The sequence below is a fragment of the Flavobacterium subsaxonicum WB 4.1-42 = DSM 21790 genome (assembly GCF_000422725.1).
GTDB classification, from domain to species: domain Bacteria; phylum Bacteroidota; class Bacteroidia; order Flavobacteriales; family Flavobacteriaceae; genus Flavobacterium; species Flavobacterium subsaxonicum.
This window is the reverse complement of record NZ_KE383909.1, coordinates 1,119,893-1,177,563: the sequence shown is the minus strand read 5'-3', so window position 1 is coordinate 1,177,563 and position 57,671 is coordinate 1,119,893. Positions and strand designations below refer to the sequence as shown.

Here is a 57,671-nt window from a genome sequence, read left to right as displayed (position 1 = left end):
ATGGTTCGCAATCCGATATATTGTGGGTTGGTGTTTGTTCCTGCCTACAAAGATGAAGAGGAGCGTTTTGTAAACGGAACGCATGAGCCAATAATTTCAGAAGAGCTTTTTTACGATGTCCAGGATGTATTGGATGGAAAAAAGCGAAAGGTTAAATCGAAAGCAAAAAATGAAGTTGAAGAGAACTTTCCTCTTCGTGGCTTTCTCCAGTGCCCTAACTGTGGTGGAATGCTTACAGGGAGCTCCTCTAAAGGAAAATCAAGGTATTACTCCTATTACCATTGCCAGCCGGGCTGCAAATTCAGGCATCGCGCTGAGGAAGCCAACGAATTATTTGAAAGGGAACTCAGAAAGTTTATTCCCCATCCTGCCATAAAGGAACTTTATAAGGTGATTGTCGGTAAGCTGTTTGCAGATTACAGCAGGCCCGAAAATGACGAACGAAGAAGAATTGCAGATGAGATTGACAGGCTGAGTGAAAAAATGTCCAAAGCGAGAAACTTATTACTGACAGATGTGATTGATGCAAACGATTATAAAGTGCTGAAGGAAGAGACTGAAATCAGTATTAAGAAGGCCGAAAGTAAATTGAACACCATAGGCAATAAAAAATTCTCTCAGCCACAGGTCGAAAAGCTTATGGATAAAGCAATTACGACACTTTCAAGACTTGATACCCACTATGGGAATATGGTCTTAAGTAAGAAAAGAGAACTAATAGGTTCGATATTTCCTGAAAAAATCGTTTTTGACGGAAAAGAATATCGAACACCCAGGCTTAATGAAGCGGCACGACTTATCTATATGATTAACAATGACTTATATTCAACAAAAAACCGGAAAGGACACAAATCTGCGTACCTTTCCGGTCAAGTGGAATCGCCGGGAATCGAACCCGGGTCCAAACAGGGAAGCAAAGAGCTTTCTACACGTTTAGTTCCTGATTGGGTTTTCGATAATGCGCAAGGCCAGGAACGGCCACACATTACTTAGCTTCTGTTTTCTCAGGGTCTTCGCGAAGCAAAAAGACCCCCAGGTTTATTTTTACGGTTCCCCTATACAAAACGCCACAAACCAAGGCTTTTTAGGAGAATCTCGCTTTCCTGTCTAACAGGAACGAGGCTAATCTTACTTTAATTTAGATTATGCAGCAAGAGCGTAGTTATTTTCGCCGTTTAAAGTTGTAAGACCATTTATTAACGAGAATTGTCTCAGTTCTCGACGTGCTTACTGTTCAGTTCGGCCTGCTGTCAAAACCAGTCGACCCCAAATAGTATTTAATACTTTGCAAATATAATACCATTCTGCTTAAAAATCTAACACTATTTTTTTAAATATTAATTGGTTTTAAAATTGAATTTATGTTATATTTGAATGCTATTATTTAATATTAAGTGATAATTTTTTAATACATCGTTTTCGTATTTAAGAAAGTCACAAAGTTCAATACCAATTTTGTAAATAAACAGCTATGAAATTTGCAATTATAAAAGAACGAAAGTCGCCGCCGGATAAAAGGGTCGTATTTTCGCCAACTATGCTTTTAGCGTTTAAAGAACAGTATCCACAGGCAGAAATTGTTGTGGAATCATCTGACGTTAGGGTGTTTACAGACGACGAGTACCGTGCCGTGGGGTTCGAGGTAAGCAACGATGTGTCTGACGCCGATGTATTTATTGGCGTAAAAGAGATACCAGTGGATGCCCTGGTTCCTAATAAAAAATACGTGTTTTTTTCGCATACAATTAAAAAGCAGCAGCACAACCAAAAGATGCTACAAGCCATAATTGACCTTGATATTTCACTTTTCGATCATGAAACTATAACAGATTCGACCAATAAACGCCTTATTGGCTTTGGCCGATATGCCGGCATAGTGGGTACCTATAATTGCTTTAGGGCATTCGGGTTAAAATACGAGTTATTCAGCCTTCCGAAGGCCGAAGCACTACAAGACCAGGACGCACTTATTACCCGTTTAAAGCGAATGGTATTGCCACCGCTTAAAATTGTGCTTACCGGCAGAGGTAAAGTAGGGGCAGGGGCTAAAGAAATGCTTGATGCCATGAAAATCAAAGAGGTATCGGTACAAAATTTCCTTACCAAAATTTATGATAGCCCTGTTTACGTGCAGTTGGACGTGCTGGACTATAATAAAAGAAAAGATGGTGCAATGCCTCATTCTTACACCGACTTTTTTGATAACCCGCAGGATTATGTGTCTGATTTTGCACGTTTTACCAATGTGGCCGATATATTTATTGCCGGCCATTTTCATGGTAATAACGCCCCCGATATACTTACACGTGAGATGCTTAAAGATAAAAACTGCAAGTTAAAGGTAGTGGCCGATGTGTCTTGCGATGTGGGCGGACCCATTGCCTGCACCGTGCGTTCGTCCTGCATTAAAGAGCCGCTATACGGCTACAATCCCTCTACGGGAGAGGAAACCGATATGCACCATCCGGCTGCAATAGTGGTAATGGCAGTAGATAACCTGCCGTGCGAATTGCCGCGTGATGCCAGCGAGGGCTTTGGGCAGATGTTCTTAAAGCATGTTATACCAGCTTTTTACAACAATGATAAAGATGGGATATTAAAACGATCGATGATTGCCGAGAAGGGTCGACTCACTGAGCGTTTTAAATACCTTAACGATTACATACACGAAAATGTGCCCCACGTATAGGGGCATTTTTTTTGACCTCTAGAAACAGGAATATACCAATCGGTATATAAATTTGGGAGTTTTTAGGCTATCCTTCTAAATATACCGATTGGTATATTTTTATATTGTAATTGGATTTTGATGTTAGCGCACACATTCAAAATCCCCCAGAAGTTCTATGCTAACTTCTAAAATTTTATAAATATCCTATATTTTGTTTATATGTATATTTATCAAATTTTTAACAAAGCAACTTTTGTAATATATTAGCATCATATTTAAAATAATTCCAAAAATAATCCAAACTTCACATTAATCTCAAACCCAAACTATGAGTTCAGAACAAACTAAAACCAATTATCCGGCATTGTATACCATTATAACGGTATTCTTTTTCTGGGGATTTATTGGTGCATCTAACGGTGTTTTTATCCCTTTTTGTAAGGCCAAATTTGGTCTAGACCAGTTTCAGAGTCAACTGATAGATTTCGCCTTTTATGGTGCTTACTATATTGGTGCTTTACTTTTATTTATTCTTAGTACCTTGTTTAAAAAAGACATATTAAATTCATGGGGCTTTAAAAAAGGTATTATCAACGGCTTGTTGCTTAGTACAGTAGGTGCGGTAGCCATGATATTTGCTGTTAAATCTGGCGATTACTACTTAATATTAGGTGCACTTTTTATAGTTGCACTTGGCTTTTCGTTGCAACAAACATCGGCACAGCCCTTTGTAGCTTCATTAGGAGAATCTCATACAGCGTCTAACAGGCTAAATCTTGCCGGAGGTGTTAACTCTTTTGGTACTACTATAGGGCCAATTGTGGTTTCTATAGCTTTATTTGGTGTTGCCACAGGCGTAGATATAGAAGAATTTGCTAAAAGGCCAGAATCGTTAGACATGATGGAGATACTGTATGTTTTTGTTGGTGCATTATTTTTAATAGCAGCGGCATTATTCTACTTATCTAAAAAATTGCCGGACGGTAAAATGGACTCGGTTTTTGAGCCGGCAAAAAAGGCTATGAATACCCTGATTGTTATTACACTTATATTGGTAGCTATTTTTGGTTATATATTTTCTCGTTATAGCGATCCTGAATTTGTTAGCAGGTTTATGGGAGAAAACAGAGAAAAAGATTTCTTAGGGTTAGGGCTAACTATTGCCACCTTGTTGGTAATTATTTTTGGATTACTGTTTGCCAATGCTGCTGCAAAGAAAAAGCCCGAAGGTTGGGGTGCCATGCGCTATCCTCAGCTTGTTTTGGGTATGTTGGCATTATTTACTTATGTTGGTGTAGAGGTTACTATACAAAGTAATTTGGGCGAACTTTTAGGCACAGCAGCTTTTGGAAGCAAAGCAGGATCGGCCATTGCGCCATTTATTTCTATGTATTGGGGCAGTATGATGATTGGTCGTTGGGCAGGTGCAATATCTGTATTTAATCCATCACCGGGTCTTAAAAAGATATTACTAATTGTAGTTCCGTATATAGCTTACGGTGTAATTTTAGGGGCAAATGCTATATCTGGTCAGGATATTACGGCTCTATATGCTTATGCGGGTATAGTGCTTATACAAATTGTTGGATTCTTTTTAGGTCAGGACCGTCCTGCAAAAACGCTAATGGTATTTGGTGTTTTAGGTATGGTTGCTATGGCGGTAGGTTTATGTACTACAGGTATGGTAGCTATTTATGCCTTTATGAGTGGCGGCCTGTTTTGTAGTATAATGTGGCCGTGTATATTTGCTTTAGGCATTACTGGTATAGGAAAATATACCTCTCAGGGTTCTGCATTTTTAGTAATGATGATATTAGGTGGTGGTATTATTCCGCCTTTACAAGGTAAAATTGCCGACATAATTGGCATACACGAATCGTATTTTATTCCGGTTCTTTGTTTTGCTTATCTGGCTTTTTATGGCTGGAAAGTAGTAAGGATACTTAAAGAACAAGGCATTGCACACGAAGTGGAAATGGGCGGCGCACACTAAATACAACGCTCTATTACATATACAAACCGCCTTGCAAATGCAGGGCGGTTTTTGTTTTTTATAACATTTAGCGTGTGAGAAAACGTTTATCTTTGAGTAAAAATTTATACCATGAAAAATAGATTATTGATGGCAGGTATTACTGCTGCTGTTTTAAGCCTTACAAGCTGTGCCGAGAAAAAAGAGGCAAGTGCCGAGGGCGACCAGGCAATTGATACTACTGCGATAACTGCCGATACTACTGCTATTGAAGCTGATACCGTTGCTGCTACAACTGCACCGACTGAAGAGGCTGCTGCCGAAACTATTACGGCTACCGGTAAAGTTACCGAAATTAATAAGGGTAAAGATGGCTATTCGGCTACGTTACAGGCTGAAGATGGTAAAACCTACACAGCTACCATAAGTATCCCGAATATGACCGACCCTAAAAAATACCGTTCGGTTGCTATAGGCGATAAAATTACCGTTACCGGAGAATTGCACGATACGTTTATTGTGGTAAGAGATTTGAAATAGTTAAAATTCGTCCTGCTGTTCCTTCCTAATATCCTCACTTTCCCAGGCATGGTCCTGGGCGCCAAGCTGAGAGTACAGGTCGTTTTTAATAAGCTCTTCCTGTATTTCAATTTCGTGCATAGTGCTTAGCATCAAGGCTTTTTTATCATGTTTTTTCTCGGCTAACCTAAATGTGGCCGCCTCATCATATTTTATAAACCGCTGCCCCTGTCGGGTGGCGGTATATCTTCTCTGGCCCATTTCTACCAAAGCATCCACCCCAAGGTGAACGGCACTGTACAGGTTTTCGCGATAAAAATCGTTCACACCCATATCCACCAGCTCAAAAGCATCATTACGGTTACGTGCACGCGCAAATATTTTAAGGTGCGGAAAGTGCTTTTTAACTATCTCAACCACCTGCAAATTAACGCGGGGGTTATCTATAGCGGCAATAAATATCTTAGCATTTTCGCAACCGGCAGCCTTAAGCAGTTCCAGTCGTAATGCATCGCCATAATACACCTTAAAGCCCATTTTTCTAAGCGAATCTACCCTGTCGGAGTCCATATCCAATACCGTGGCCGGTATGTGGTTGGCTTTCAATAAACGACCAATAGTGCTCCCAAAATTCCCGAAACCGGCAATTACCACATCGTTTTTGTCGTCTTCTATAGTATCATATTTATTACGGGCCTGTCTTTCTTTGACACCAAAAAACGGATCGATCCATTTTTCATTTATCAACAGTAAAAACGGCGTACCTACCATACTAATGGCAATAACGGCCATCATTTGGTTAGACAGCACCGTGGGCAGCAGGTTAAGCTGTACGGCAAACCCAAGTATTACAAAACCAAATTCTCCGGCCTGGCTTAGCGCGAAGGCAAACAGCAGGTTTTGGTCAGAACTCTTTTTATAGATCTTGCCCACCAATAGCAGTACAAAGAATTTTATGGTATTGAAGATGGTTGAGAATATGAGTATAAAGGCAGGATCTGCCATGATGATGGCAAAGTTAATAGAGGCGCCTACGCCAATAAAAAACAGCCCTAAGAGTAATCCTTTAAACGGCGCAATATCGCCCTCCAGCTCGTGCCTAAACTCGCTGTTGGCCAATACCAGTCCGGCTATAAATGCGCCAAGGGCGGGGCTAAGGCCTACAAGCTGCATCATGTACGATACACCCATTACCAGTAGCAATGCCGATGCCGTAAACAGCTCCTGCAAACGCGTTTTTGCAACTACATGCAGTAGCGGTATTATGGCATACCTGCCGCCCACATATACGGCGCCAATGGTGCCAAATACAATAGGGGTTTGCAGCCACCCGGGTAAATCTGATATAAGCGAATGGTTAACGTTACTGTTGTTTATATGGCCGTCGGCCAGTAAGGGCAATATAGCAAGGATTGGGATTACTGCAATATCCTGAAACAGCAGCACCGCAAAAGACGACCGCCCCATAGAGGTTTTGGTCAGCCCTTTTTCTTTAAGTGTCTGCATTACAATAGCTGTAGACGAGAGGGTTAGCGCTAATGATATGGCAACGGTGGCCTGCCATTCCCATCGTAAAACAATAGAACAGGCTATAAATAAAATACCGGCAGTACCCACCAGTTGCAGCATGCCCATACCAAAAATTACACGGCGCATGCGCCAGAATTTAAAGGGGTCGAGCTCCAGCCCAATAAGAAACAACATCATAACCACACCAAACTCGGCAAAGTGCATAATGTCCTGGCCTTCCTGGCCAATTAAACCTAACACATACGGCCCAATAATTATACCCGCAAACAGGTAGCCCAGTATAGAACTAAGTCCCAGTTTTTTAGCTATTGGCACACAAATTACAGCGGCCAGCAGGTATATTATTGCCTGAAAGAAAAAACCGTCTGCCATGTTAGGTTATTTTAGTTTGTATGTAATCGTTAAAATAAGAAAAATTGCTAAGTTCTGCAAGGTCTAAATCCTTCTGTTCAAGATGTTGCAGCATCTGGCCGTACATTGTGCCGTATTTGGTTAAACCATCGGCATCCATAGAGTGCGTGCCGTACACCACAAAAGGGGGCAGGTATTTCATGTTGCAAACCTTGGCCGTTTGGCAAAAGGGTTCCATTAATTGCAGGATAGTAAAACCGTCTTTACCGGTAGGGCAGTAGTTTTCTTTTTTGCCCCCGGTGGTAATAGATTGCAGCAGGAGTTTGCCTTTAAGGGCAAAACCCTCGCGGCCATAGGCCCAGCCGTGCTCTAAAACAAGGTCTATCCATTGCTTTAAAAGCGGGGGGCAGCTGTACCAGTACATAGGGTGGTGCCAGATAATAATATCGTGCTGAGTCAGGAGTTCCTGCTCGCGTTTAACATCAACATCAAACTCAGGATATTCCTGGTAAAGGTCATGAAACGTAATATTGTCCGATACAGGAATGTTTTTTACCAACGCATCATTAGCGTTCGATTTCTCGAACAGCGGGTGAGCAAAGATTATAAGTATCTTGTTGGTCATATAAAAAGCCTGTTTAAATTTATGCTTCCGCAGAATTTTCGCTTCTTTCAAAAATAAGCTATTAAAATTCTTACGAAATAAATTTAAACAGGCTTTAACATTTATTTAAGGCAATTGCCCTAAATATATTTTAATTACAATTGCCGGCATTGATATCGGCAACAGTTACATTATTTAAATTGTATTCAAGATAAATATACACACCAGATCCGATAGCTGTAAGCGCACTTATAGCACAAAGATCCTGAAGTGATGCATTATATGTTACATATAACTCTCCCTGGTAAGGATTAATATTTTGCAGTCCGTTAAGCGACGTTAAAGAATCATTTCCGGATACATGTAAGCCTGCCTGATATTCAAAATTTGGTGCTGTATTTATTTGGGTTAGCGATGACAGTTGTACAATAGTTGTTAATGCACTATTGTGCAGTATATCAATACGGTTAGCGGTTTGTAAATTTTGCAATCCTTGTAACGATGCAAGTGCATCGTTGTTTTCTATAGATAATTTTTTAATTGTAGTAACGCCCTGCAGTCCGTTAAGCGACGTTAGTTTATCATTTTCTGATACTACAAGCTCATCAACGCTGCCGGTTAAATTGTTTAATCCTTGTATTGATGCGAGGTTAGCATTATTATTAATAGCCAAGTATTTAACGGTACTAATTTTAAGGCCGTCTAAAGATGTAAGGCTGCTGTTACCATTTAATACAAAACCATCAATTGTGGTAACGTTTGTAAGAGCGGCTACAGATGTAAGGGCAGCATTATTTTCTATGTATAGTGAGCCACCTATATTAGCATTATTTAATCCTTCAAGCGATGTTAATTTAACGCAGTTTCTTATATCTACATTATCGGCCTGAGACAAATTTTTAAGGCCAGACAAACTTTCTAAATTAGCATTATTGTTTAATTGTAACCATGCTATTTTTGTCATTTTTTCTAAACCGTTAACGTTTTTAAGCGCCGGATTATCCTTAACTATTAAATAGCCATGTGGGTCGTTTACGCTTTCTAATAAACGTAGTCCCTCAAGGTCTGTAATAGAATTGGATGTAATCTCAATAGATTTGGCATATTTAAGGTTATGCAGCCCTTCCAGGCTGGTAAGGCTGGAATTGCCCCTTATAATTAACGCGCCACTTACATCGGTTATGTTTTCAAGGCCGGATATATCTGTAATATTTGTTTGGTCGTAATACGACCCAATAACAAGGTCGCCATTTACAGAGCAATAGTTAGAGGCGGCAAAGGCATCTACCTGTGCCTGGGTTTCCAGTGTTACGGTACTGCTTACAAGGCATGGTAGCGATGGAGTACTACTGTCATCATCGTTGTTGCAGGAAAACAGTAGCGACACTACTGCTGTTAGGAATAATAATTTTTTCATAGGGAGGGTTAATTTGTGCCCAAATCTATGAATTTATTCCTAAATAACAAGTTGCGATTTAGCGTGGGATACTTACAAAATTATACATTTCTGTTGTATTGCAATCTTTAAATAATAAGCAGATGTATAATTGTATCTATAGATTTGATTGTATAACCAAATCTATAGATACATATTTAATGCTATGGGTTTATACCCAAATAATTAGCGGGGGTAATGTGCAGTAATTCTGCCCTAACTTCATCTGTCACGTTAAGTGAGTTGATAAAGGTATGGATAGCATTTTTATCGATAACCGTATTGGTACGGGTAAGGTCTTTTAATGCCTCATACGGGTTAGGGTAGGCCTCACGGCGAAGTATTGTTTGTATTGCCTCTGCAACTACAGCCCAGTTTTTTTCCAGGTCTTCGGCAAATTTATCTGCATTAAGCAATAATTTATTAAGACCCTTAAGGGTAGCCTCAAAAGCAATTATGGTATGGCCAATAGGCACACCTACGTTTCTAAGCACGGTACTATCGGTGAGGTCGCGTTGCAGCCTTGATATTGGCAGTTTAGCCGAAAGGTGCTCAAAAATAGCATTGGCAATACCTAAGTTACCTTCAGAATTTTCGAAATCGATAGGGTTTACCTTGTGCGGCATAGCCGACGATCCAATTTCTCCGGCCTTAATTTTTTGCTTAAAATAATCCATTGATACGTACGTCCAGATATCGCGGTCAAGATCAATAAGGATAGTATTGATGCGTTTTAGGGCATCAAAAAACGCAGCAAAATGGTCGTAATGCTCAATTTGAGTAGTGGGGAACGAGTGTTTTAACCCAAGATTGCCTTCAACAAAATCGTTACCAAATTGCTTCCAGTCCGTTTTAGGGTAAGCCACAAAGTGGGCATTAAAATTACCGGTAGCGCCGCCAAATTTAGCCGCGAAAGGTATGTTGTTAAGGTAGCGCAATTGCTCTTCTAATCGCTCTACAAAAACCTGTATTTCTTTACCCAAACGCGTTGGCGATGCGGGCTGCCCGTGCGTGCGTGCCAGCATAGGTATATCCATCCACTCTATGCTAAGCTCTTTTAATTTAGAGATAACACTAATTAAAGAGGGCATGTATACATCCTGGAAAGCCTCTTTGGTAGAAAGCGGAATAGCAGTGTTGTTAATATCCTGAGAGGTTAAGCCAAAGTGTATAAACTCTTTATACGCATCAAGCCCAAGTTTATCAAATTCGCTTTTTATAAAATATTCCACGGCTTTAACATCGTGGTTGGTAGTTTTTTCTATTTCTTTTATCTGTTGTGCATCATCTGCAGTAAAGTTTTTGTAGATGTTGCGCAGTGGCTCAAAAGTGTTTTTGTTAACACCGGTAAGCTGCGGCAAAGGCAATTCGCAAAGCGCTATAAAATATTCTACTTCTACTAAAACACGGTATTTTATAAGGGCCTGTTCAGAAAAATAAGGCGCTAAAGATACAGTTTTGCCCCTGTACCTGCCATCTATTGGCGATATTGCATTCAGTTCAGATAATTGTTGCATAAATATTCTGTTGTTGTATTTATGCGCGCAAATATAGGGTTTTATGCAGAATATTGAAAGGGGATGGTTTATTAAAATTGAAAAGGTTTATCTTTTCTTAACCTTATGGACTTTTAATAATGCAAGATGTTTTTTAGGTTCAAAATCAGTTGCTCTCCCGCTATCAATGCCTTCATTAATTGCTTTTTTCAACAAAGTAATATGAAGTTCTTCATTGGTGTTTTGATGACAATTGTTCATGATAATGAAATTATAAAATGTATTAGATTTGATAATCCATTATTTATCAGCCTTCAATCTCCCCGCCACTAACTCCATACCCTCACTTGCCAGTAACGGAAAAACCTCCAGCGGGTTGTGCAAATTGGGTATCCCGGCAGGCTTGGGGTCTATGTAAAATACGGCAGCGTCAGGTTTTGCAAAATCCAGCAGACCCGCTGCAGGATACACCTGTAATGATGTGCCAATTACAATAACATAATCTGCTTCTTCTACAAGCGGTACGGCAAGTTCAATAGCTGGTACAGCCTCGCCAAACCACACAATATGCGGGCGTAGCTGGTGCCCATCGGTGTGCAGGTCGCCCAGGTTAATATCGCCTGTAAAATCTATAATATCTAAAGTATTGTAAACGCTGCGCGCCTTTAAAAGTTCGCCGTGCAGGTGCAATACATTGGTGCTGCCGGCGCGTTCGTGCAGGTCGTCTACGTTTTGGGTAATAACGGTAACCTCAAAATCGGCTTCTAATTCGGCAACAGTAAAATGCGCCCTGTTGGGCTGTACCTCAAAAAGCTGTTTACGGCGTTTGTTGTAAAAATCCAGCACCAATGCCGGGTTGTTGCGCCAGCCTTCCGGCGAAGCCACTTCCATAACATCGTGCCCTTCCCACAAACCACCGGCATCCCTAAAGGTGCTAATGCCGCTTTCGGCGCTAATGCCTGCGCCACTAAGTACTACAACTTTTTTCATATTCAAATTTAGCAAAGTTTGCGCTAATTAAAAAGCGTGCATAAAAAAAGGAAGCCCTGTTGGACTCCCTCAATTAAATATTGTTGTGGAATGGGTGTTATACTTTTCCTAAAGTATACAGCTGCTCCAGTGTAGGCGATTTACTACCACCGGCAGGCTCCAGCGTTATACCAAAGGCCTCGGCACCATCGTTATTATCTACTCTAAAAATACCACTGCTGGCATTTTTATCGGCAATAACACCAATGCTGGTAGGAGTAAGAGGGTCTAACTTAAGCGCCCAGATCTGGTATACCTTACCATCGGGTGGCGTAGGCAGGCCGGCAAGGTCTACATAAATTTCTTTCTTGTTTCTGTTAAGGTATACTTTGGCGTAAGCCTGTGGTGCAATTTCCTGACCAGCAAGGTTAATAATGCTGGTGGCATTGTCGCGAACCACGGCAAGCGCTTTCTCGGTCTCAGTATTTTTTTGCTCTAAGCTGGCAACAAGTTGCTCAAATTTAGAGGTTTTGGCTGTAGCAGCCTGTACTTCTTTGGTAGCCTCTGTATTTTGGTAATACTGGTAGGCAAGGCCAAATGTAAGTATAACGGCAGCAGCCCAGCCCATGTATGGGTTCATGCCGCGTTTAGGTTCCATTTGTACCACTCCGCTGTGTTTTTCTATAAGCTGCTGGCGTATCTTCTCGTAATTTGCGGCCGATAAATGTGGCGCAACAGAGTAGGATAGGTTTATAACCGCCTTTTCTATAGAAAGTATTTCGGCCTGTATGGTTTCGTCTTTGTCGGCTAACTGCTTAACCTCCCTGTTTTCGGCTTCAGATAAAAGTCCGAAAACATAAAATTCTAAGGTTCCGGATGCGATGTATTCTTCAGTATTCATTGTACCTGTAGGATGTTTCTTAATTCACTAATGCAATTTCTGTTCTGAGTCTTCACAGTGCCCAAAGGTATCTCAAGCTCATCTGAGGCTTCCTGCTGGGTATAGCCTTTAAAGAAAAGCAAATCGATAAGTTTAATGCATTTTGGTTTAAGCTTGTTAATAAACTCCCTAATGCCAATTGCGTCTATCTTATTGGTAACACTTGTGTTGTGATCAAGAATATGTACGAAATTGTCGGCACTTAGGTTTTTTAAACTGTTATTATGGCTCTTGGATCTAAGCCTGTCTATAGAGCTATTGCGGGCAATGTTGAGTATCCAGGTAAAAAAACGGCCCTTACTTTCGTTGTAAGAATCTATGTTTTTCCATATTTTTACAAATACTTCCTGGAGTACGTCTTCGCTCTCTTCTTTGTCTTTTATAAGGTTGTATATAACGCCGTAAAGGCTTTTAGAATACATGTCGTAAAGGGCAGTAAAGGCTTTGCCGTCTTTTTTGTAGATTTGCTCAAGTAATTCTTCCTGTGTCATGGTTGGATTTTGGTTACCCGAATTTACTAAAAAAGATTTAAACTTTAACATACAGATGCGAAATACTTCTGATACCGATTACCTTAACTACCTCGAAAATTTTATAACTACAGGCCGCCGCGACCGCTTTTTAGAGGTGCTTGCGCAGCGTAGCAAGCACTTTACGGTTGCTATAGAAGATTTGTTCCAGCTACATAATACCAGTGCCGTACTGCGCACCTGCGAGGTTTTTGGCATACAGGAACTAAATGTGGTGGAAGAAAAATACGGAAAAAAGATTGATAAAGAAATTGCCCTTGGTGCCCAGAAATGGGTAGATGTTAACCGTTTTGATAATACTACGGCCTGTATAAGGGCATTAAAAGCAAAAGGCTACCGTATTATCGCCACATCGCCGCACGAAGATTCGTGCCTGCTTGATGATTTTGATATCTCGCAACCCTCGGCATTATTTTTTGGTACCGAAAGGCTGGGCCTTACTGAAGAAGTGCTTAGCCATGCCGATGGGTTTTTAAAAATACCCATGATGGGTTTTACCGAAAGCCTCAACATATCATCATCGGCAGCCATAATATTGCAAAACCTTAGCAGCCGGTTACGAAAATCGGATGTAAAGTGGCAACTTTCTGAAACTGAATTGCTGGAAAAACGTATCGACTGGGCAGAAAAAACAATAAAGGATATCGAATTTATTAAGCGCAAATATATTGAGCAGCCTGTTTAGTGCCTATTTGCGGTTAATGGCTTTATACTCTTCATAACAGCCGCTAATGGCATCCATTATCTGGAGGTCGTTGGCAGAGGCTACAAAATCTTCAGAGTAGTTGCAACGCTGCAATATATCGGCAATGTCTTCTTTGCTAATGCCTAATAAGGCCGCAAGGGTTTCGCGGTCAAATTTATTAGCAAGTGCATTGCGCACGGTATCGTCTTTTTTCATTTCCTTAAGCCTGCGCATTTCGTTGGGCTTTTTACCAAATATGTTATTTAGTAAATCGGCAGGGTTAAAAATAGAGCTCACTATTTTTTTATAGGCCGTAGGCGAATTATCGCCACCCTCATACCCCTGCGGTAATCCCGCAATGGCATAACGGTAATTTTGCCTTACAGGTGCAAGTTTAGAGTCTACCTGTAAAAAGCCGGTAAGGTTGTATTTATTAATAACTACCTCTTCGAGCGTGTAAGCCCTTTCGGTTAGCGGAATTTTAGTATTGGTGGCGCTCTTAACCCAGTCGTTAGTTACACGAACCTTGATGGATTGATAACCCAGGTACGATACGTGCAAAGTATCGTTTGCCGATGCCTCCAGGGTAAAGTTACCTTTCTCATCGGTAGTAGTGCCTTTAACGGTATTGATGTTGATGATGCTTACGCTTGGAATGGGGCGTAAAGTAATGTCTGACACGATGGTGCCCGATACGGTTTCCTTTTTCTTAGCTTCTGTTTGAGAATGTGCTGAAAGGGAAAGTAAAGTGAATAAAAAAACTACAAAATATCTCATTGACTGTTTATGTACTGTAAAAGTAATAAACTAACGGGATATTTTGTAGTTAGTATGCAATTATGCTAAAATATTTTTATGCTTAGCTTCTGCGGGGCCTTCTTTCCCTTTCAGAAGAATCGCTTCTTCTTGCAGGGCGGCTGTCTCCACCACCTCTTGGTGCTCGGCTATCGCCTCCAGGACGGCTGTCGCCACCTGTTCTTGGCGGACGGCTTCCACCAAATCCACCACCGCTGCGTTCTCCGCCACGGCCTCCGCCACCAAAGCTTCCGCCACCGCTACGACCGTTATGGTCTCTTCTGCGGTTGCTGCTGCCTTCGTTTTTAGAAACCTCTACATTAACACGGCGACCTTCAAGGTGCAGGCTGTTTAATGTATCTAATACAATCTGAGTGTGCTCTGCATCGGTATTAAAGAAAGAGAAACCTTCTTTAACATCAACTTTAAACACATCATCGCGGCCAAGGCCTAATGTATCGCGTAAGAAATCTTTAAGGCTCATCCAGTCAAAATTATCTCTCGACCCAATGTTTACAAAGTATCTAACAGCTCCGCCATCATCGCCACCTTCTCTTGAGGTGCTTTCGCGCCTGTCTGATCCGGCAGATTGAGATGAAAGGTCTCTGTTTTTCTTGTAGTAGCTAATAAACCTGTTAAACTCTACCGATACCATTTTCTTGATAAGTTCCTCTTTAGTAAGGTCTTTCATAACCTCATAAATTGCAGGAAGGTAAGAGTCTATTTCGTGGTCTACCTCTACATCATTAATTTTATTTGCAAGGTGCAATAGCTGTATTTCGCAAATTTCGATACCTGAAGGGATAGTTTTTTCTTCAAACTTTTGTTTGATGATCCTCTCAATAGCCGATATTTTGCGTATTTCGCTTTTGGTAATAATTACGATAGATGTACCTAATTTACCTGCACGGCCTGTACGGCCACTACGGTGGTTGTAAGTTTCTATCTCGTCTGGTAGCTGGTAGTTAACAACGTGTGTAATGTTGTCTACGTCTATACCACGTGCAGCAACGTCTGTTGCAACAAGCATCTGGATAGCCCTGCCACGGAACGATTTCATTACAGAGTCACGCTGAGCCTGAGAAAGATCTCCGTGCAATGCAGCTGCGCTGTAACCATCTTCAATAAGTTTTTCGGCAACAGCCTGGGTATCTCTTTTAGTACGGCAAAATACAACCGAGAAAATGTCCGGGTTAGCATCTGCAAGGCGTTTAAGTGCCTCGTAACGGTCTCTTGCGTTAACAAGGTAAAACTCATGCGATACAGTAGATGAACCGGAGTTTTTGTGGCCCACTGTAATTTCAAGTGGTTTCCTCATAAACTCTTTAGCAATACGGGCAACTTCCTGTGGCATAGTAGCCGAGAATAACCACGTACTTTTATCATCAGGAGATGTAGAAAGGATGTTTACGATATCATCATAAAAGCCCATGTTTAGCATCTCATCTGCCTCATCCAAAATACAAAAATCTATTTTAGAAATGTTAACAAGACCACGATTAATCATGTCCTGCATACGGCCCGGGGTAGCAACAATAATTTGCGCTCCGCGTTTAATATCCCTTGCCTGCTCTGTAATGCTGGCGCCGCCATAAACCGCAACTGTATTAATGCCTTTAATATACTTAGAGTAAAGTTTTATCTCGTTAGTAATTTGTAAGCAAAGTTCGCGTGTTGGTGATAGTATAAGAGCCTGTGTGTTTTTGTTATCCGGGTCAATCTTCTGGATAAGCGGAAAACCAAATGCAGCGGTTTTCCCTGTACCAGTTTGTGCAAGGGCCACAATATCTGTATCTTTTTCCAATAATAGGGGAATCGCTTTTTCCTGTACTTCTGACGGATTTTCAAATCCTAGATCGTTTATCGCCTTCAGAAGCGATTCATTCAATCCTAATTGTTCAAATTTATTCATATATGATTTTAAAATAGCTGCAAAGGTACTGTTTATTAGCGATATATACTAATAGGTACGCTACAATTATTTTAAATAGGTAGCTTGAAAATCAGATTGTTACCTTTTTAAGAAATCTATAAGCTGTTTTACGGCTCTGCCGCGATGGCTAAGTTGTGCTTTTTGGTCGATAGAAATCTGCGCAAAAGTAGCGTTTAATCCTACAGGCATAAACACCGGGTCGTAGCCAAAACCCATGTTTCCGGCTCTTTCTAAAGTAATATTACCATCTACAATTCCTGTAAAATGGTGTTGCTGGCCATCAATATTCAGGGCAATCACGGTTTTAAAGCGTGCAGCGCGGTTTTGATTCCCGTTTAGTTCGGCTAAAAGCTTGTCCATGTTGGCTTCTGCGCTTTTTTCTTCGCCTGCATAGCGTGCCGAATATACCCCCGGCGCGCCATTAAGGGCATCAACCTCTAATCCTGTATCATCGGCAAAGCAATTGTAGCCGTAGTTTTTGGTAACGTAGTCGGCTTTAAGTAGGGCATTGCCCTCTATAGTATCGGCCGTTTCCGGAATTTCTTCGTGGCAGCCAATGTCTTCAAGACTTAATAGTTCTACACTATCGCCAAGCTGGTGCTTAATTTCGAGTATTTTATTTTTATTGTTAGATGCAAAAACAAGTTTCATATTCTGTATTTATCGCGGTTTTTTTTGCTGGTTATAGCATCGGTAAGGTTGGCAATTAAAAACCAACGCACATTTTTGCCTTTTCTAACCTGTGCCGCTGTAGATACAACAGCAATAAACTCTATTATGTTTAAAAAGATTATAAAAGCTATGTACGACCAGTAATATAATGATGCCGAATAAAAGAATTCTGATGCCAATGCACTGCTGGTAGTATAGTGGTGTGGCCCATCCTGTTCAAAAATATGCAGGCGGTTGCCAAGTATTATTTTTAAGGTCCACGCAAAGGCAAAGCTGTTAAAGGGTATCATTAATGCCTGAGACAGTATGGACTGGATGGAGTGCCAGCGCACAAAGTAACTGGCTTTGCGCTGGGCAAGGTAAAAAAATACTGCTGCTATAACATTAATAATAGGTAGGGGCAGGCCGGCAATTATGGTAACTACCGTCATTAAATAGGCGTTAGAGGCTTGCTCTAACTCTTGTGGATAAACAATTTCGGCTGTTTTGGTATCGGTCATCATAATCCTTTAGTAATATTCCAGGCCCAGTTTGCTAAAATTAAGGTTATAAGAAGTATTGCGACCCATTTTATGGTTACAATTGCTTCAAATTTTTTATAGCTTTTGTATAGTGTGTCCTTTTTTAAGGCTACATCATACAATAACCAAAACGGACTAACAACCATTATGCCGGCTACAATAAGCCCAAGAGGGTTAAGTAAAATGGCATCTGTAATAGTACCGTGTGTAAGCAGTAATACAGATCGTGTTACGCCGCAAGAAGGGCAGGCTATACCGGTTGCGTTTTTAAACAGGCAGGGAGTAAAGTTTTGATGCTGTGCATTTGTAAAAAATGCCCACAGTAAATAACTGTAACCCCCAAGCAATGCTAAAAACCAAAGCAGGTATAGCCTGTTTCTTGTCATATTATTATAGGAATGCCTGTAGCCTTTCCATGTTTTTTTGGCGTGTAAGGTCCATTACCAAAAACCAGTCTACAATGGTCCAGATGCCAAGGCCGCCGCACGTTAATAGTTTGGCTACCCCAAGGCCTGTATCGCCCAGCATAAAACGGTCTATACCTAAACCACCCGCAACTATAGATATTATAAGTAGTGTTGTTGGGTCTTTAAGCTCGGCGCTCTGAATCATAAACCATTTAGATTCGTCCATCAATAAAAGCCTTTCGCGAATATAATTTAAATGTTGTGCCTGAAAGTACTTAGCATTTGTCATTAAGTACATGTCTACCTTTTGTGAATCCATTGGTGTTTTTAAGATTAGGTTATTAATTGGTTCGGTTAAATTATGGCTTGTGCAGCATTGTGGGCTGCTTTATTGGTTTTAAATGCGTTGTTACACTATTGTAAACTAAATGTAAAAAGCATAATGCCAAATATATATTTTTTATTTTAACAAATTAGTAGTTGTCTGCCATGATTTGTTACACTGATATTCAAAAAATATTATGATGTGAGCAATTTAATATTTACTTTTGGTGCGTTTTTAAAAAACGACACTAAACTTTGAATTATGGTTAAAGATCTGTTCGAAAGAATTCAAAAAAATAAAGGCCCGTTAGGTAAATGGGCATCACAGGCAGAAGGCTATTTTGTATTTCCTAAACTGGAGGGGCCACTGTCTAACCGCATGATGTTTCGTGGTAAAGAAGTACTAAACTGGAGTATTAACGATTATCTTGGCCTGGCTAACCACCCCGAGGTTTTAAAAGTTGATGCAGAGGCTGCTGCCGAATATGGTGCGGCTTATCCGATGGGTGCCAGGATGATGAGCGGCCACACTACATGGCACGAGCAACTGGAGCAGGAGCTTGCTGCTTTTGTACAAAAAGAATCGGCTTACCTTTTAAATTTTGGTTACCAGGGTATGGTTAGTACCATAGATGCGCTTGTATCTAAAAACGATGTTATTGTTTATGATGTAGATTCTCATGCCTGTATTATAGATGGTGTTCGCCTACACATGGGCAAACGCTTTACATACAAGCATAACGATATAGAGAGCCTTGAAAAAAACCTTGAACGCGCCACTAACATGGCCGAAACTACCGGCGGTGGTATACTTGTTATTACCGAGGGTGTTTTTGGTATGAGGGGCCAGCAGGGCAGGCTGCAGGAAATAGTAGCACTTAAAGAAAAATACAACTTTAGGCTATTGGTAGATGATGCGCACGGCTTTGGTACTTTGGGTAAAACCGGTGCAGGAGCGGGTGAAGAGCAGGGCTGCCAGGCGGGTATAGATGTGTACTTTAGTACGTTTGCAAAATCTATGGCCGGTATTGGTGCTTTTATTGCTGCCGATAAAGACACTATTGACTTTTTAAAGTATAACCTTCGTTCGCAAATGTTTGCTAAAGCATTGCCTATGATTTTTGTAAAAGGTGCCCTTAAACGCCTTGATATGCTTCGCACAATGCCAGAGCTTAAAGCTAAGCTGTGGGAGAATGTAGATGCGCTGCAAAACGGACTTAAAGCTAAAGGGTTTAATATTGGTGATACTAACACGTGTGTTACACCGGTTTACCTTGAAGGTAGTGTTCCGGAAGCTATGGTAATGGTAAACGATCTTAGGGAAAACTACGGTATTTTCTTGTCGATAGTAATTTACCCGGTTATACCTAAAGGCATTATCTTATTAAGGATGATACCAACCGCTACGCATACTATTAACGATATTAACGAAACGCTTACTGCATACGAAGATATTCGCGAGCGTTTAGAGAACGGTACCTATAAAAGGATTGCTGCCGAAACTAAAGTAGACCTTGATGCAGAGTAGGCTTAATTGCCAATCTTCAAAATATTAAAAAGCCCCATCAGGGGCTTTTTTTATGTCTCAAAATGATTTGATTATTGCATACTTATATTAAATAAGAAAGCCCCTAACGGGGCTTTGCTTAATTTATGTCTTTACGGTAGGTACACCTGCGTTTGTTGATTATAGGGCCAAAGTGTTTCCATAAGTTGTGTATGGCATGGTTCTCTTCAAGCTCCGGGGTACGTATACAGGTTTCGATCTTATTTTTGGTAAACGTGTTGTAGTACTCTTCAAAAATTATGGCTGTAACACCTTTGTTCTGGTACTCCTCATTAACACCAATAAGGTAAAAAACTACATCTTTACTGTGCTTTTTTGCTTTAAGAAGATGTAAAAACCCGAATGGAAAAAGCTTTCCGTTGGCCTTTTTAAGTGCTTCTGCAAAAGATGGCATCACAATACTAAAGGCTACCAGCTTTTCATCTTTATCTATCACAAAATTAATGTACTCCGGGTTTATCATCCCAATGTACTTTTGCTTAAAATATTCTTTCTGCACGTCAGATACCGCCACAAAAGACGACAGTTTGGCATACGTAGCATTAAACAAATCGAACATTTTATCTACATGGGGCATAACATCTTTGGTAGATGTAAAAGTTAAGGCTTTAAGTCCGTAACGGCGTTTAACCAGTTCGGCTGCCTTTTCAAACATTACCGGCTTTACATTACTGAATGGGAATACACTTTCCTGGTATTCTTTTTCTTTAACGTAGCCCAATTGCTCAAAATGGTCTTTATAGTACGCATGATTGTACCAGGTAATGGCGGTACCCATCTGGTCGAAACCTTCTGTAAGTACGCCAACCTTATCCAGGTTGCTAAAGCCTATAGGGCCTTCGGCATACTCTAAATTGTGTTCGCGACCGTATTCGTATACTTTATTTAAAAGGGCTTTGGTTACCTCTATATCGTCTATAACATCAAACCAGCCAAAGCGCACCTTTTTTTTATGCTGCTCGTTAACTTCCTGCCAGTTTATAATGGCAGCAGTTTTGCCTACAATTTTATTATCGCGATAGGCAAGATAAAATTTAGCCTCGGCATCGTTAAAAGCGGGGTTCTTCTCTTTATCAAAGTTTTCCATTTCGTCGCTTATAAGCGGCGGTATCCAGTAGGGGTTGTCTTTATAAAGTTCGAACGAAAATTTAATAAATTCTTTTATTTCGCCTTTTGTCTTGGCTTCTTTAATAGTTATCATGGTGCAGGTGTCTCAACAGGTTCAGAAGTTGGTTCTTCTATTTTTTTACGCCTTTCTTCGCGTTCTTTTTTCTTTTTATTCCTTTCCTCGTTTTTCTTTTTCTGTTCGGCATTATACTCGTCTTCACGGTCGCCTTTTCCAGGCAATAAAATGTCGTTATAATTGGCATCAAATCTCCACGAAAAACCTACGCCACCATAAAGTATAGACGGTGTATCTTTAAAGTTAGAGCTTATCGAGGCATCTATCTGCATTGTATCGGTAAGCAGGTGGGCGGCGCCAAGCCTAAAAATACCATCGGCATAATAATCGCTGGAATATCCCTGAAACTCTACAAAGCCCGACCATTTGGCATTAAAGCCCCTTGTAAGTGTAGTAATCCAGCCAAGGCTTGGATAGTCTGTAAGAAATTTATCGGCAATAATGTTGTTAACCCAAACCCATTTACCAAAATGGTTATGGGCAATTACCATAAGCTTTGGGCTCATTTTATCGGTAGGAAAAGTGTATGGATTGTTTTTGCCAATAAGATTCATACCACCATAAACAGCAATGGCAGGTATAAGGCTTCTCCATTTAAACTTATGGTTGGCTTTCCAGCTGTACAGGTTAATTTCTGGCGTATAGTTCTTGTCTGGGTCGTAAACCAGGTATTTGGCACCAATGGTCATTTGTCTAAAATCGTTACGTCCATAGCTGTATATGGCATCTTTATACTGGTCGAACTGGTACTGAAAGTTTGCTACAATTTCCAGTTCTTCAAAAAACACTCCGTATCTAAGGGCAAGGTCAAGGCCAACACCTTTAGCTTCGTAATTTAGTACGTCATGATCTTCCATTATGCCATAAATTCCGGTTTCCATCTGAAAAATGGTCTCACCAACAGAAAAAGCTGACATAGACTGCCCCGGCCTGTTGGTGTTAATCTGGTCTGTATATTGTGCCTGTGTTGTTCCCGTGCCTAAAAGCAGGATAAGCCCAAAAAAAATTTTATATCGGGTCATGTTTGGCTCGTTTATTGGTTGTTGTTTAGTTAATGCTCATCAAAAATAGATAATTTATTATTATTTTGTGAGCCTTGATTTAATTTTAAAACGCAGATTGTTTATTTTTGACAAAATTTTATGATAATGGAAACAGCATCATTTTCGGGCTTATTAAGGAGTTTGGTTATTATAGTACTGGTTTACTATGCTTTAAGGTATATTATGCGATTATTAGCGCCGGTTATTGTACAGCAGGTGGTAAAAAAGGCTGAGCAGAGTATTTACCAGCGCCAGCAAAATACCCAAGACCAGTACCAGCAGCAATCTGCAGCACAGGATAAAGCGCAGGAACGCCCTGCAGAAAAGAAAAAAGTAGGAGAATATATAGACTTTGAAGAAATAGAATAAAAACAAAGCCCTTTCTTTTTACAGAAAGGGCTTTGTTATTTACGTTCGGGTCTAATTAAAGGCTTAGTATAAAACTATCTTTATTAAGGCCGTCTACTATATACTGCCAGTTAATGTGCACTACATCGCTTAGCACTTTTTTAAGCATATTAAAATCGTTTGGCTTTTTAATATAAACATTGGCGCCTGCCACAAAGGTATCTTCTATATCCTGTTCAGACGAAGAAGTAGAATATATGGCTACAGATATCCTTTTAAGCCTGTCGCTGCTGCGAATTTCCTTTAAACATTCCATGCCCGATTTGCGGGGCATATTTAAATCCAGGAAAACAATATCCGGTAACGAATTTTGAGGGTCGCTAAGGTATTCCATTAGCTGCTCTCCATCATTAAAGGTAGAGATATCGTATTTTATTTTAACTTCTTCAAATGCCTCCTTAAAAAACAATCGATCATCTTCATCGTCATCGGCAAGCATTATGTGTAGTGGTGTTGGACGCATTTATTTTTGTTTCTTATTCTATTTGGTTTCTATATAACGTTTTTGCCTCATTATTTTTTGGAACGCCGTTGGGGTTACGCCCGTAATGTTCTTAAACTGCTGAGACAGGTAAGCAACGCTGCTGTAATTCATCATAAACGATATCTCTGTTAACGACATGTTTTCTGTAAGCAGTAACTGTTTTACCCTTTCAATCTTATGCAAAATAATAAAATTTTCGATAGATATAAAAGTAACTTCAGAAAAAACCTGCGACAGTGTACGATAACTCTCGTCTAATTTCTCTGAAAGGTACGATGATATTTTTAAAGATTGCATGCCCTTATCGGCATACAACATTTCTATTATGGCATTTTTTATTTTTTGTACCAGTATACTTTTCTGGTTGTCTACTATTTCTATGCCAAACTGCTTAAGCGATTGTATAAAGCTGTTGTAGGTTTCCATTGGTATGTTTTCTTTAAACTTAACATACCCGGGCTCTGTAACCCTGCAATTTATGCCAAACTTGTCCAGCTGTTGCTGCAACAAGACTTTACACATCATATCAATGTTATACTTTATGTATAGCTCCATCGCTTTGGGTTAAATTATAAGGAGTAAAAATACAAAAATTACGCGTTAATTTTTAACACTTTTATTAAATGTAAAATTTTATAACATTATAAAAGTTTATTTGTGTTAATTTATTGTTATGTAAAACGTTAACGCCAATATATTGAATGTTTTAAACTATAAAACTTTATTAAACCTTGTAAGGATGCCGTAAATAATTCTTACATTTATTACTTACACAAGCACAATACCTATGCCATTTTATCAAAACCCGCCCGATGGGGGCATGCCTTATGCCGAAACCAACATGCAGCATGCCTTTCCCGAACCTTTTAATACCATTACCTCCTGCTTTTTTTTGGTAATAGCCATTTATTGGACGTTTAAACTTTGGGGTAAGGTCAGGGAACATGCGTTCTTATCGGTAGCTCTTGCACTGCTATATATCGGAGGCATAGGCGGTACCATTTACCACGGGTTGCGGCAATGGCGTATTTTTATTATGATGGACTGGCTGCCCATAATGCTGCTTTGCGTAGCTGCAGGCGTGTACTTTTTAGGAAAACTTACAAGATGGTATTATGCCATGGCCTTTGTATTGCTCTATGCCGGCTTTCAGGTATTTGCCAGGCGGCAGATGATGCAGGGCAACATACAACTTTATATTAATATAAATTATGCCGTGCTGGCCGGCATGGTGCTGCTGCCGGTACTGGGCTATCTTATAAGTACAAAATTTAAGAATGGGCATTGGGTAGGCCTTGCGCTGCTTGCTTTTATTTTTGCCCTTACGTTTAGGGTGGCCGATAAATGGGGCTGGATAGCAGAAGGTACTCACTTTTTATGGCACACCTTTGGTGCTGTTGCCGCCTCTTGTATGTTTCAGTACATTTATTTGCTCAATAAAAAAGACCCTGATATAATTACAAGCCATGAAAAAGTATAACAAGAAAGATTTTCCGGTATCTGAGATTAGGAGGTTCCTGGAGCCCGGGCCCATTGTGTTGGTTAGTTCTAAATATAAAGAAGAGACTAATATTATGACGATGGGCTGGCACACAGTGCTGGAGTTTACGCCTTCTTTAATTGGGTGCATGATAACGTCGGCCAATCATAGTTTTAACCTGATTAAAAAGAGCAAAGAATGTGTTATTAATATACCCGAACTACATCTTGCCGAAACCGTAGTGGGCATTGGCAATTGCAGCGGGCGCGATGTGGATAAGTTTGACAAGTTTGGCCTTACGGCAGAAGATGCCACTATGGTTAAAGCACCACTGATTGCCGAATGCTATGCCCATTTTGAATGTAAAATTCATGATGCTAAAATGCTTAATAAATACAACTTTTTTATTTTTGAAGTAGTAAAGGCACATGCTGCCGTTTCGCCAAAATATCCTGAAACCATACACTACCGGGGCGAAGGGCATTTTATGGTATCGGGCAAAGCGGTTAGCTATCGCAATAAATTTTTGCCACAAAACTTATAACAATAAAGCCTGTCTACGATGTGTAAACAGGCTTTAGTAATTTGTTTAGATTGTTTTTACTGCTGTGGCATAGCGGCCATATCCATATAAAAAACTTCCCAAAGGTGTCCGTCCAGATCTTCGAAATTGCGGCCGTACATAAAACCATGGTCCTGCAACTCCTTATACTCTCTGCCGCCTGCTTCAAGGGCTTTTTCTATAAGCTCGTCTACTTCGGCATGGCTGCCTACAGATAATGCTATAATAGCGGCTGCATTTGCTTTAGTGTCGGCAATTTCTTTATCTATAAAGGTTTTAAAGTATTTTTCTACCAATAGCATTGCATAAATGGTATCGTTAATAACCATGCAGGTAGCATTTTCATCGGTAAATTGCGGGTTAAAGGTAAAGCCTATCTTAGTAAAAAAATCAACCGACCTGCTTAACTCCTTCACCGGCAGGTTTACAAAAATCTGATTAACAGTTGCCATAGTATATTGTTTATGTTGTTATACAAATATAGCCATACCATTAATGCGACTAAATGTGTATATACGACAATTGGCAGGGGTGTTTAAGCCATAGTTACAACACAATGTTTTTAAAAAGCCTGTTTGCCGTGTCCTCAAGGTTATCGCTAAAGCCCGGGTGCGGCCTCGATGTTTGTATTACAGAGCTGCGTATTGCCGTAAGCCACCTAAATCGCTCGGCGGCTTCAAACAGGGCTATGGGGCCGCCATTTTTAGCGCCTCGGGCTATACGCTCAAACGATTCTAAGTTTAGGGCAAGCTGTTGTGTATCAAAATCGGGGCAAAGGGCTAAAAGCTTGGTTTCGTTTACAGTATAAAGCACCTTTATAAACCGCTGGCGTTTACAAAAAAGTATCACACCCGCGTTTATAAACTCTTCACGCTCAACCCTTGGCACCACGCGAATTATCGCATATTCATATAAGTGCTTGTCTTGCATCCTGGGCTTGTTTTATAAAGATTGCTGAATTTTGTAAACGTATTAAAAAGAACTGCACATAAATTTCTTTAATGGCCTGCGGAGAGTCCGGCGATTCATCAAAGCCCTCAAACACCAGCCATTCGTTGGGCAGTAAGCTCACTATTTCCCTTATTTTTTCTTCGGTTAAAATGGCTTTGTATTCTGCATCAACTTCCTCTAACAAAGTAGCCTGTGGTAGTAGCACGTGGTCTTTTATAAGCGTAAAGGGCACTTTGGCATGCCCTTCAGGATCTGAAAACGCATGATGAAAATACAACGCTGCACCGTGGTCTATAAGCCATAATTCTTTATGCCACAATAGCATATTGGTGTTACGGAAAGTACGGTCTACATTGGTTATAAAAGCATCCAGCCATACAATTTGCGATGCCAGTTTAGCATCTACCGTAGTAACAACAGGGTCAAAGTTTATAGCTTCCGACAAAAAGTGAAGTGCAAGGTTTAGCCCCTGGCTGTTTTGCAGCAGGTCCTGAATTTCTTCATCGGCTTCGGTACGGCCAAAGGCTTCGTCCAGGTTGGCAAATACCAGCTCGGGCACGGGCAGGCCCAGTGCCCGGGCAATTTCGCCCCCTAAAAGCTCGGCAATAAGGGCTTTAGTACCGTGGCCGGCACCCTTAAATTTAAGCACGTAATTAAAATTATCATCGGCCTCGGCAAGGGCGGGTAACGATCCGCCTTCCCGCAAAGGGGTAATATAACGGGTTACATTTACTGTCCTTAAATAGGGTTTACTCATATTTTACAGGCTTTTCCAGCAGTTTTTAAAATGTAAAAATAGTAAAAAAATACCTATAAATTTTAACTCGGCCGTGGTTGGGGTCGATTATAACAGATTTTTATGATGTGGCAAATATGTAGTGTAACAAACTACTTATCATCATTAAATTCGTCGTTCTCTACCTGTAAAATGTGTAATATCCTGTGTATTATAGGCGCAAAGAACACCGCTGTTATACTTAAAAACGCCACCCCACTATAGAGCGCATAAAAAGAAGAAAAGAGCTTAGAGGCATTGTTAGTCATATCGGCTACCGGGCCCATACCTGTTAATATCATGCTGGCCATGTAAAAGCTGTCTATAAGGTTTAAGTTATCGTAATAACAGTAGCCCCAGGTGCCAATGCCTACAGAAAACGCTATTAGCACAAAGGCAAACAGGCTGTAACGCAAAAGCCTCATAAAAAATGTTGGTAAGCTGGCAACCCTTTGTTTGCGGTGTTCCATAGAGGATAATATCTTTTTACGAAGGTAGCGAATTTTAACCCGGGGAGTGATTGGAAAAATACAACTGTATACTAAAAAATAATTCCCTAAGCTACAGATGGGGGATAGCTAAAGGGAATTATAAGGGTTCGAGCTGCTAACATACATTAAAAATTATAATGATAGTTGTAAAGCGTTATGTTTAGTATAAAAATCGATTAAGTGTATAAATTTACCTATAAAATACACGATGTGAAATTTACAATAATTTTAAAAGTTAATTGTTTGATAATTAGTTATTAAGCGCATTTTTAAGTTGTAAATTGAATTAGAAATTTGTGTGAAAAATGGAACATTATTTTGTAGTTCTGGAACTGCCAGGCGGTAAAGAACTAAAATTTAAGGAGGGTAGATGCAGCCCTAAAAACTTTTGGAAAGTTGCATCAGAAACTATTGCCCAGGGAAAAGCAGTAATAATCAGTAAGCGAAAAGACACAGGCGTATCCGAAGAATTACGAAGCCATCTTAGCAAAATTAAAAAATTTACGACCTATGTACTTGTACACATGCAGTTTACTGCATTAGAAAGTGTTACCGAATGCGATATATTTAATAAGATCGCTCAATGGATTGTAATACAAAACCGAGACGTTGTTATTGATACCGGCCATAATTTTCAGCTGGTAACTATAGACGTAGCATAATTTTAAATTATGAATTTCAAATTATGAATTACGAAGTAACTGACTAAATCGCAGTATACATTTAAAATTCATAATTTGAAATTTGTAATTAACTAAACCATTACACTTTTAAATATTTCTTTTATAACACTAATCTCATCGGCATACATGGTTTTTTTGCGACTGGCAAAATGCAGTATGTTAGTTAGCTTAGGGCTGCCTTCCCAAAGCAGTTTAATAAGGCCGACATCAATTTCGCGCTGGCATAAAAAATCAGGTATCACGGCCAGGCCAATACCGCTGCCCAGGCAACGCACAATAGAGTTAAGATTGGGCACAATATAGTTGGGCCTAAAATCAGGATACTTACCAAAGTTAAGCTGCCAGAAACGGCGCAGATGCTCCATATCGCCTGTGGTGCCGTACCATTTTTGCTGTTTAAGCCAATATTCTAAAGTCTCAGGGTCGTTTTGAGCCAGTATGCTGTTAAATGTAGCATCATCGGTAGTATTGCCGCCAACAATAACAATGGTCTCTTTGCTAAATGCCTCATATTCTACCGTGGGGGCAGGCACCATTTGCGGGGTAATTATAAGGTCTAAAATGCCCTTCTCTAAATTCTCAACCATTTGTGTATACTCCCCAAACTGAATAATTACATTAAACGGCAGCGTGGCAATGTAGGGTTCTAAGGTAATCTGGAAGGTTTCAAAACACATGCCCACGCTAATGGTAGGCGTGCTTTTTTCTGTACTGCGCTGAAAATTTTTTTCGGCCTCCTCCAGCTTTATCATGGCATCTATAACAAAGTTGTATAGCACCTTGCCACGCTCTGTAGGTACCATGCGGCGGCCTTTGCGGTCGAACAATTTATAACCGGTATAACTCTCTAAAGAGCTAAGGTGCAGGCTTACGCCCGGTTGCGATATAAACAGCTCCTGGGCAGCACCGGTAAGCGTACCCGTTTTATAAACGGCCTTAAATGTGCGGTACCATTCTAAGTTTACCATGGTGCTAAGTATTATAATTATGATACAAAGGTATAACTTATGTTATTTTTATAATAGTTTAATGGGTGGTAAATTTGCAGTATCAAATTAAACATCGATACAATGACTAAGATATTTATAATAAATGGCGGACAGGAGTTTGGCCATTCCGGCGGAAAGTTTAACGATACCGTTGCTGCCGAAACCTTTGCTTTTTTTACAAACCATACCACAGAGTTTGAAGTTCGGATTACCAATGTATCTGCCGGCTACGATGCTGCACAGGAAGTTGCTAACTACGTTTGGGCCGATGTTGTTATTTACCATACCCCAATATGGTGGTTTCAGTTGCCGCACGATTTTAAAAAGTACATAGATGTAGTGTTTACCGAAGGCCATGCCAAGGGTATTTATAACTCTGACGGACGCTCGCGTTCTAACCCTGCTATTAATTATGGTACCGGCGGTACAATGCACGGCCGTAAATACATGGTTACCACATCGTGGAATGCCCCTAAAGAAGCTTTTACACTACCTGGCGAATTTTTTAACGAACATAGTGTAGACCAAGGGCCGCTGTTTGGCTTTCACCGAATGAATGCCTTTACAGGGATGGAACCGCTACCGGGCATGCACTTTCATGATATTGAAAAAAATGCCGATATACCCCGCGATATGGCTTTGTACAGAGAGCATTTGGAGAATGTTTTTATAAGGGAATTAGTTTAAGGAATTACGAATTACGAATTACGAATTACGAATTACGAATTACGAATTACGAATTACGAATTACGAATTACGAATTAAACTGGTTAAACAACCCCTGCACATTTAAAATTTAAAATTCATAATTTAAAATAAAGTAAAAAGATGAATGTCAATCTAACTGCTATAATAAAGAGCCATCCAGGTAAGGAGGATGCGCTTAAGCAAATACTATTCGAACTTGTTAAGGGTTCGCGTACCGAAGAAGCCTGCCTGCAATACGACCTGCACCAGGTGGCAGACGAACCTAACATTTTTATATTTCATGAAATATGGCGCAGTGCTGCCGAACTGGAGGCACATGGCCAGACACCGCATATAGTAAAGTTTATAAAAGATTCGGAAACTATATTACTGGAGCCCGTAAAAGTTTACATCACAAATAAAATAGCATAATAGCAGCAATGTGTGTACCGCTATAAACATAGATCCCCGTAACTGTAATGGCTACGGGGATTTTTGTATTTAATAAATTCTGCTTTTTTACTGCACACTCTTAAAGAAAGCAGGTGCATTGCCATAAATAGGCGTTTTGCCATCCCACTTTTCTATAAACTGCTGCTGTATAAGCAAAGGGTTAAGCGACATTTTACGCAGTTCGTTAGCTTTGGCCTCGGCTTCTGCCTGAACAATAAGCTTTCGGGCCTGGGCCTGTGCAACCTTAAGTTCGTTCTCTACCATCATGGCCTGTTGTACGGCTGCATTTTTAGCGTTAATAGCCTTGGTAATAGTTTCGGGGTACTGTATGCCGCTGGTCATTTGCTCTAAAACAAAGCCCTCTTTGCTAAGCAGCGCACCCATGTTAGACTGTATGGCAAACTCAAACTTTTCGCGGTTGCTAATAATACTGTCGGTGCTGTATTTATTAAACTCAATCCTAAAGGCATCCCTAATGTAATTAAACAGCGTAGTCTCTGTAATTTCCTGAATATCTTTACGGTACTTTTTAAATATGATAGGACTTTGGCCGTCGCGAACTTTAAAAGATAGGGTAGGGTCTACCGTAAAAACCGATCCGTCCTTTGCATTCACTGTAAAGTGAGGATAGTTTATAGTTTGAACGTAGGTAGGAAATTCATATACATTCTCTGTAAACGGGTTGTACCATACACGGCCCGTAACCAGGCTAACATCCTGTACACCTTTATCACTTCCATACATTTTAACCAGGATGCCTTCGTAACCGGCATCAATACGCTCGTTGCACGAGTTAAACATAATCAGTAAAAAGATAGCCGCAACAAACGCACTTGCGCCATAGATAATTTTAGATCTCATTTATACAATTTTATTAAAGGCAAAGATGCACAGTTTAAATATAATAAACAAAGCAAAGCCCATTAAAACCGCCCCTGCAATTACCATAATATCCGACGCCGCAGTAAGTAAATGGAACGCCTGCGTAAACAACCAGAACAGTGCCACCAGTAAGAGTGGTAATGCAACTATGTAATAAATTTTTAGCTTCTTCATTGGTTTTGATGTATCAAAATTTTCTTAGTGGTAAGGTAGTAAAAATCTTATTACGTGCCTACAAGAAGTATATTATTATCCTATAATGTAATGGTAAGATTATAGGTTAAGGTTGCCTACAACAAATACTATATACTACCACAACACAAGTTACTATAACGTTAGAGTTGGTGTAAAATATGCATCAACTTACCTATACATGACTACACACCCACTGTTTTTAGTGCTTGTTTTTAATACATTCGTATCAATAAAACTAAAAAATAATTAAATCGATAATTATTTAAGCTTAATATAAGAATTTAAAAACAATCAGTTTTCTGACTTATACACGTAACCAAACCAAATTAACTATGAAAAAAATTTACTTATGTGCATTGCTCGCCTCTTCATTATGGCAGGTGCATGCAACTACAAATCGAGGTTTACTAACTACAATACAACCGCCAGATTGCAATTTGCTAACCCCGGCATCGGCTACAGCCACATCGGGAAACGCCGCCCTGGCCATAGATGCCATACAGGGTACACGTTGGGAAAGCGAATTTAACGATGCCCAAAGCCTTACGGTAGATTTAGGCCTTGTTACCACGGTTAATACCGTTACCATAGATTGGGAAACCGCCAATGCCAAAGACTACATATTAAAAGGATCTACAGACGGGCTTGTGTGGGTAGACATACAAACGCTGACCGATATGCCTGCGGGCGAACGTACCGATGCTATTGAAGATATTGGTGCCCAGTACCGTTACCTTAAAATGGAGGGCGTTAGCAGGAATACCGCTTACGGCTATTCTATTTACGAGTTCCATGTATGCGATAATGCCATAACACCCCCGGTTATTTGCAATGCTGTTTTGCCGGTGTCGGCGGTGGCATCAACGGGTAATGCTACCCTGGCTATAGATGGCAATGGGGGTACGCGCTGGGAGAGCGAACCGTCAGATTTTCAAAGCCTTACTGTAGATTATGGCATGCCGGTAGATGTAATATCAGTAAGCATCGACTGGGAAACTGCCAATGCTAAAGACTATACCTTAAAAGGATCGTTAGACGGTACAGTTTGGGTGGATATTGAAACGCTGACTGATATGCCTACAGGGCCGCGTACCGATGTTATCGATGAAATTGATGCACAGTACCGCTACCTGAAAATGGACGGCATTTTGAGGAACACACCCTACGGTTATTCTATTTATGAATTTGAAGTCTGCGGCCCCGAGATTGTTGTTCCACCGTTTGAATGCAATGCTGTTGCGGCGGTATCGGCTACAGCTACATCGGGTAATGCCGCACTTGCAATAGATGGCAACGAAGGCAGCCGTTGGGAGAGTGAATCTACCGATGCGCAAAGCCTTACGGTAGACCTTGGCGAACTGGCCGATGTTAACGCAGTTACTATTATGTGGGAGACCGCCAATGCTAAAGATTACATTTTAAAAGGATCTGTAGATGGTACGGTCTGGGTGGACATTGAAACACTGACCGATATGGCCACAGGCGAACGCACCGATATTATTGACGAAATTGATGCGCAATACCGCTATATAAAAATGGAAGGTGTTTTAAGGAATACCCAGTACGGATATTCTATTTACGAGCTTGCAGTTTGTGGCGAGATTATAGATGTTGAGCCCCCTTTTGAGTGCGAACCTGTTGCGGCGGCATCGGCAACAGCTACAAGTGGTAATGCTGCACTTGCCATAGATGGCGATGCAGGTAGCCGTTGGGAAAGCGAACCTACCGATGCCCAAAGCCTTACGGTAGACCTTGGCGAGGTGGCTAATATTAATGGTGTAACCATTGCTTGGGAAACGGCAAATGCCAAAGATTACGTGCTAAAAGGGTCTGTTGATGGTACAGTTTGGACAGATATTGAAACGCTGACCGATATGCCTGTGGGCGAACGTACTGATATTATTGATGAAATTGATGCCCAGTACCGTTACATTAAAATGGAGGGTATTACAAGAAATACGCAGTATGGCTATTCTGTTTATGAAATGCAGGTATGTGGTGAGGTAATTCCGGAGCCGGTAGATTGCGATGCGCTTGCAATTGCTGGTGCAACGGCTACAAGTGGCAACGCAGCACTTGCTGTAGATGGTATTGCGGGATCGCGTTGGGAAAGTGAGTTTACCGATGCCCAAAGCCTTACGGTCGACCTTGGCCTTGTTACCGAGGTTAATGTTGTTACCATTACCTGGGAAACCGCAAATGCCAAAGACTACATTTTAAAAGGATCTGTAAATGGTATTGAATGGACAGATATTGAAACGCTGACCAACATGGCTACCGGCGAACGTACCGATGTTATTGATGGTATTAATGCCGAATACCAATATCTTAAAATGGAAGGTGTTTTAAGAAACACACCTTATGGTTATTCTATTTATGAATTTAGTGTTTGTGGCGAAGGCCTTGCGATAATTTACACGGCTATACCGGCCCTTATCGAGGCGGAAGATTATTATGCTATGAGTGGCGTTCAGCAGGAGGCAACTACAGATGCAGGCGGCGGCCAAAGCCTTGGCTGGATAGATCTTGGCGACTGGATGGAGTACAACATTACTGCCGCTACTGCGGGCGAATATGTGGTTAACTATAGGGTTGCCAGCGCCCAAACCACAGGGGTTATAGAGTTACTTATAGATAGTGTTTCTGCAGGCACGCTTGCTGTGCCTAATACGGGCGGATGGCAGGTATGGCAAACTATTTCTAAAAATATAAACCTTACAGAGGGTAATCATACCATTAGAATACAGGCTGCGGCAGTTGCCTTTAACCTTAACTGGGTTGAGTTTGTAACACCCGAAGTTGTTGGCCTGGACAGTTTTAGTAAGTCAGGGGTTATGATGTATCCTAATCCGGCTAATGGTTTTGTAAACCTGGAGCTTTTAAACAATGCTTATGTACAAATTTTTAACCCGTATGGCACTTTGGTGCAGGAGCAGGGGGTAAGTGCCGGTAAAAGCACGCTTAATCTACAGGGTTATGCTACCGGTTTGTACTTGGTTAAGGTTGATAATAAGGTATTTAAATTACTCGTTAAGTAAATTTAGTTTTTTTTGAATTTCTATTTAAGGCACCCTCCGGAAGCATTTCCGGAGGGTTTTTTATTTAAGAAATGCCTTTCAAAAAACGTTAAACTTAAAATTTTAAGAGGCTAAGGGTATGGCTTTTGTTATATTTGGAACCTATGAAAGTACTGCAACACACCTTTTTACTGTTAATAGCCATTGGTTTACTGTCTTGTAAAGATGAGGTTAAACCGGCATCCGCCACTAAAATACCTGTTGAAACTACAACGCCCGAAATGGCCAAACGCGATGATATTATTGCTTTTGCCAAACTGTATATGGGCACGGCATATTGCTATGCATCGTCTAATCCTAAAAAGGGTTTTGACTGCTCCGGCTTTGTGAATTTTGTGTACAACCATTTTGGGATAGAGCTGCCACGCAGCTCGTCAGGGTTTAAAAATTTAGGCAAAGCACTTAAGCCATCTGAATTTAAAGTAGGCGATGTGCTGGTTTTTTATGGCTACCGCGATAAAAATTCTATAGGCCACGTGGGTATAGTTTGCGAGGCCAACGGTATGCAGTCTAAGTTTATACACGCTTCATCGGGTAAAGAAATGGCAGTAACCATAAGCGAATTGGGCAGTGCCCAATATACCGCACGGTTTTACAAATGCATCAGCCCTTTTGAGATTTAGTATTTAGTTTACAGTGAACAGTTTACAGTTTACAGTGAGCAGAGAAGTAAACAGTTGCAGTCGCAGTTGAGTAGCTTCAAATTATGAATACAAAAGCCAAATGCAGCTTACTAATTAGAGTAAGCTGCATTTGGCTTTTATATACTTTGCAACTATGTAACTCAGTTACTTTGCAACTATTGTTATTGTTAGGACTTATAAAGTAAATTCGCTAAGCTGTTATCCCTGTTATAAACATCATCAAAAAAGGCAACGTTACCGTTTTCATCTGCAAAAGCAGTAAAATAGGCAATGTAAACCGGTATTTTGGTTTTTAAGGCATAGTTAGATTCTTTGCCGGCATTCATAGCTTCGTCTACCTTTTTTTCGCTCCAGTTACCATCTTTTTTAGTAATGGCAATGGCAAGGTCGCGGGCTTTTTCTACACGCACACAGCCGTGGCTAAACGCCCTGTCATCGCGGTTAAATAAACCTTTGGCAGGCGTATCGTGCAGGTAAATATTGTTAGAGTTAGGAAACATAAACTTTACTTTACCCAACGAGTTTTCGCCACCCGGTTTTTGCCTAACGGTATTGCCATTCCACTCCATATTATGTTGCGCCAGGTAGTTTTTGTTTTTGGCAATGCCCGGTTTAATTTCTTTTTCAAGGATGCTTTTAGGTATGTTCCAATAGGGGCTAAATACAAGGTAGCTCATCTGTCCGCTAAAAACCACGGTTTTGTTAAGCTCTTTACCTACTACTACGTTAGACGTCATAAACAGTTTACCATCGCGCACATAGCGCAACCTGTACGACGGAATATTAACCACAATATATTCTTTTTGGGTATCGATATCGGGGGTAATCCAACGGCAACGCTCCATGTTTACGGTAATGGTTTTAATACGCTCTGCCACCGGAACATTCAATTCTTTAATAATGGCAGGACCCACTTTGCCGTCAAATTCGCGGTAATGCATTTTCTCGTAGTTGGTAACGGCATCTTTAATCTCGGCATCAAACTGCGTGCTTTTGCTATCCGATTTTAAGTAACCTTCAGCCGCAAGTCGGGCCCTTAGTTGTGCTACGGCGGTACTGCTATCGCCCTCTTTTAGCGATTTTGTACCTTCGGGCAGGGTAATAATGCCCCAGCCGCCTTTTTTCTGGATATCGCGGTATTTTTTCAGTCCCTTTTTTAGGCTGTAGTACTGGCTGTACATTTCAGATTTATCACCATTAATTTTTTTAGGGTCCTGCATTAAGGTATCAAGGTATGCAACATAATCGGTACGCTCACGCGGAAGGAACCAGCCCGTCTGCTTGCTTTCTTTAGGGCCTAATCCGCCTAAAACCTTATCGGCATAATAAAAGTACATGGAACTGATAAGCAATTCTGAATTTACATCCGGCTTTTCGCCACGACCTGAATTTTCAAAAAGCTCGTCTATCTCTGCTTTGTAAGGCACTTTGGTTGTTACACCTTCGGCACCAATCTGGTTAACACGGTTGTACAACACCTCGGCAAATTCTACAAAGCCGCGTTTTTCGTGCCATATATAATGGTTGTGTTTTTGGTACAGTTTACCCACTTCGCCCTGGTAGGCTTTATATTCGGGGTGTTTAGTAAAAAATGCCGCAAATTGAGTAGTGTCTATAGCAATGTTACCATCTTCATGGTCGTGTACTTCGGTACTGTTTGTGGCATCTCCCTTGTCTTTCTTACACGAAATGTTGGAGATTGATAACCCAAAAATTAGCAGGGTTAGTATTGATAATCTTTTCATAGTAATTGTATTTGTTTTTAATAAATATACTAAGAAAATTCATGCCAAATTGTTATGATTTTGGGTTTAACGTACAATTATGAGAATACGGCAGGGTAGTATAAAATTTTGCTAATGTTTAAATAAACCCTCGTTAGGTTTGGTAAATTTGTAGTTAACTAAAACGCGAATTATGGAAAAGTTTAGCCAGTTAATAAGTAGCAACGAACCTGTTTTAATCGATTTTTTTGCAACCTGGTGCGGCCCCTGCCAAACCATGGCTCCCATACTTAAAGATGTAAAAGATGAGTTGGGAGAAAGCATTAAAATTATAAAAGTAGACGTAGATAAAAACCAGGCGCTAATGGCAAGCCCGCAATTTCAGGTTAGGGGAGTACCCACGCTAATGCTTTTCCAGAATGGTAAAATGCTTTGGAAACAGGCGGGGCTAATGACAAAGAATGAGATAGTGAGCAAGATAAAGAGTGCTGTATAGTGTTCAGTATTCAGTCGCAGTATTCAGTAACTACACTCGGAGAAGAAAGGCGGTATTCAGTCGCAGTTTTCAGTAACTACACTCGGAGAAGAAAGGCGGTATTCAGTCGCAGTTTTCAGTAACTACACTTGGAGAAGAAGCAGTATTCAGTCGCAGTTTTCAGTAACTACACTTGGAGAAGAAAAGGCAGTATTTAGTCGCATTTTGCAATAACCACACTTAAAGTAGCAAACTGATAACTGCGACTGAATACTGAACACTTTATAATCTGCTAACTGCGCCTGAACACTGATTACTTTCTTAAACAGGTTCCTGCTGGCTAAGGCAATGGAAACTGCCAAGGCCCCAGATAAGGTCGGTACTGTCTATGCCAATAACCTCGCGGCCTTTAAAGCAGTCGGTTAAAATATCTAAAGCTACCTTATCGTTTACGCTGTCGCGGAAGGTAGGTACAATAACACTTTGGTTGGCAATGTAAAAGTTAGCGTACGATGCCGGCAGGCGCTGGTCTTCGTAAATTACTGCTTTAGGCATGGGCAGCTCGATAACATTAAGCTGTTTGCCATCCTGAAGGCGCATTTTATGCAGGCTCTCCAGGTTTTCCTGTAGCAGTTGGTAATTATCGTCGTTTTTATCCTTCTCAACCACAGTAACCACGGTATCCTCGGTCACAAAACGGGTAATATCGTCAATGTGGCCATCGGTATCATCGCCCACAATACCATCGCCAAGCCATAAAATATGCTCAACGCCATAGTATTGTATAAGGTATTCTTCAATTTCTTTCTGAGAAAGATGCGGGTTGCGGTTCTTGTTTAGTAAACAAGCCGTAGTAGTAAGCAAAGTGCCTTTGCCATTAAACTCTACACTGCCACCCTCCATAACAATACCGGGATTAAAAACCTGCAATCCAAGGGCTTCTCCAATACGGGTGGGAATAACATCGTCCAGGTCGTACGGAGGATATTTATCGCCCCAGGCATTGTAGCCCCAGTCTACCACCGCTTTTTCGCCGGTTTGGCGGTTAACCAAAAAGGCAGGGCCATGATCGCGGCACCATGCGTCGTTAGTGGGAAAAAAGTAAAACGAAACCTCGCTTACCTTAGCACCCGGCACCAGCGGCGCATGCTTTTCTATTTCCAAAATCGCGAATTGTTTCATAGCCTCATCGGCTACGTTAATACATACCTTTTGGTGGCGCGAAACCTGCAAAATAAACTCGCAGTACGGCTTATAAATAGTATGCAGCTTGCCCGGCCACGATGCCTCTTTATGGGGCCATGACAGCCAAAGGGCACGTTGGGGAGCAAACTCCGCAGGGAAAGTAAAACCCAGTTTTTTTGGGGTATCTATATTTTGAAATAATAACATGTAATGATTTATTTGGCCTTCGACAAGCTCAGGCTGACTAACGTTGTGAATTCAGGAGCCAGGCAGCCTGAAACTTTAAACCGGAAACAAAAATCTACTCCTCGTCCAAATAACGTTTTGTTATAGGCTGGTAGCTGTCAATTCTACGGTCGCGTAAAAAAGGCCAGTGGGTGCGGTAATGGTCAGTTGCTTTGGTGTCAACCTCAACTACGGTGGTTTCTTCGTTATCGTGCGATGCCAGGTACATTAGCTTGCCTTGCGGATTGGCAACAAAACTGCCGCCCCAGAACTTCATAGCGCCATCTTGCTCAAAGCCAACACGGTTAACGCTAACCACGTGTACGCCATTGGCAACGGCATGAGAGCGCTGAATAATTTGCCATGCATCGTACTGCTCTTTATTGGTTTCTTCGTCCTGATCGGTTGCCCAGCCAATAGCGGTAGGGTAAAACATAATTTCGGCACCCATAAGCGCCGTTATGCGGCTTGCTTCCGGATACCACTGATCCCAACAAATAAGAATACCAATTTTGGCATACTTTGTCTGGAAGGTTTTATAACCCAGGTCGCCGGGAGTAAAATAGAATTTTTCGTAAAACGCCGGGTCATCCGGAATATGCATTTTGCGGTATTTGCCAAGGTACGAACCATCGGCATCAATAACTGCAGTAGTATTGTGGTAAAGGCCTTCGGCACGCTTTTCAAAAAGCGATGCAATAATAACCACATTAAGCTCTTTGGCTACAGCACTTAAGGCATCGGTACTCGGACCCGGAATAGCTTCGGCCAGTTTAAAGTTTTCGTAATCTTCAACATCGCAAAAATAAAGCGATGTAAATAACTCCTGCAAACACACAATTTGCGCGCCTTTGGCAGCAGCATTGCGAATTTCTCTAATAGCTTTTTCAATGTTTGGCTGCTTCTCGGCAACGCAACTCATCTGCACTAATCCTATTTGTACTTTACCCATGGTATGTATATAAAATTGAGGTGCAAATTTACATAAAAAGTTTCAGTTTTTAAAGAGAGTGCTGTTAGCGTTTGGTTAAAAGTAATCAGCGTTATATTGTAGCCTAAAACACCGATTTATATAGCGTATAGCCGGATGTTAGTATAATAAGCGTTCCCACCATAAAAAACAGCGCCCTCTTATTGATGCGCGATGCTATGTAAGCACCAATTGGGGCTGCAAGTGCACCGCCCGTAATAAGCCCCAATATTATTTGCCAGTGCTTTACGCCCAAAAAGAAAACAAATATTACGGTTGCAAAGTAGGTAATAAAAAATTCGGCGGTATTAACAGTACCAATGGCCTCGCGAGGGTCTTTGCCCTGGCTTAGCAGGTTAGAGGTTACAATTGGCCCCCAGCCACCGCCGCCAATGGTATCTAAAAACCCGCCTATTAAAGCCAGTAGCGTTGCTTTTTTTACTGTTTTATTCTGTGCCGACTTATTGGCAACGCCCTTGTAAATAATATAACATCCTAATAGTATAAGGTAGGCTGATATATAAGGTTTAATAATGTTGCCGTCAAAATAATCGCTTATTAAGTACGCCCCTAAAACCGCGCCCAGTGTACCCGTTATTACAATTTTAAAAAACAGCCCCTTATCTATATTTTTGAATTTTATATGGGATAAACCCGAGATGCCCGTAGTAAAGATCTCTGATGTGTGCACACTTGCCGAGGCCAGGCTTGCGGGTATGCCAAAGTTCATAAGTAGGGTGGTGCAGCTAACACCATAGGCCATGCCCAGTGCGCCATCAATAACCTGTGCAAAAAAGCCGACACCCATAAATATAAAAAAAGTACTGTCGAAATTTAGGGTACCATTGGTTACTTCGCCAACCAGCAAATAGGCAAAGTAGCTGATAATAATCAGCTTAAGTACCAGCATAGTTATAGCTATCTGCTTAAAAGATATATGGTTTGTGGCTTTTTCTAACTGCAATAGTATTCGGGTCATGCGTGTGTGTAGTATTAGTATACTATTTCTATAGAGTAGTAGTGATTGCAAATATAGCAAACCAAATCTATTTACCGGTTTTGTAAATTGATATTTGATTTTTTTAATAAAAATTTAATTATTGTAAGCAGTAGATTACATATAGTTGCTTAACTTTATCTATAAATCAACAATAACTTTTCTATGGAAAATACGAATGCATCATCTGATACGATCAACAATATATTTACAGATGAAAGCCAGATACCTGAGCAGTATAAAATACCCGAAATGCACCAGCGTGAGTACCTGCTTAACGGCGAACTGGTACAGTGGAACGGCGAAGTAGTAGAGGTGCTTTCGCCGGTTTTTGTAAAGGGCGAAGACGGTATACTTAAACGCAAGCTTGTGGGCACTATACCGCATACATCGCCTAAAGAGGCTATGGAAGCCCTGGATGCTGCCGTGGCTGCCTATAACAACGGCCAGGGCGAATGGCCAACCATGAGTGTAGACGAGCGCATTAAATGCATGCAAAAATTTGTGTATTTAATGATACAGCAACGCGACCTGGTTATTAAGCTGCTTATGTGGGAAATTGGTAAAACCAATGGCGACTCGACCAAGGAGTTTGACCGTACCGTTGAGTATATTAACGCTACTATTGATGCGCTTAAGGACATCGACAGGGAGTCGTCGCGCTTTCAGGAGGCCGAAGGTACCATTGCACAAATAAGGCGCGCGCCACTTGGGGTGGTGCTTAGCATGGGGCCGTTTAACTACCCTCTAAACGAGATATTTACAACCCTTATTCCTGCGCTTATTATGGGTAACACCATATTGTTTAAACTGCCTAAGCATGGTGTGTTAGCGCATTATCCGCTACTACAGGCGTTTAAAGAGGCTTTCCCGGCAGGAACGGTTAATACGTTGTACGGAAAAGGATCTGAAATTATATCGCCATTAATGGAAAGCGGCAAGGTTAACGTGCTTGCCTTTATTGGATCGAGCAAGGTAGCAAACGGACTTAAAAAACTGCACCCTAAAGTAAACAGGCTTAGGGCTATTTTAAGCCTTGATGCCAAAAATGCGGCTATTGTTACCAATAATGCCGACCTTGATGTTGCCGTTAGCGAATGCCTTTTAGGGTCGTTATCGTTTAACGGACAGCGTTGTACTGCGCTTAAACTAATTTTTGTGCAGAAGGATGTGGCCGATGCCTTTATTAAAAAACTTAGCGATGCCGTGGCTGCCCTTAAACCGGGATTGCCATGGGAGAAAGACGTTAAAATTACCCCGCTGCCCGAAGCTGATAAACCGGGCTACCTAAAAACCTGTCTTGATGATGCTATTGCCAATGGTGCTAAAATTATTAACGAGAATGGCGGCTTAACCAACAACTCGTTTGTTTTCCCTGCTGTAGTGTATCCGGTTAACGATACAATGAAACTGTATCACGAAGAGCAGTTTGGCCCTATAATTCCCGTAGTGCCATTTGATAGTTTAGATGAGCCTATAGATTACCAGATAAATGCGTCGCACGGTATGCAGGTTAGTATTTTTAGTAACGATGCCCAGGAAGTTGCCAATCTTATAGACCCGTTTGTAAACCTTGTAAGCCGTGTAAACATAAACTGCCAGTCGCAGCGTGGCCCCGATGTTTTTCCGTTTACCGGAAGAAAAGACAGCGCCGAGGGTACACTATCGGTATTTGATGCACTGAGGTCATTCTCTATAAGGTCGTTAGTAGCTACAAAAGCAACCGATGCCAATAAACAATTGTTCAACACAATTGTTAGAGATCACGATTCTAACTTTCTTAGTACCGATTATATTTTCTAATCAGTATAAATACAAATACTTAAAAGGCAGCCAATTGGCTGCCTTTGTCATTTAGATGGGCTAAGATATATAATTTAAAGAAGCAGTACGATAATTGACAGCTTTCCCTATTTCTTAAATTTTTCTATTCCGGAACTACCATCCGAGTAAGTAGTCTGAATTTTAAGAGTATTCCCAAATTCTGTAAATCTGATTTTTTCATCATATTTAGTATCCCTCCATCTTCCATCAATGTTCGCCCAGATAACTACATCATCGTTAAATTTCAACTTATAAGTGAACTTTTGCTTGTCTGATTTTCTCACATAGTAAACAACGTATAAGTCGCCATCTTTAGAAGCCGACATTATAGATGGTGATTGCCCCATAATTGTTGAAATTGCATATTTTGCCACCTCTTCATAAGTGAAATTTTGAAGTAATGGCTTTTCCTCTTTAACTTCTTCGAGAGGTATGATTTGTATTTTTTCTTTTTGACCGCAGCCAAATAAGCTAAAACAAACAGCCAATAGGTACAGATACTTCATAAATAGTATAGTTAAGCTTTTAAAGGTAAATAAAAAGGCAGCCAATTTGCTGCCTTTTTGATGTTATATAATTGTGTTTACAAATTAGCAATGGTATTTTGTTTTGCAGGGATTATAATGGTAAATGTTGCACCCTCGTTTTCTATAGATGATGCCTGTATATCGCCGTGGTGGTTAAGCATTATTTTTTTGCAGAGTGCCAGGCCAATACCCGTACCGCTGTATTCGTTTTTGGTATGTAGCCTCTGGAAGATATTAAATATCTTATCGGCATATTTTTGGTCAAAGCCAATGCCATTGTCTTTAAACGCTATTTTATAGTAATCGCCCGGGCCATTGGTAACGGCACCATCAATCAGTTTTGTGCACGTAATGTTTATAACAGGCGGCACACCGGGGTGGCTGTATTTAAGCGCATTAGAGATAAGGTTGCCAAACAGTTGCGACATCTGTAACGGTATTGCATCTATAGTAGGCAGGTCTTTATAAATAATCTTCGCATTGGTTTGTTCCAGTACCAGTTCAAATTCTGATGTTATATCATCGGCAATTTTCTGTAGGTTAACCGGCTCAAACACCTGGTGCTCTTTAGCAAGCTGCGAGTAGCCCAATACATCGCGAATAAGGTTGCCCATTCTTTCGGCGGACTTATTAATTTTAGTCAGGTAATTTTTAGAGCGATCGTCTATACTGCTAAGGCTGTCTGACAGCATGCCTGCAAACACGCTTATTTTACGGGCGGGTTCCTGCAAATCGTGCGATGCTATATAGGCAAACTGCTCCAGTTGTTTGTTACTTTGCACTAAAGAGAGGTTGGCATCGGCCAGTTCGGCATTCGCCGATTGCAATTGTTCGGTACGCTGCTCTACCTGAAACTCCAGTTCCTGCTGCAATGTTCGCTCTTTGGTAACATCCTGCGCGGTACCGGTTAAAAACTCCGGGTTACCTTCAGAATCATAAAACACCTGTGCCTGGGCATGTATAATACGCGTTTGGCCTGTGGTATTGTTGGTTATAGGATGCTCGTAATCATAAATTCCGTTAGAGCCCGGTGCAATAGCAGCCTTAATAGCTTCGGCTACTTTACCCCGATATTCTAATGGCAATGGGTTATAGGCACCTTCAAGGACTTTAGTATCTTCGGTAAAACCAAGCCACTCCATAAATCGTGGCGAATAGTGGTAAATATCGTTTTTAATATCAAAGCTCCAGTTAGCAAGCTGTGCCAGCTCCATAGCGCCTCTTAACGATGCCTGTACGTTTTCCAGCTTTTGGTTGGCGGTAACGGCTTCGGTAACATCTATGGCAATATCTAATATGGCAAACACCTCGTTATTTTCATCAAAAAGAGGAGTGTAGGTAATGTTGTAGTAATTGTAGGTCATTACGCCGTTTTGCACGATCTTAACCTGCGAGCCATAGCTTTGGAACATAACACCGGTGGTATACACATCGTCCAGGATCTTTAAAAAGGGCTGGCCTTCGGTAATCAGTTCGGGCATTGCTTCGCGCAGTGGCTTGCCAATAATATCCCATCCTTTTCCCACAATATCTATAAAAGTCTGGTTGGGCAATTCTATAATAAGGTCGCGCCCCACAAAAAGGCCCATTCCGGCAGGCGCCGATGCTATAATAGAGCGCAGCTTGGCCTCGCTCGCTTCTACTTTTTTACGCGAACGTACCTGTTGTGTAACATCGGTGGCAACCACAAGTATGCTGGTAACTTTTTTATCATCGTCAAAGCGGGGTTGGTAGGTAAGGTCTACATATATAGCTTCTAAAATATTGTTTCGCAATAAAGTAACCTCAACTTCTTTTGCAATATACGCTATGCCTGTAGCAATAACGTTATGCAATAATTTATCAAAACCCTGTCCGGCCAGTTCGGGCAACGCTTCCAGCAACGTTTTACCTATTAAATTTTCGGGCGTACGCCCAACTAATTCTCCATAAAATGGGTTGGCGGTAGTAAATGTAAGGTCGTCTCCAACAACAAGGGCAATACCCACCGGCGACTCTTCAAACGATGCAAGCATCTGGCGCTGGGTTTCCTCCATTCGTTGTTGGTTAAGCACCTGTTCTGTAACATCTATGGCCATATCCATAATACCGTACACCTTGCCATACGCATCAAATAGAGGTTTGTAGGTAAAATCAAAGTAGTAGGTATCAGGTATGCCATTTACGTTTAGCAATACAGCAGCAGCTTTATCCTCGTGGGTAATACCGGTGTTGTATATGGTATCTAAAATATCTAAAAAGGGCTGGCCTCTAAGTTCCGGAACTACTTCTGCAAGCGGCTTGCCTATAACATTTTTGCCTTTGCCCCAATAGCTAAGCATTATATCGTTAGCTACCTCAATAATCATGTCTTTACCGGTAAAAAGGCAGGTAGCCACGGGGGCTTCTTCTACCATAGCCCTAAAGCGCTCTTCGCTCTGTATAAGGGCAAGGCGTTGGTTTTCCTGTAACGTAATATCGCGCACGGTACCCGAAAAAGTTATTGCCTTTCCGGTAGAATCGAACGTATTGGCGCCCATAACCACAATGCGGTGTATCGAGCCGTCATCCCAGATAACGCGGGGCGAATAGTAAAACTCGTTCTTTTCTTTACCCGCCTCTAACGCTATGGTGCGTTCGTGCATATCGTCGGGGTGAATGCGGTCTACAAACGATTTACGGTTAATATCTTTAGTATTGCGGTTGCCCGTAAGTATAGCGGCATAAGTAGGGGTATACTCCATTAAACCCGTGCGCAGGTCTACCTGAAACAAGCCCAGGCCGGCGCTTTTAATAGCAAGGCCCGCCATGTGGTTGGCGTTGTCTATTTCTTTTTGCGCCAGGCGGCGCGATGTTATATCCTGTAGCGTGCCGTTAAAGCGGTAGGCAACTTTATCCGGGTTAAACCAGGCACGGCCCTTTGCACGTACAATTATTTTTTTCTTAGAAATAGGATTAAGAATGGTGTACTCAATATCGTAATGCCCGCCCGACTCGTAATCCATTGCAAAAAGAATGGCGTTTTTAACGCGTTCCCTGTCTCTTTCAACAATAACATCGGTAGCTGCCGTAAGCGGAATTTCTTCGTCAGGATTTAATCCAAACCATGATTTTAAGCGGTTGTTGCCTTTAAACTTACCGGTTTCGGGGTTTAGGTCCCACGTGCCCAGTTCGGTAGCATCAATGGCAAACTCCAGTTCGGCCTTACTGACTTCAAGTGTGCGTATGGTTTTAATTTTCTCGGTTGTTTCGGTACAAACCACAAGTACACCTTCAATAGTTTCAGAGTCTCCATTAACGGGGCTGTAACTAAACGTCCAGTAGGTATCGGTATACGCGCCATCCCTAAAGCGGGGCAGCTGCATATCTTCAAACCAAACGCCTTCTCCCTGGTTAAGTACTTTTTCTATAAGTGGGTGTATGGTATCCCAAACTTCGGGCCAGCAGTCTATGGCTCTTTGGCCAAGAGCGGCAGGGTGCTTACCGTCAAAACCAAGGGTTTTGCGGTACTCATCGTTATAAAACTGTATAAGGTCTTCTCCCCAATATAAAAACATGGGGAATTTTGAGGTTAACAGCATGGCAACGGTGTTGCGCAGGCTAATGGGCCATTTGTCTATGGGGCCTAACGCTGTGGCTTGCCAGTTGTAGTTGCGTATAAGGTCTCCCATCTCGCCGGTGCCGCGCAAAAAAGGATAATCGTTACCAGGGTGTTCCAAACTTAAAAAATTTATAGTAAAGCGAAAATCTGTTTTTTAAAATTTCCGAAAATTAAAGATAATATTATTTATCAATCCTTACGGGATTAGGTACAAAAACACACCTAAAAAATGCAAGGTGCTGCCGCCCAGTACAAACAGGTGCCAAATGGTATGGTTATAGGGTATTTTTTCTTTGGCGTAAAAGTAAATCCCGAAGGTATAGCACAGTCCGCCGCCTAAAAGGTAGAATAATGCACCCGCCGAAAGGTTCTCTATTAAAGGCTTTATGGCAATTATTATAAGCCATCCCATAAGGGCGTAGAGGGTAAGCGATATTTTTTCTGACTTGCGTAGTGGCGAGAATTTAAAGATAAAACCCGCAATGGCAAACGCCCATATTAGTCCGAATATAGTCCAGCCCCAGGCGCCTTTAAGGCCCAACAGGGCAATTGGGGTGTAAGATCCTGCTATTAAAACATAAATGCACAGGTGGTCTACGCGCTGTAAAATGCGTTTCCATTTAAGTTTCCAGGCGGCGTGGTAGCAGGTAGATGCCGAGTACAAAAGCACCAGACTTACGCCGAATACCACCGAGACCGCTATATGCAGTGCCGTGCCCTTTATTGCCGAATATACTACCATAGCGGTCAGCGCAATTAAAGATAATATTGCCCCGGTACCGTGGGTTAGCACATTTAGTAATTCTTCGCGTTTTCTGTTCTTTTTGGCCATGATTTTTAGTCTTACTACAAAGATAATTAAAGTTTTGCGCCACCATATTAAAGAAATTGTAAATAAGAGGTTTGTCATAAAACAGTGCCTAAAATGCGTGCTATTATTACACGCAATTAGCAAATAACCAAACTGCTTATGGTCTTTTTGACTTTTTGAGTAAAAAAACTTTATATATTAAGAAAAATGCAATAGTTTTATCCATTGGTGCAAAAGCACCTTATTGTTTAAATAACCAAACCTTAAATAGTTAATAAATGAGATCGTTTAAAAACAGATTTTTATTCGTGTTAATCCTGGCGGCAGGTGTGGCAAATACGGCCATGGCCAAAGTTTCGCTGCCCACCTTTTTTACCGATAACATGGTGCTTCAGCAAAAAAGCAGTGTGCCGTTTTTTGGCACCAGCAGTGCTGCAACCGTAAAAATTACCACCTCGTGGGATAAAAAATCCTATTCGGCTACCACTAAAAACGGTGCGTGGCAGGTAGAGCTTGCCACACCAAAGTTTGGCGGCCCCTATACTATTACCATTAATGATGGAGACAACCTTGTGCTTAAAAACATACTAATTGGCGAAGTCTGGCTGTGCTCAGGCCAAAGCAATATGGAGATGCCTTTAGAAGGTTGGGGCAAGATAAAGAATTACAAAGAGGAGATAAAAAACGCCAATTACCCGGAAATTAGGATAATCCAGGCTAATCATGTAGACAGCGCCGTGCCATTAGAAACCCTATCGGTACAAAATGGCGGCTGGCAGGTTTGCAGCCCGGCTACAATTGCCGAATTCTCGTCTACAGCCTACTTTTTTGCCAGGAAGGTGTATAAAGAAAAACACATCCCTATAGGGTTAATTCACAGCTCGTGGGGTGGTACCGTTGCCGAGGCATGGACCAGCGCCGGTGCCCTTAACACCATGCACGATTTTGATGATGTTTTAAAAGGCATGGCAACAGGCCCGGATAAGAACGAGCTTCAGAAAAAATTTGATGCCGAGATAAAAGTATGGAATGCCGAGCTTGAAAAAGCCGATAAAGGAATGCAGGGCACTACCGCTGTTTTTGCGGCTGCCAACTATAACGATTCCGCTTGGAAAACCATGAAACTGCCTAACTTTTGGGAGTTTGATGCCCTTGTGGGTTTTGATGGCGTAGCGTGGTTCAGGAAAACAATTACGCTGCCGGAAAGCTTTGCCGGTAAAGATGCCGAGCTGGAGTTTTATGCCGATGATGATGATAAAATATGGGTTAACGGTACGTATATTGGGGCAACATCGGGCTATACCGTACAGCGCCACTACACCATTCCGGGCAACGTATTAAAAAAGGGCGAGAACACTATTACCATACGTGTGTTTGATGGTACCGGCGGTGGCGGTATTTATGGCAGCCCAGATGATATGTTCTTAAAATCGGGCAGCCAGAAAGTTTCGCTTGCAGGCGACTGGAAGTATGCCGTGGGTATCGACAGGAAAGACCTTCGCCCGGCGCCGTATCTGCCGCAAGGCCAAAACAGGCCATCGGCACTGTACAATGCCATGATCCACCCGTTATTAAAATACAAACTGGCCGGCGTTATCTGGTACCAGGGCGAAAGCAATGCCGACAGGGCGCAGCAGTATCAAACGCTTTTTCCACTATTAATAAGCGACTGGCGTGCGAAATTCGGCAATAAAGACCTGCCGTTCTATTACGTGCAGCTGGCAAACTATATGCAGGTAAAAGACCAGCCGGGTACATCGGCCTGGGCAGAACTGCGCGATGCACAGCTTAAAACCCTAAAAGTGCCCAACACGGGCATGGCGGTAATTACCGATATTGGCGAAGCGCGGGACATTCACCCAAAAAACAAGCAGGAGGTAGGCGAGCGCCTTGCTCGTATTGCCCTTGCTAAAACCTACGGCGTAAAAATCGAATATTCAGGGCCTATGTATGTATCGCACAAGCAGACCAACAACATCATAACCTTAGAATTTAAAGACAATACAGGCCTTAAAACAGCAGACGGAAAAGCCCTTAAAGGTTTTGAAATTGCCGGCGACGACCAGAAATTTTACTGGGCTGATGTTAAGATAGAGAACGGTAAAATTGTGGTATCGTCAGCCAAGGTGGCTAAGCCTGTGGCGGTGCGCTACAACTGGGCAGATAACCCACAGGGCAACCTTACCAACGCTTCGGGCTTACCGGCATCGCTGTTCCGTACCGACTCGTGGCCGGGCATAACCGATGGCAATAAATAATTCAACACCATCAGATATGAAAAAAATCAGGAAGTATTATTACACGGCAGTGTTGTTTTTGTTGGCGGGGCTTACTCCGCTCGCTGCACAACAAATAATTGCGGTAAAAACAAAAAATAACGCATTGGTGTTGCAGGTAAATTCCGCCAAGGAAGTCAACACTATTTACTTTGGCGAAAAACTGGCCAACGATACCGATTATGATAAAATTGCCGGCCAGTACCACCAGGGTAACGATTATACCGGTATATATAATTCGGTTTACACACCGTCGGGCTCCAAGAACCTTTTAGAGCCAGCCATTACGGTAACGCACGCCGATGGCAACACATCGTTAGACCTGCATTATGTAGCCCACAAAACCACGCAGGCAGGCGAGGGGGTATCGCAAACCGAAATTACCTTAAAAGACCCGGTGTACCCGGTTGAGGTACACGTGTTTATAACCGCTTATTTTGAGAACGACATTATAGAGCAGTGGACTACCATTAAGCATGCCGAAAAAGGCATGGTTACGCTTAACAAATATGCATCGGCCAACCTATACCTTAAAGGTAATAACAACTTTTGGCTGAACCATTACCACGGAGAATGGGCTAAAGAAATGCAGCCCGAAGAAGCCCGTTTAACTCACGGTATTAAGGTGCTGGACTCTAAACTGGGCACGCGCGCCAATTTGTTTATGCCATCGGTTTTTATGGTATCGTTAGAAAAACCGGCTACCGAAGACGAGGGCAAGGTGCTGTTTGCAGGGCTGGAATGGAGCGGTAACTTTAGGACAGATCTTGAAGTTGACCCGTTTAATAACCTGAGGATCATTTCGGGCATTAATAACGCTGCTGCCGATTATAAACTGGCTAAAAACGAAACCTTTACAACTCCTAAATTTTGGTATACGCTATCTAACAAGGGCAAGGGCTTTGCGAGCCGCAACCTGCACGACTGGGCGCGTAATTATAAAATTTTAGATGGTAAAGGCCAACGCGTTACCCTGCTTAACAACTGGGAGGCTACGTATTTTGATTTTGATGAAACCAAGCTTAAAGGCCTGATTGCCGATAGTAAAAACCTGGGTGTCGACCTGTTTTTACTGGATGACGGCTGGTTTGGTAACACCTATCCGCGTAATGATGATACTGCTGCACTTGGCGACTGGGATGTGAGCAAAAAGAAACTGCCCAACGGCATTGGCACCCTTGTTAAAACAGCTATAGATAATAAGGTGGGCTTTGGTATTTGGATTGAACCCGAAATGGTTAGCCCATCCAGCAACCTGTATAAAAACCATCCGGACTGGGTTATCAAACAGCCCGAAAGGCCCGAGCATTATTTTAGGAACCAGCTGGTGTTAGACCTGTCTAACCCTAAAGTGCAGGATTTTGTTTTTGGTGTGGTAGACCAACTTTTTACCGAGAACCCGGAGCTTGCCTATATTAAATGGGACTGTAATGCGGTTATTTACAATGCGTATTCCAAGAATTTAAAGGCCAACCAGTCTAACCTATATACCGATTATGTAACCGGCCTGTATAAGGTTTTAGAGCGCATTAGGACCAAATATCCTAAGGTGCCCATGATGCTTTGCTCCGGCGGCGGTGGCAGGGTAGACTATGCTGCGCTAAAGTACTTTACAGAGTTTTGGCCCAGCGATAATACCGACCCTTTGGAGCGCGTGTTTTTGCAATGGGAATACTCCTATTTTTATCCGGCACTTACGCTGTCTGCCCACGTTACAGATTGGGGTAAGCAGCCCATTAAATACCGTACCGATGTTGCCATGATGGGCAAACTGGGCTTTGATATTGTGGTAAAACATCTTAGCGAGGGCGACCTTGCTTTTTGCCAGCAGGCCATTAAAAATTACAGTGCTTTGGGCAGCACCATCTGGCAGGGCACGCAGTACCGCCTGCAAAGCCCGTGGGGTAACGATGCGGCCTCTGTTATGTATGTAAACAAAAATGGCAACGAGGGTGTTATGTTTAATTATTCGGTAAATAATAGGTACGATTCTGGAACGCATAACCCTATAAAGCTTAAAGGTTTAGAGGCCGGTAAAAACTATCAGGTTGAAGAAATAAATGTGTACCCGGGTAAAAAAACATCGGTTACAACCGCTGTTTTTAGCGGCGACTTTTTAATGCAGGTGGGCATAAACCCTAATGTAAACACTACCAATACCAGTGTTGTTTTAAAAATAACCAGGGTTTAAATAACAGTATCTTAAAACGAAGCCGTAAGATAATTTCTTACGGCTTTTTTATTGCTGCATAAAAGCATAAACAAAAAAATCCCGGTTACCTTAAAGTAATCGGGATTTTTGTGATTATAAATTTAGTGAATTAAAAATTCACGTATTCTTTAATTTCAAGGCCGTAGCCAATCATACCAACACGTTTTGCCTGTTGAGAATTGGTAAGTAGCCTGATGTTGCAAATATCGATATCGTGCAATATCTGAGCGCCAATACCAAAATCTTTCACATCCATTTTTACCTGGGGTGCTTTAGTGGTACCGTTTGCCTGTAACTCTTTAAGCTCGGTAATACGGTTTAACAGTTCAGATGGCAGCACTTCCTGGTTTATAAACAGTATAGCGCCCTTACCTTCGTCGTTAATGCGTTTAAACATACCTTCCAGCTTTGTATCCGGATTGCTTGTTAGCGTGCCTAAAATGTCGTTATTTATTTGTGTGGTGTTAATGCGCGTAAGAACATCTTCGCCTATATTCCAGCTGCCTTTAGTAAGCGCAACGTGTATTTGCTTGTTGGTAGTTTGCTCATAAGCCCTTAGCCTGAAATTACCAAAACGGGTCTCAATCTCAAAATCTTCCCTCTTCTTAATAAGGCTGTCGTGCTGCATTCTGTATGCAACAAGCGCTTCTATAGATATAATTTTAAGGTCGAATTTCTTAGCCACCTCATACAGTTGCGGCAGGCGTGCCATAGAACCGTCTTCGTTAAGTATCTCTACCAATATACCGGCAGGTTTAAAGCCGGCAAGGCGTGCAAGGTCTATAGAAGCCTCCGTATGGCCGGTACGGCGCAATACACCACCTTGTTTAGCCCTTAGCGGGAAAATATGCCCTGGACGGCCAAAATCAGAGCCTTTAGTAGTATCGTCTACCAAAGCCTTAATGGTTTTAGCCCTGTCGTGTACCGATATACCTGTTGTACAACCGTGGCCCAGTAAATCTATAGTAACTGTAAACTGGGTTTCGTGCAATACCGTGTTGTTAGAAACCATAGGGGGTAGGTCCAGCTCATCGGCACGGGCCTCTGTAATAGGGGCACAGATAAGTCCGCGGCCGTGGGTAGCCATAAAATTGATCATTTCGGGCGTTACCTTTTCGGCAGCAGCAATAAAATCGCCTTCGTTTTCGCGGTCTTCGTCGTCTACAACAACTATAACCTTACCCTGGCGTATATCCTCAATAGCTTCTTCTATAGTGTTAAGCTGTATTTTTTCTTCAGAAGAAATCATGCTTCTTTATTTTTTGTTTTAAACAATTTGTTGAATGCCTTTTGGAAAGGCATAAGTATGTTGTCCATACTTATAAGGCCAATATCGTTGGTGGCCCTGTAGGTTAATAATATAGCAAGCGGGCTAAGCACAAAAGTAGACATCCACGAACCTAAAAAGGGTGGTATGCCGTTTTCCTGCGCCAGTTTCCTGCCAAATGTATTTATAAAGTGGAATATAATAAATATTAGTACCGCAAATACTATGGGTAGCCCAAGGCCCCCTTTGCGGATGATGGCACCAAGCGGTGCACCAATAAAAAACATAAGGATGCAGGCAAAGGCAATTACAAACTTGTCGTACAATGCCAGCCAGTGGTTGTTGATGTTTTTAATGCGTTCTAAGAGCGCTTTCTGACCCGATGATACTTCGTAATCTGTGCTGCTTATATTGTTGCTTGCAGCCTCTAAAACACGAATACGGTCTACCTTTTCTACTACGCTAAGCAAATCCTGTGGGATGCTGTCTTTTTTAACGGCAGGTTTTATGGTATCATTAACTCCCGGTACAATGGCAGGCGTGGGGGTAGGTATAAACACACCGTTAGGGCGCTGTACAATATTAGCCACTACCGATTTCGCCTCTTTATCATACGTTGCCTGTAAAGAATCGAGCGTATAACTAAGTTCAGACACGTTAAGCATGTTGTTGGTATGTGCTACCTGCTCTTCGTCGTCGTCGTTAGAGTTTAAGATAGTAAGGTCGATATTCATTACCTGTTTGGTAAAGCTACTTTTTGCGAAGGGTTGCTTTTGGCGTTCGGCAGGGTTTTTAGAGGCAATATCCTCATAATAAAACCCATCATAAAGCTCTAACTGAAGCAGGTTCGATTTCTCGTTACTTACCAAAAGCCCCGTTTTAGAACGGATAATGGTAACGTCTACCGCACCGGGCTTACGTTTGTGTATGGTAACACCGGTAAGCTTTTCGCCGTTTTCGCCACCTTTTTTATCTACTTTAATGTTAAAGCTACCTATTGCATTAAACTGCCCCTCTACAATTGCCATGGCCGGCTTGCGCTGAATAATATTTTTTCGAAGGTTTAGGAATTTGTATTCGGCTTTTGGGATAACGTCGTTAGCAAAAAAATAGGCTACCACACTAAGCCCGCAGATAAAAATTATAAGGCTTCGCATAGCCCTGTTTAAAGATATACCCGACGATTTCATGGCGGCAAACTCATAATTTTCGGCAAAATTACCAAAAGTCATAATAGAGGCTAACAGAATAGAAAGCGGTAATACCAGCGGTACTATTTTGGGTGAGTAGAATAAAAGGAATTTAAATACAAGCCACGTATCCAGATCTTTACCGGCAAGCTCTGCTATAAATAGCCAGATGCCCTGCAATATAAAGATAAAGAAGAGGATTATAAAAACCGACGCGAACGTCTGGATAAACGAAGTAAGAATATAACGGTCTAAAATTTTCACCCTTAAGATTTAGTCTAATTTATTAATGTAATAATTAGGATATTTACTCTCTGTAAAGGTAAAATGATTTTTTGACAAAGGCTGGTTTGCTTTAAAAGAATTAATAGTAAATGTGGTTCTTGTACCATCTTTATCTATTTGCACCAGATTATAGATGTTCTTGGTTTGAGAATCTATACCTACAAGTATCTCTTTTGTATTATCTTTGGGGTCTAAAGGAGTAAGCTTTATCAGCTGAATTTTACGGCCTTTTACATTTTGTACAATATCCCAGGCATATTTGTAGCCCGATGTAAAAAAGGTAAGCATTTTAGATGGGGTAAGGCCATCGTCTTTTTTATCATCAAAAGTAGATATGGTAATCTCCTCGTCTTCCGGCACTATATTGTACACCTTTTTACCATCAAAAATACGGGTAACCCCCATAAAATTAAGTACATACTTGTTGCCTTGCAATACTACATTGCCTTTGCACTCCTGGTTAAGGTTTTTCTTTGGGTTGCTTAACGAATATTTAAAGTCGAAAACAATATTATTGTAGCTTTTTACCTTACCGCTTACCTCGTCCAGCAGTTTTTTTGCCTTTGTGGCATCCTGCGCGTATGCTGATAAGCTAAAAGTTAGTATAAAAACCGACAATATCCTGATAAACCTCTGCATGCTAAAAGTTGTTTTCTTCATTTTTTAAAAATTGATCCAGAGATGCAAGGTCAGCAACGTTAACTGCGCGGGCTTTACTGCCTTCAAACGGACCCACAATACCGGCTGCTTCCAACTGGTCTATAAGCCTGCCTGCACGGTTGTAGCCTAATTTAAGCTTTCGCTGAAGCAATGATGCCGAACCCTGCTGGGCGGTAACAATAACTTCGGCAGCTTCCCTGAACATAGAATCTCTTTCGCTAATGTCTATATCAAGATTAGTGCCACTTTCCTCTCCAAAGAATTCAGGAAGCAAATAAGCCTCAGGATAAGCCTTTTGCGAACCAATGAATTCGGTAATTTTTTCAACTTCGGGTGTGTCTACAAAAGCACACTGCACACGTGTAAGGTCGTTACCCTGAGTATAAAGTAAATCGCCACGGCCAATTAACTGGTCGGCTCCCTGGCTGTCCAAAATAGTTCTTGAGTCAATTTTAGAAGTTACCCTAAAGGCTATCCTTGCCGGGAAGTTGGCCTTAATAATACCGGTAATAACGTTTACCGATGGCCTTTGTGTAGCAATAATTAGGTGGATACCAATAGCACGGGCCAACTGCGCCAAACGTGCAATAGGGGTTTCTACCTCTTTACCGGCCGTCATAATAAGGTCGGCAAACTCATCTACCACCAACACAATGTACGGCAAGAAACGGTGGCCGTTTTCCGGGTTCAGTTTCCTCTGCCTAAACTTATCATTATACTCTTTAATGTTTCTAACCATTGCATCCTTAAGTAGGTTGTAACGGTTGTCCATCTCAATACATAACGAATTTAAGGTGTTAATAACCTTAGTGTTATCGGTAATAATAGCATCGCCGCCATCAGGCAGTTTAGCAAGGTAGTGGCGCTCTATTTTATTAAATAGCGTAAGCTCTACCTTTTTAGGGTCTACCAGTACAAATTTAACCTCGGCAGGGTGTTTTTTGTATAGTAACGATGTAAGTACTGCGTTTAAGCCAACCGATTTACCCTGACCCGTAGCACCCGCCATAAGTAAGTGGGGCATCTTTGCAAGGTCTACCACAAAGGTTTCGTTAGATATTGTTTTACCAAGGGCAATTGGCAGCTCCATCTCGGCAGCCTGGAATTTAGGCGAACCAATAACGCTTTTCATCGATACCATGGTTGGGGTCTTGTTAGGCACCTCTATACCAATGGTTCCTTTACCCGGAATGGGGGCAATAATACGGATACCCAAAGCAGATAGTGATAGCGCAATATCATCTTCAAGGCTTTTTATTTTTGAAATTCGGATACCGGCATCGGGTACAATTTCGTACAGCGTAACGGTAGGGCCAACGGTGGCCTTAATTTGCGCAATACCTATTTTGTAGTTTAGTAACGTTTCTACAATACGGTTTTTATTGTCTTCCAGCTCTTCCTGGTTGATGGTTATTCCGCCCGAAGAGTAATCCCTTAACAAATCGATAGGAGGGAACTGGTAGTTGGAAAGCTCTAAAGTAGGGTCGAACTCGCCAAAATCTTTAACCAGCCTCGATGCAAGGTTTTCTTCCACCACATCTTCATCGGCTATGGTTTCTATAACAAAGTTGTCGTCGGATGTTTCTATAATTTCGTGCAGTTGCGGGGCAACCTCAATAATTGGTTTAGGCTTAACGTTAGGCTCTAAATTAATTTGCGACGAATTGGTTATAGTAGGCTTCATGGCCTCGCGGTTAATTTCAAACTGCGATGTTACCGGAGCAACTGGGGCAATCGGCGTTGGCGGAACAACCGTTTTTAACTCGATATGATCCAGCGCTTCATCATACTCTTCCACATCTACAGGCATATCCTCGTAGTTAGGGCGGTATTCCGGCTCGTCGTCCTCTTCTTTAGCGGTTACAGGAACGGGAGTTTTAATGGCTGCTTTAACAAATTCCGGTTCTTCTAAAGCTTCGTCATCTTCTTCCTGATCCCTCTGCCTTTTTTCGAAGAATGTTTTAATAGCATCAGGCGATATTTTTATACGAAGCAGCAGGAACGCTGACAAGGCAAAAATAAGTACTAAAAGCGTACCGGTTTTGCCCATATAATCTTGCATAAAGGTATTCATCTCAAAACCTATAACACCGCCAAGTTCCGGCAGGTAGGCATTAAAGAAACCACAAAGTATGGAGATTATTATTACAAGGAATAAATCCCAGAAAAGAGTCTTTTTAAGTTTGCTAACCGGCAGGTCTAACACTAAATGCGCCCCAACTAAAAAGAAAAAGCGTATTAGTATAAACGATGCCACACCAAAGCCCTGGTATAAAAACACATCGGCCAGCCAGGCGCCAAATTTGCCCAGCCAGTTTTGTACGGGCTGCTCTCTGTCAGAAAATGCGGTTAGCACACTCTGGTCGGCCTCCCAATATAAAAAGTACGATATAAAAGAAAGCAATAATGCCACTGAGAAAAGAAAAAACAGCACGCCCACCAACACTTTGTTTTGGCGCGATAATTTCCATTTTCTTTTTTCCGTTACCGGTTTTTGTGTATCCTTAGTTTCTTTTTTTGCTTTTGCCATTCTGGGTTGTTAACTGTGCTTTGGT

Annotated in this window: 53 protein-coding genes, 1 other RNA gene and 1 pseudogene (1 of these 55 cut by a window edge); 18 read left to right on the top strand and 37 right to left on the bottom strand. The window is 41.5% G+C overall.

Annotated elements, in window-relative coordinates; translation table 11 throughout:
- Positions 1-126, top strand: a pseudogene (locus tag G509_RS23875) (recombinase family protein); its annotated part reaches 654 nt to the left of the window's first position; the annotation flags it as partial.
- A 745-nt stretch (positions 127-871) separates the two neighbouring features.
- Here the strand turns inward: G509_RS23875 and ssrA are convergent.
- Positions 872-1,268: a transfer-messenger RNA gene (gene ssrA, locus G509_RS23155) on the bottom strand.
- Positions 1,269-1,471: 203 nt separating this feature from the next.
- On the opposite strand from ssrA, the gene G509_RS0115735 reads away from it, so the two are divergent.
- The 3 genes from G509_RS0115735 (at position 1,472) to G509_RS0115725 (ending at position 5,183) form a co-directional block, all read left to right on the top strand.
- Entirely contained in the window at positions 1,472-2,689 is a 1,218-nt protein-coding gene (locus G509_RS0115735; protein WP_026992421.1) for an NAD(P)-dependent oxidoreductase, read from the top strand.
- 310 nt (positions 2,690-2,999) lie between these two features.
- Entirely contained in the window at positions 3,000-4,664 is a 1,665-nt protein-coding gene (locus tag G509_RS0115730) for an MFS transporter (protein ID WP_026992420.1), read from the top strand.
- A 111-nt stretch (positions 4,665-4,775) separates the two neighbouring features.
- A complete protein-coding gene (locus G509_RS0115725; RefSeq protein WP_131450692.1) occupies positions 4,776-5,183 on the top strand; it encodes a hypothetical protein in 408 nt (135 codons plus the stop codon).
- Here G509_RS0115725 and G509_RS0115720 read toward each other — a convergent pair whose 3' ends face one another.
- The 8 genes from G509_RS0115720 to G509_RS0115685 all read right to left on the bottom strand — a co-directional run bounded on the left by G509_RS0115720 (position 5,184) and on the right by G509_RS0115685 (position 12,978).
- Complete coding sequence (locus tag G509_RS0115720) at positions 5,184-7,064, bottom strand: monovalent cation:proton antiporter-2 (CPA2) family protein (RefSeq protein WP_026992418.1); 1,881 nt, start codon at positions 7,062-7,064, stop codon at positions 5,184-5,186.
- A gap of 1 nt (position 7,065) precedes the next feature.
- Entirely contained in the window at positions 7,066-7,668 is a 603-nt protein-coding gene (locus G509_RS0115715) for an NAD(P)H-dependent oxidoreductase (RefSeq protein WP_026992417.1), read from the bottom strand.
- 130 nt (positions 7,669-7,798) lie between these two features.
- Positions 7,799-9,064, bottom strand: coding sequence for a hypothetical protein (locus tag G509_RS0115710; RefSeq protein ID WP_026992416.1), 1,266 nt, complete (start codon positions 9,062-9,064; stop codon positions 7,799-7,801).
- 182 nt (positions 9,065-9,246) lie between these two features.
- Positions 9,247-10,599 (bottom strand): adenylosuccinate lyase, encoded by a 1,353-nt coding sequence (gene purB, locus G509_RS0115705; RefSeq protein WP_026992415.1) that lies wholly within the window; start codon positions 10,597-10,599, stop codon positions 9,247-9,249.
- 87 nt (positions 10,600-10,686) lie between these two features.
- A complete protein-coding gene (locus tag G509_RS23415; protein WP_207382684.1) occupies positions 10,687-10,839 on the bottom strand; it encodes a hypothetical protein in 153 nt (50 codons plus the stop codon).
- A gap of 39 nt (positions 10,840-10,878) precedes the next feature.
- Positions 10,879-11,568: an SIR2 family NAD-dependent protein deacylase gene (locus tag G509_RS0115695; protein WP_026992414.1), complete on the bottom strand. Its 690-nt coding sequence runs from the start codon at positions 11,566-11,568 to the stop codon at positions 10,879-10,881.
- Between the two features lie 97 nt (positions 11,569-11,665).
- Positions 11,666-12,448: an anti-sigma factor gene (locus G509_RS0115690; RefSeq protein WP_026992413.1), complete on the bottom strand. Its 783-nt coding sequence runs from the start codon at positions 12,446-12,448 to the stop codon at positions 11,666-11,668.
- Positions 12,445-12,978 carry an RNA polymerase sigma factor gene (locus G509_RS0115685; protein WP_026992412.1) on the bottom strand — a complete coding sequence of 178 codons (534 nt, stop codon included), beginning with the start codon at positions 12,976-12,978 and terminating at the stop codon, positions 12,445-12,447. Before G509_RS0115685 ends, G509_RS0115690 begins: the two co-directional genes overlap by 4 nt.
- A 55-nt stretch (positions 12,979-13,033) precedes the next feature.
- Between G509_RS0115685 and G509_RS0115680 the strand changes: the two genes are divergently transcribed.
- Entirely contained in the window at positions 13,034-13,702 is a 669-nt protein-coding gene (locus G509_RS0115680) for a TrmH family RNA methyltransferase (RefSeq protein WP_026992411.1), read from the top strand.
- 3 nt (positions 13,703-13,705) lie between these two features.
- Here the strand turns inward: G509_RS0115680 and G509_RS0115675 are convergent, their stop codons facing one another.
- The 6 genes from G509_RS0115675 to G509_RS0115650 form a co-directional block, all read right to left on the bottom strand.
- The gene (locus tag G509_RS0115675; RefSeq protein WP_026992410.1) at positions 13,706-14,479 is read right to left on the bottom strand and encodes a carboxypeptidase-like regulatory domain-containing protein; all 774 of its coding nucleotides are present in this window, start codon (positions 14,477-14,479) and stop codon (positions 13,706-13,708) included.
- Positions 14,480-14,561: 82 nt separating this feature from the next.
- Positions 14,562-16,409, bottom strand: a complete 1,848-nt coding sequence (locus G509_RS0115670; protein WP_026992409.1) for a DEAD/DEAH box helicase — start codon at positions 16,407-16,409, stop codon at positions 14,562-14,564.
- A gap of 99 nt (positions 16,410-16,508) precedes the next feature.
- A complete protein-coding gene (locus G509_RS0115665; protein WP_026992408.1) occupies positions 16,509-17,081 on the bottom strand; it encodes a non-canonical purine NTP diphosphatase in 573 nt (190 codons plus the stop codon).
- On the bottom strand, positions 17,078-17,605 hold the full coding sequence (locus G509_RS22250) for a magnetosome magnetite crystal formation protein family (RefSeq protein ID WP_131450691.1): 528 nt from the start codon (positions 17,603-17,605) through the stop codon (positions 17,078-17,080). Before G509_RS22250 ends, G509_RS0115665 begins: the two co-directional genes overlap by 4 nt.
- A complete protein-coding gene (locus G509_RS0115655; RefSeq protein WP_026992407.1) occupies positions 17,602-18,009 on the bottom strand; it encodes a DUF2752 domain-containing protein in 408 nt (135 codons plus the stop codon). The genes G509_RS22250 and G509_RS0115655 overlap by 4 nt, the downstream gene beginning before the upstream one ends.
- A 4-nt stretch (positions 18,010-18,013) precedes the next feature.
- Entirely contained in the window at positions 18,014-18,349 is a 336-nt protein-coding gene (locus G509_RS0115650; RefSeq protein WP_026992406.1) for a TM2 domain-containing protein, read from the bottom strand.
- Positions 18,350-18,616: 267 nt separating this feature from the next.
- Between G509_RS0115650 and capB the strand changes: the two genes are divergently transcribed.
- The gene (gene capB, locus G509_RS0115645; protein ID WP_026992405.1) at positions 18,617-19,882 is read left to right on the top strand and encodes a cysteate-C-fatty acyltransferase; all 1,266 of its coding nucleotides are present in this window, start codon (positions 18,617-18,619) and stop codon (positions 19,880-19,882) included.
- 118 nt (positions 19,883-20,000) lie between these two features.
- Here capB and G509_RS0115640 read toward each other — a convergent pair whose 3' ends face one another.
- Together G509_RS0115640 and G509_RS22245 are read right to left on the bottom strand one after the other, a co-directional pair.
- Positions 20,001-21,122, bottom strand: a complete 1,122-nt coding sequence (locus G509_RS0115640; protein WP_026992404.1) for a hypothetical protein — start codon at positions 21,120-21,122, stop codon at positions 20,001-20,003.
- Positions 21,119-22,126: a transporter gene (locus tag G509_RS22245; protein WP_051200261.1), complete on the bottom strand. Its 1,008-nt coding sequence runs from the start codon at positions 22,124-22,126 to the stop codon at positions 21,119-21,121. Before G509_RS22245 ends, G509_RS0115640 begins: the two co-directional genes overlap by 4 nt.
- A 126-nt stretch (positions 22,127-22,252) precedes the next feature.
- Between G509_RS22245 and G509_RS0115630 the strand changes: the two genes are divergently transcribed.
- Positions 22,253-22,516: a DUF4834 family protein gene (locus G509_RS0115630; protein ID WP_026992403.1), complete on the top strand. Its 264-nt coding sequence runs from the start codon at positions 22,253-22,255 to the stop codon at positions 22,514-22,516.
- A 55-nt stretch (positions 22,517-22,571) separates the two neighbouring features.
- Here the strand turns inward: G509_RS0115630 and G509_RS0115625 are convergent, their stop codons facing one another.
- Together G509_RS0115625 and G509_RS0115620 are read right to left on the bottom strand one after the other, a co-directional pair.
- Positions 22,572-23,018: a response regulator gene (locus G509_RS0115625; protein ID WP_026992402.1), complete on the bottom strand. Its 447-nt coding sequence runs from the start codon at positions 23,016-23,018 to the stop codon at positions 22,572-22,574.
- Positions 23,019-23,036: 18 nt separating this feature from the next.
- On the bottom strand, positions 23,037-23,564 hold the full coding sequence (locus G509_RS0115620; RefSeq protein WP_244877498.1) for a helix-turn-helix domain-containing protein: 528 nt from the start codon (positions 23,562-23,564) through the stop codon (positions 23,037-23,039).
- A 262-nt stretch (positions 23,565-23,826) separates the two neighbouring features.
- Here G509_RS0115620 and G509_RS0115615 point away from each other — a divergent pair, with 262 nt between their 5' ends.
- Both G509_RS0115615 and G509_RS0115610 read left to right on the top strand, forming a co-directional pair.
- Positions 23,827-24,519 carry a hypothetical protein gene (locus tag G509_RS0115615; RefSeq protein WP_026992400.1) on the top strand — a complete coding sequence of 231 codons (693 nt, stop codon included), beginning with the start codon at positions 23,827-23,829 and terminating at the stop codon, positions 24,517-24,519.
- Positions 24,506-25,063: a flavin reductase family protein gene (locus G509_RS0115610; protein ID WP_026992399.1), complete on the top strand. Its 558-nt coding sequence runs from the start codon at positions 24,506-24,508 to the stop codon at positions 25,061-25,063. Before G509_RS0115615 ends, G509_RS0115610 begins: the two co-directional genes overlap by 14 nt.
- A gap of 56 nt (positions 25,064-25,119) precedes the next feature.
- Here G509_RS0115610 and G509_RS0115605 read toward each other — a convergent pair whose 3' ends face one another.
- The 4 genes from G509_RS0115605 to G509_RS0115590 form a co-directional block, all read right to left on the bottom strand.
- Positions 25,120-25,533, bottom strand: a complete 414-nt coding sequence (locus G509_RS0115605; protein WP_026992398.1) for a VOC family protein — start codon at positions 25,531-25,533, stop codon at positions 25,120-25,122.
- Positions 25,534-25,627: 94 nt separating this feature from the next.
- Positions 25,628-26,011 (bottom strand): DUF3037 domain-containing protein, encoded by a 384-nt coding sequence (locus G509_RS0115600; RefSeq protein WP_026992397.1) that lies wholly within the window; start codon positions 26,009-26,011, stop codon positions 25,628-25,630.
- Complete coding sequence (locus tag G509_RS0115595; protein ID WP_026992396.1) at positions 25,989-26,789, bottom strand: HipA family kinase; 801 nt, start codon at positions 26,787-26,789, stop codon at positions 25,989-25,991. The genes G509_RS0115600 and G509_RS0115595 overlap by 23 nt, the downstream gene beginning before the upstream one ends.
- 131 nt (positions 26,790-26,920) lie before the next feature.
- Complete coding sequence (locus tag G509_RS0115590; protein ID WP_026992395.1) at positions 26,921-27,277, bottom strand: hypothetical protein; 357 nt, start codon at positions 27,275-27,277, stop codon at positions 26,921-26,923.
- A gap of 326 nt (positions 27,278-27,603) precedes the next feature.
- On the opposite strand from G509_RS0115590, the gene G509_RS0115585 reads away from it, so the two are divergent.
- Positions 27,604-27,960, top strand: a complete 357-nt coding sequence (locus G509_RS0115585) for a hypothetical protein (protein ID WP_026992394.1) — start codon at positions 27,604-27,606, stop codon at positions 27,958-27,960.
- A gap of 92 nt (positions 27,961-28,052) precedes the next feature.
- Here G509_RS0115585 and G509_RS0115580 read toward each other — a convergent pair whose 3' ends face one another.
- A complete protein-coding gene (locus G509_RS0115580; RefSeq protein ID WP_026992393.1) occupies positions 28,053-28,949 on the bottom strand; it encodes a LysR family transcriptional regulator in 897 nt (298 codons plus the stop codon).
- A gap of 102 nt (positions 28,950-29,051) precedes the next feature.
- Here G509_RS0115580 and G509_RS0115575 point away from each other — a divergent pair, with 102 nt between their 5' ends.
- Both G509_RS0115575 and G509_RS0115570 read left to right on the top strand, forming a co-directional pair.
- The gene (locus G509_RS0115575) at positions 29,052-29,657 is read left to right on the top strand and encodes an NAD(P)H-dependent oxidoreductase (protein WP_026992392.1); all 606 of its coding nucleotides are present in this window, start codon (positions 29,052-29,054) and stop codon (positions 29,655-29,657) included.
- A 141-nt stretch (positions 29,658-29,798) separates the two neighbouring features.
- Positions 29,799-30,089: a putative quinol monooxygenase gene (locus tag G509_RS0115570; protein WP_026992391.1), complete on the top strand. Its 291-nt coding sequence runs from the start codon at positions 29,799-29,801 to the stop codon at positions 30,087-30,089.
- 87 nt (positions 30,090-30,176) lie between these two features.
- Here G509_RS0115570 and G509_RS22240 read toward each other — a convergent pair whose 3' ends face one another.
- Both G509_RS22240 and G509_RS0115560 read right to left on the bottom strand, forming a co-directional pair.
- Entirely contained in the window at positions 30,177-30,971 is a 795-nt protein-coding gene (locus tag G509_RS22240; protein ID WP_051200258.1) for a prohibitin family protein, read from the bottom strand.
- Positions 30,972-31,166, bottom strand: a complete 195-nt coding sequence (locus tag G509_RS0115560) for a hypothetical protein (protein ID WP_026992390.1) — start codon at positions 31,164-31,166, stop codon at positions 30,972-30,974.
- Positions 31,167-31,519: 353 nt separating this feature from the next.
- Here G509_RS0115560 and G509_RS0115555 point away from each other — a divergent pair, with 353 nt between their 5' ends.
- Positions 31,520-34,225, top strand: a complete 2,706-nt coding sequence (locus G509_RS0115555) for a discoidin domain-containing protein (RefSeq protein WP_081663323.1) — start codon at positions 31,520-31,522, stop codon at positions 34,223-34,225.
- A 143-nt stretch (positions 34,226-34,368) separates the two neighbouring features.
- Positions 34,369-34,887 carry a C40 family peptidase gene (locus tag G509_RS0115550; RefSeq protein ID WP_026992388.1) on the top strand — a complete coding sequence of 173 codons (519 nt, stop codon included), beginning with the start codon at positions 34,369-34,371 and terminating at the stop codon, positions 34,885-34,887.
- A gap of 188 nt (positions 34,888-35,075) precedes the next feature.
- Here G509_RS0115550 and G509_RS0115545 read toward each other — a convergent pair whose 3' ends face one another.
- A complete protein-coding gene (locus G509_RS0115545; protein WP_026992387.1) occupies positions 35,076-36,653 on the bottom strand; it encodes a L,D-transpeptidase family protein in 1,578 nt (525 codons plus the stop codon).
- A 172-nt stretch (positions 36,654-36,825) separates the two neighbouring features.
- On the opposite strand from G509_RS0115545, the gene trxA reads away from it, so the two are divergent.
- Positions 36,826-37,128: a thioredoxin gene (gene trxA / locus G509_RS0115540; RefSeq protein WP_035739027.1), complete on the top strand. Its 303-nt coding sequence runs from the start codon at positions 36,826-36,828 to the stop codon at positions 37,126-37,128.
- Positions 37,129-37,428: 300 nt separating this feature from the next.
- Here the strand turns inward: trxA and G509_RS0115535 are convergent, their stop codons facing one another.
- From G509_RS0115535 to G509_RS0115525, 3 genes are all read right to left on the bottom strand, one after another.
- Positions 37,429-38,499 carry an agmatine deiminase family protein gene (locus G509_RS0115535; RefSeq protein WP_026992385.1) on the bottom strand — a complete coding sequence of 357 codons (1,071 nt, stop codon included), beginning with the start codon at positions 38,497-38,499 and terminating at the stop codon, positions 37,429-37,431.
- A gap of 94 nt (positions 38,500-38,593) precedes the next feature.
- Positions 38,594-39,469 carry a carbon-nitrogen hydrolase gene (locus G509_RS0115530; protein ID WP_026992384.1) on the bottom strand — a complete coding sequence of 292 codons (876 nt, stop codon included), beginning with the start codon at positions 39,467-39,469 and terminating at the stop codon, positions 38,594-38,596.
- 103 nt (positions 39,470-39,572) lie between these two features.
- Positions 39,573-40,466, bottom strand: coding sequence for a sulfite exporter TauE/SafE family protein (locus G509_RS0115525; RefSeq protein WP_026992383.1), 894 nt, complete (start codon positions 40,464-40,466; stop codon positions 39,573-39,575).
- 183 nt (positions 40,467-40,649) lie between these two features.
- On the opposite strand from G509_RS0115525, the gene G509_RS0115520 reads away from it, so the two are divergent.
- Complete coding sequence (locus G509_RS0115520; RefSeq protein ID WP_026992382.1) at positions 40,650-42,287, top strand: NADP-dependent glyceraldehyde-3-phosphate dehydrogenase; 1,638 nt, start codon at positions 40,650-40,652, stop codon at positions 42,285-42,287.
- 107 nt (positions 42,288-42,394) lie between these two features.
- Here G509_RS0115520 and G509_RS22970 read toward each other — a convergent pair whose 3' ends face one another.
- The 3 genes from G509_RS22970 to trhA form a co-directional block, all read right to left on the bottom strand.
- A complete protein-coding gene (locus G509_RS22970) occupies positions 42,395-42,814 on the bottom strand; it encodes a hypothetical protein (RefSeq protein WP_051200256.1) in 420 nt (139 codons plus the stop codon).
- 77 nt (positions 42,815-42,891) lie between these two features.
- Positions 42,892-46,533 carry a PAS domain S-box protein gene (locus G509_RS0115510; protein ID WP_026992381.1) on the bottom strand — a complete coding sequence of 1,214 codons (3,642 nt, stop codon included), beginning with the start codon at positions 46,531-46,533 and terminating at the stop codon, positions 42,892-42,894.
- 78 nt (positions 46,534-46,611) lie between these two features.
- Complete coding sequence (gene trhA / locus G509_RS0115505; protein WP_035739024.1) at positions 46,612-47,247, bottom strand: PAQR family membrane homeostasis protein TrhA; 636 nt, start codon at positions 47,245-47,247, stop codon at positions 46,612-46,614.
- Between the two features lie 257 nt (positions 47,248-47,504).
- Here trhA and G509_RS0115500 point away from each other — a divergent pair, with 257 nt between their 5' ends.
- On the top strand, positions 47,505-49,484 hold the full coding sequence (locus G509_RS0115500; RefSeq protein WP_035739022.1) for a sialate O-acetylesterase: 1,980 nt from the start codon (positions 47,505-47,507) through the stop codon (positions 49,482-49,484).
- A gap of 16 nt (positions 49,485-49,500) precedes the next feature.
- Positions 49,501-51,693, top strand: a complete 2,193-nt coding sequence (locus G509_RS0115495; protein WP_026992378.1) for an alpha-galactosidase — start codon at positions 49,501-49,503, stop codon at positions 51,691-51,693.
- A 130-nt stretch (positions 51,694-51,823) separates the two neighbouring features.
- Here the strand turns inward: G509_RS0115495 and ribB are convergent, their stop codons facing one another.
- Genes ribB through G509_RS0115475 form a run of 4 tightly spaced genes read right to left on the bottom strand, consistent with a single transcriptional unit; the run spans position 51,824 to position 57,646 of the window.
- Positions 51,824-52,963: a 3,4-dihydroxy-2-butanone-4-phosphate synthase gene (gene ribB / locus G509_RS0115490; RefSeq protein ID WP_026992377.1), complete on the bottom strand. Its 1,140-nt coding sequence runs from the start codon at positions 52,961-52,963 to the stop codon at positions 51,824-51,826.
- Complete coding sequence (locus G509_RS0115485; protein WP_026992376.1) at positions 52,960-54,435, bottom strand: LptF/LptG family permease; 1,476 nt, start codon at positions 54,433-54,435, stop codon at positions 52,960-52,962. Before G509_RS0115485 ends, ribB begins: the two co-directional genes overlap by 4 nt.
- A gap of 9 nt (positions 54,436-54,444) precedes the next feature.
- Complete coding sequence (lolA1, locus tag G509_RS0115480) at positions 54,445-55,116, bottom strand: outer membrane lipoprotein periplasmic chaperone LolA1 (protein WP_026992375.1); 672 nt, start codon at positions 55,114-55,116, stop codon at positions 54,445-54,447.
- Entirely contained in the window at positions 55,097-57,646 is a 2,550-nt protein-coding gene (locus G509_RS0115475) for a DNA translocase FtsK (RefSeq protein ID WP_026992374.1), read from the bottom strand. The genes lolA1 and G509_RS0115475 overlap by 20 nt, the downstream gene beginning before the upstream one ends.
- Positions 57,647-57,671: the final 25 nt, after the last annotated feature.

Excerpts from the sequence above, each read along its gene's own strand:
- trxA (WP_035739027.1), top strand. The coding sequence starts at position 36,826 with ATGGAAAAGTTTAGCCAGTTAATAAGTAGCAACGAACCTGTTTTAATC.
- G509_RS0115525 (WP_026992383.1), bottom strand. The coding sequence starts at position 40,466 with ATGACCCGAATACTATTGCAGTTAGAAAAAGCCACAAACCATATATCT.
- G509_RS0115625 (WP_026992402.1), bottom strand. The coding sequence starts at position 23,018 with ATGCGTCCAACACCACTACACATAATGCTTGCCGATGACGATGAAGAT.
- purB (WP_026992415.1), bottom strand. The coding sequence starts at position 10,599 with ATGCAACAATTATCTGAACTGAATGCAATATCGCCAATAGATGGCAGG.
- G509_RS0115735 (WP_026992421.1), top strand. The coding sequence starts at position 1,472 with ATGAAATTTGCAATTATAAAAGAACGAAAGTCGCCGCCGGATAAAAGG.
- G509_RS0115600 (WP_026992397.1), bottom strand. The coding sequence starts at position 26,011 with ATGCAAGACAAGCACTTATATGAATATGCGATAATTCGCGTGGTGCCA.
- G509_RS0115500 (WP_035739022.1), top strand. The coding sequence starts at position 47,505 with ATGAGATCGTTTAAAAACAGATTTTTATTCGTGTTAATCCTGGCGGCA.
- G509_RS0115575 (WP_026992392.1), top strand. The coding sequence starts at position 29,052 with ATGACTAAGATATTTATAATAAATGGCGGACAGGAGTTTGGCCATTCC.
- G509_RS0115650 (WP_026992406.1), bottom strand. The coding sequence starts at position 18,349 with ATGGATTCACAAAAGGTAGACATGTACTTAATGACAAATGCTAAGTAC.
- G509_RS0115560 (WP_026992390.1), bottom strand. The coding sequence starts at position 31,166 with ATGAAGAAGCTAAAAATTTATTACATAGTTGCATTACCACTCTTACTG.
- capB (WP_026992405.1), top strand. The coding sequence starts at position 18,617 with ATGGTTAAAGATCTGTTCGAAAGAATTCAAAAAAATAAAGGCCCGTTA.
- G509_RS22245 (WP_051200261.1), bottom strand. The coding sequence starts at position 22,126 with ATGACCCGATATAAAATTTTTTTTGGGCTTATCCTGCTTTTAGGCACG.
- G509_RS0115615 (WP_026992400.1), top strand. The coding sequence starts at position 23,827 with ATGCCATTTTATCAAAACCCGCCCGATGGGGGCATGCCTTATGCCGAA.
- G509_RS0115710 (WP_026992416.1), bottom strand. The coding sequence starts at position 9,064 with ATGAAAAAATTATTATTCCTAACAGCAGTAGTGTCGCTACTGTTTTCC.
- G509_RS0115585 (WP_026992394.1), top strand. The coding sequence starts at position 27,604 with ATGGAACATTATTTTGTAGTTCTGGAACTGCCAGGCGGTAAAGAACTA.
- G509_RS0115640 (WP_026992404.1), bottom strand. The coding sequence starts at position 21,122 with ATGATAACTATTAAAGAAGCCAAGACAAAAGGCGAAATAAAAGAATTT.
- G509_RS0115495 (WP_026992378.1), top strand. The coding sequence starts at position 49,501 with ATGAAAAAAATCAGGAAGTATTATTACACGGCAGTGTTGTTTTTGTTG.
- G509_RS0115570 (WP_026992391.1), top strand. The coding sequence starts at position 29,799 with ATGAATGTCAATCTAACTGCTATAATAAAGAGCCATCCAGGTAAGGAG.
- G509_RS0115655 (WP_026992407.1), bottom strand. The coding sequence starts at position 18,009 with ATGACAAGAAACAGGCTATACCTGCTTTGGTTTTTAGCATTGCTTGGG.
- G509_RS22970 (WP_051200256.1), bottom strand. The coding sequence starts at position 42,814 with ATGAAGTATCTGTACCTATTGGCTGTTTGTTTTAGCTTATTTGGCTGC.
- G509_RS0115590 (WP_026992395.1), bottom strand. The coding sequence starts at position 27,277 with ATGGAACACCGCAAACAAAGGGTTGCCAGCTTACCAACATTTTTTATG.
- G509_RS0115535 (WP_026992385.1), bottom strand. The coding sequence starts at position 38,499 with ATGTTATTATTTCAAAATATAGATACCCCAAAAAAACTGGGTTTTACT.
- G509_RS0115520 (WP_026992382.1), top strand. The coding sequence starts at position 40,650 with ATGGAAAATACGAATGCATCATCTGATACGATCAACAATATATTTACA.
- G509_RS0115680 (WP_026992411.1), top strand. The coding sequence starts at position 13,034 with ATGCGAAATACTTCTGATACCGATTACCTTAACTACCTCGAAAATTTT.
- G509_RS0115670 (WP_026992409.1), bottom strand. The coding sequence starts at position 16,409 with ATGAATAAATTTGAACAATTAGGATTGAATGAATCGCTTCTGAAGGCG.
- G509_RS0115720 (WP_026992418.1), bottom strand. The coding sequence starts at position 7,064 with ATGGCAGACGGTTTTTTCTTTCAGGCAATAATATACCTGCTGGCCGCT.
- G509_RS0115675 (WP_026992410.1), bottom strand. The coding sequence starts at position 14,479 with ATGAGATATTTTGTAGTTTTTTTATTCACTTTACTTTCCCTTTCAGCA.
- G509_RS0115550 (WP_026992388.1), top strand. The coding sequence starts at position 34,369 with ATGAAAGTACTGCAACACACCTTTTTACTGTTAATAGCCATTGGTTTA.
- G509_RS0115595 (WP_026992396.1), bottom strand. The coding sequence starts at position 26,789 with ATGAGTAAACCCTATTTAAGGACAGTAAATGTAACCCGTTATATTACC.
- G509_RS0115715 (WP_026992417.1), bottom strand. The coding sequence starts at position 7,668 with ATGACCAACAAGATACTTATAATCTTTGCTCACCCGCTGTTCGAGAAA.
- G509_RS0115605 (WP_026992398.1), bottom strand. The coding sequence starts at position 25,533 with ATGGCAACTGTTAATCAGATTTTTGTAAACCTGCCGGTGAAGGAGTTA.
- lolA1 (WP_026992375.1), bottom strand. The coding sequence starts at position 55,116 with ATGAAGAAAACAACTTTTAGCATGCAGAGGTTTATCAGGATATTGTCG.
- G509_RS0115725 (WP_131450692.1), top strand. The coding sequence starts at position 4,776 with ATGAAAAATAGATTATTGATGGCAGGTATTACTGCTGCTGTTTTAAGC.
- G509_RS0115630 (WP_026992403.1), top strand. The coding sequence starts at position 22,253 with ATGGAAACAGCATCATTTTCGGGCTTATTAAGGAGTTTGGTTATTATA.
- G509_RS0115620 (WP_244877498.1), bottom strand. The coding sequence starts at position 23,564 with ATGATGTGTAAAGTCTTGTTGCAGCAACAGCTGGACAAGTTTGGCATA.
- G509_RS0115695 (WP_026992414.1), bottom strand. The coding sequence starts at position 11,568 with ATGAAAAAAGTTGTAGTACTTAGTGGCGCAGGCATTAGCGCCGAAAGC.
- G509_RS0115665 (WP_026992408.1), bottom strand. The coding sequence starts at position 17,081 with ATGAAACTTGTTTTTGCATCTAACAATAAAAATAAAATACTCGAAATT.
- G509_RS22240 (WP_051200258.1), bottom strand. The coding sequence starts at position 30,971 with ATGAGATCTAAAATTATCTATGGCGCAAGTGCGTTTGTTGCGGCTATC.
- G509_RS0115580 (WP_026992393.1), bottom strand. The coding sequence starts at position 28,949 with ATGGTAAACTTAGAATGGTACCGCACATTTAAGGCCGTTTATAAAACG.
- ribB (WP_026992377.1), bottom strand. The coding sequence starts at position 52,963 with ATGATTTCTTCTGAAGAAAAAATACAGCTTAACACTATAGAAGAAGCT.
- G509_RS0115475 (WP_026992374.1), bottom strand. The coding sequence starts at position 57,646 with ATGGCAAAAGCAAAAAAAGAAACTAAGGATACACAAAAACCGGTAACG.
- G509_RS22250 (WP_131450691.1), bottom strand. The coding sequence starts at position 17,605 with ATGATGACCGATACCAAAACAGCCGAAATTGTTTATCCACAAGAGTTA.
- G509_RS0115555 (WP_081663323.1), top strand. The coding sequence starts at position 31,520 with ATGAAAAAAATTTACTTATGTGCATTGCTCGCCTCTTCATTATGGCAG.
- G509_RS0115690 (WP_026992413.1), bottom strand. The coding sequence starts at position 12,448 with ATGAATACTGAAGAATACATCGCATCCGGAACCTTAGAATTTTATGTT.
- G509_RS0115530 (WP_026992384.1), bottom strand. The coding sequence starts at position 39,469 with ATGGGTAAAGTACAAATAGGATTAGTGCAGATGAGTTGCGTTGCCGAG.
- G509_RS0115730 (WP_026992420.1), top strand. The coding sequence starts at position 3,000 with ATGAGTTCAGAACAAACTAAAACCAATTATCCGGCATTGTATACCATT.
- G509_RS23415 (WP_207382684.1), bottom strand. The coding sequence starts at position 10,839 with ATGAACAATTGTCATCAAAACACCAATGAAGAACTTCATATTACTTTG.
- G509_RS0115545 (WP_026992387.1), bottom strand. The coding sequence starts at position 36,653 with ATGAAAAGATTATCAATACTAACCCTGCTAATTTTTGGGTTATCAATC.
- G509_RS0115685 (WP_026992412.1), bottom strand. The coding sequence starts at position 12,978 with ATGACACAGGAAGAATTACTTGAGCAAATCTACAAAAAAGACGGCAAA.
- G509_RS0115610 (WP_026992399.1), top strand. The coding sequence starts at position 24,506 with ATGAAAAAGTATAACAAGAAAGATTTTCCGGTATCTGAGATTAGGAGG.
- trhA (WP_035739024.1), bottom strand. The coding sequence starts at position 47,247 with ATGGCCAAAAAGAACAGAAAACGCGAAGAATTACTAAATGTGCTAACC.